The 56,672-nt window shown below is 64.2% G+C and carries 55 protein-coding genes, 1 other RNA gene and 1 pseudogene (2 of these 57 running past the window's edge); 27 read left to right on the forward strand and 30 right to left on the reverse strand.

What is annotated here, in order from left to right:
• Window positions 1-199, forward strand: partial view of a flavin reductase family protein gene (locus O4220_RS11605; RefSeq protein WP_269604264.1) — the final stretch only. The gene continues 1,019 nt to the left of window position 1, outside the view; only the last 199 of its 1,218 coding nucleotides appear in the window; its start codon lies beyond the left edge, outside the window; its stop codon occupies window positions 197-199.
• Window positions 200-349: 150 nt separating this feature from the next.
• Here the strand turns inward: O4220_RS11605 and O4220_RS11610 are convergent, their stop codons facing one another.
• Window positions 350-1,780 carry an APC family permease gene (locus O4220_RS11610; RefSeq protein WP_269604266.1) on the reverse strand — a complete coding sequence of 477 codons (1,431 nt, stop codon included), beginning with the start codon at window positions 1,778-1,780 and terminating at the stop codon, window positions 350-352.
• 625 nt (window positions 1,781-2,405) lie between these two features.
• Between O4220_RS11610 and O4220_RS11615 the strand changes: the two genes are divergently transcribed.
• The 4 genes from O4220_RS11615 (at window position 2,406) to O4220_RS11630 (ending at window position 5,797) form a co-directional block, all read left to right on the forward strand.
• Window positions 2,406-3,413 (forward strand): methionine ABC transporter ATP-binding protein, encoded by a 1,008-nt coding sequence (locus tag O4220_RS11615; protein WP_269604268.1) that lies wholly within the window; start codon window positions 2,406-2,408, stop codon window positions 3,411-3,413.
• An 83-nt stretch (window positions 3,414-3,496) separates the two neighbouring features.
• Entirely contained in the window at window positions 3,497-4,114 is a 618-nt protein-coding gene (locus tag O4220_RS11620) for a methionine ABC transporter permease (RefSeq protein ID WP_269604599.1), read from the forward strand.
• Between the two features lie 25 nt (window positions 4,115-4,139).
• Complete coding sequence (locus tag O4220_RS11625; RefSeq protein WP_269604269.1) at window positions 4,140-5,027, forward strand: MetQ/NlpA family ABC transporter substrate-binding protein; 888 nt, start codon at window positions 4,140-4,142, stop codon at window positions 5,025-5,027.
• 95 nt (window positions 5,028-5,122) lie between these two features.
• Complete coding sequence (locus O4220_RS11630) at window positions 5,123-5,797, forward strand: nitroreductase (protein WP_269604271.1); 675 nt, start codon at window positions 5,123-5,125, stop codon at window positions 5,795-5,797.
• Here the strand turns inward: O4220_RS11630 and O4220_RS11635 are convergent.
• Both O4220_RS11635 and O4220_RS11640 read right to left on the reverse strand, forming a co-directional pair.
• On the reverse strand, window positions 5,794-6,222 hold the full coding sequence (locus tag O4220_RS11635; protein ID WP_269604273.1) for a hypothetical protein: 429 nt from the start codon (window positions 6,220-6,222) through the stop codon (window positions 5,794-5,796). The two genes, O4220_RS11630 and O4220_RS11635, sit on opposite strands and share 4 nt — an antisense overlap.
• Window positions 6,223-6,265: 43 nt before the next feature.
• Window positions 6,266-7,207, reverse strand: a complete 942-nt coding sequence (locus tag O4220_RS11640; protein ID WP_269604275.1) for an NAD(P)/FAD-dependent oxidoreductase — start codon at window positions 7,205-7,207, stop codon at window positions 6,266-6,268.
• Window positions 7,208-7,320: 113 nt separating this feature from the next.
• On the opposite strand from O4220_RS11640, the gene O4220_RS11645 reads away from it, so the two are divergent.
• Entirely contained in the window at window positions 7,321-8,721 is a 1,401-nt protein-coding gene (locus tag O4220_RS11645; RefSeq protein WP_269604277.1) for an amino acid permease, read from the forward strand.
• A 6-nt stretch (window positions 8,722-8,727) separates the two neighbouring features.
• On the opposite strand, the gene O4220_RS11650 is transcribed toward O4220_RS11645, so the two are convergent.
• Together O4220_RS11650 and O4220_RS11655 are read right to left on the reverse strand one after the other, a co-directional pair.
• Window positions 8,728-9,894 (reverse strand): iron-containing alcohol dehydrogenase, encoded by a 1,167-nt coding sequence (locus O4220_RS11650; RefSeq protein ID WP_269604279.1) that lies wholly within the window; start codon window positions 9,892-9,894, stop codon window positions 8,728-8,730.
• A 33-nt stretch (window positions 9,895-9,927) separates the two neighbouring features.
• Window positions 9,928-11,421 (reverse strand): CoA-acylating methylmalonate-semialdehyde dehydrogenase, encoded by a 1,494-nt coding sequence (locus tag O4220_RS11655; protein WP_269604281.1) that lies wholly within the window; start codon window positions 11,419-11,421, stop codon window positions 9,928-9,930.
• A gap of 112 nt (window positions 11,422-11,533) precedes the next feature.
• Here O4220_RS11655 and O4220_RS11660 point away from each other — a divergent pair, with 112 nt between their 5' ends.
• The 3 genes from O4220_RS11660 to O4220_RS11670 all read left to right on the forward strand — a co-directional run bounded on the left by O4220_RS11660 (window position 11,534) and on the right by O4220_RS11670 (window position 13,762).
• A complete protein-coding gene (locus O4220_RS11660; protein ID WP_269604283.1) occupies window positions 11,534-12,430 on the forward strand; it encodes a LysR family transcriptional regulator in 897 nt (298 codons plus the stop codon).
• Between the two features lie 191 nt (window positions 12,431-12,621).
• Window positions 12,622-12,747 (forward strand): hypothetical protein, encoded by a 126-nt coding sequence (locus tag O4220_RS11665; RefSeq protein WP_256991029.1) that lies wholly within the window; start codon window positions 12,622-12,624, stop codon window positions 12,745-12,747.
• A gap of 46 nt (window positions 12,748-12,793) precedes the next feature.
• Complete coding sequence (locus O4220_RS11670) at window positions 12,794-13,762, forward strand: cobalamin biosynthesis protein (protein WP_269604287.1); 969 nt, start codon at window positions 12,794-12,796, stop codon at window positions 13,760-13,762.
• On the opposite strand, the gene O4220_RS11675 is transcribed toward O4220_RS11670, so the two are convergent.
• Genes O4220_RS11675 through O4220_RS11685 form a run of 3 tightly spaced genes read right to left on the reverse strand, consistent with a single transcriptional unit; the run spans window position 13,703 to window position 15,801 of the window.
• On the reverse strand, window positions 13,703-14,620 hold the full coding sequence (locus tag O4220_RS11675; protein WP_269604289.1) for an SURF1 family protein: 918 nt from the start codon (window positions 14,618-14,620) through the stop codon (window positions 13,703-13,705). The genes O4220_RS11670 and O4220_RS11675 overlap by 60 nt on opposite strands.
• 18 nt (window positions 14,621-14,638) lie before the next feature.
• Window positions 14,639-15,112, reverse strand: coding sequence for a low molecular weight protein-tyrosine-phosphatase (locus O4220_RS11680; protein ID WP_269604291.1), 474 nt, complete (start codon window positions 15,110-15,112; stop codon window positions 14,639-14,641).
• On the reverse strand, window positions 15,109-15,801 hold the full coding sequence (locus tag O4220_RS11685; RefSeq protein ID WP_269604293.1) for an HAD-IA family hydrolase: 693 nt from the start codon (window positions 15,799-15,801) through the stop codon (window positions 15,109-15,111). The genes O4220_RS11680 and O4220_RS11685 overlap by 4 nt, the downstream gene beginning before the upstream one ends.
• Window positions 15,802-15,857: 56 nt before the next feature.
• Here O4220_RS11685 and cobC point away from each other — a divergent pair, with 56 nt between their 5' ends.
• From cobC to O4220_RS11710, 5 genes are all read left to right on the forward strand, one after another.
• Window positions 15,858-16,919: an Rv2231c family pyridoxal phosphate-dependent protein CobC gene (gene cobC / locus O4220_RS11690; protein WP_269604296.1), complete on the forward strand. Its 1,062-nt coding sequence runs from the start codon at window positions 15,858-15,860 to the stop codon at window positions 16,917-16,919.
• A gap of 14 nt (window positions 16,920-16,933) precedes the next feature.
• Complete coding sequence (locus O4220_RS11695) at window positions 16,934-18,055, forward strand: Nif3-like dinuclear metal center hexameric protein (protein ID WP_269604298.1); 1,122 nt, start codon at window positions 16,934-16,936, stop codon at window positions 18,053-18,055.
• Between the two features lie 105 nt (window positions 18,056-18,160).
• The gene (locus O4220_RS11700; RefSeq protein ID WP_269604300.1) at window positions 18,161-18,898 is read left to right on the forward strand and encodes a zinc ribbon domain-containing protein; all 738 of its coding nucleotides are present in this window, start codon (window positions 18,161-18,163) and stop codon (window positions 18,896-18,898) included.
• A gap of 5 nt (window positions 18,899-18,903) precedes the next feature.
• A complete protein-coding gene (locus O4220_RS11705) occupies window positions 18,904-20,013 on the forward strand; it encodes a bifunctional RNase H/acid phosphatase (protein ID WP_269604601.1) in 1,110 nt (369 codons plus the stop codon).
• A gap of 185 nt (window positions 20,014-20,198) precedes the next feature.
• Window positions 20,199-20,321 (forward strand): hypothetical protein, encoded by a 123-nt coding sequence (locus O4220_RS11710; protein ID WP_269604303.1) that lies wholly within the window; start codon window positions 20,199-20,201, stop codon window positions 20,319-20,321.
• An 82-nt stretch (window positions 20,322-20,403) separates the two neighbouring features.
• On the opposite strand, the gene O4220_RS11715 is transcribed toward O4220_RS11710, so the two are convergent.
• The 3 genes from O4220_RS11715 to O4220_RS11725 form a co-directional block, all read right to left on the reverse strand.
• A complete protein-coding gene (locus tag O4220_RS11715; protein WP_269604306.1) occupies window positions 20,404-21,228 on the reverse strand; it encodes a transglutaminase domain-containing protein in 825 nt (274 codons plus the stop codon).
• Window positions 21,229-21,365: 137 nt separating this feature from the next.
• A complete protein-coding gene (locus O4220_RS11720) occupies window positions 21,366-22,616 on the reverse strand; it encodes an SLC13 family permease (RefSeq protein WP_269604308.1) in 1,251 nt (416 codons plus the stop codon).
• On the reverse strand, window positions 22,613-23,137 hold the full coding sequence (locus O4220_RS11725) for a DUF1697 domain-containing protein (protein WP_269604310.1): 525 nt from the start codon (window positions 23,135-23,137) through the stop codon (window positions 22,613-22,615). Before O4220_RS11725 ends, O4220_RS11720 begins: the two co-directional genes overlap by 4 nt.
• 71 nt (window positions 23,138-23,208) lie before the next feature.
• Here O4220_RS11725 and O4220_RS11730 point away from each other — a divergent pair, with 71 nt between their 5' ends.
• The 6 genes from O4220_RS11730 to O4220_RS11755 all read left to right on the forward strand — a co-directional run bounded on the left by O4220_RS11730 (window position 23,209) and on the right by O4220_RS11755 (window position 27,326).
• Complete coding sequence (locus O4220_RS11730) at window positions 23,209-23,787, forward strand: TetR/AcrR family transcriptional regulator (protein ID WP_269604312.1); 579 nt, start codon at window positions 23,209-23,211, stop codon at window positions 23,785-23,787.
• Window positions 23,784-24,632 carry an MFS transporter gene (locus tag O4220_RS11735; protein ID WP_269604313.1) on the forward strand — a complete coding sequence of 283 codons (849 nt, stop codon included), beginning with the start codon at window positions 23,784-23,786 and terminating at the stop codon, window positions 24,630-24,632. Before O4220_RS11730 ends, O4220_RS11735 begins: the two co-directional genes overlap by 4 nt.
• On the forward strand, window positions 24,617-25,186 hold the full coding sequence (locus O4220_RS11740) for an MFS transporter (RefSeq protein WP_269604314.1): 570 nt from the start codon (window positions 24,617-24,619) through the stop codon (window positions 25,184-25,186). Before O4220_RS11735 ends, O4220_RS11740 begins: the two co-directional genes overlap by 16 nt.
• Before the next feature lie 25 nt (window positions 25,187-25,211).
• An RNA gene (rnpB, locus tag O4220_RS11745) (RNase P RNA component class A) lies at window positions 25,212-25,653 on the forward strand.
• Between the two features lie 57 nt (window positions 25,654-25,710).
• On the forward strand, window positions 25,711-25,893 hold the full coding sequence (locus tag O4220_RS11750) for a hypothetical protein (RefSeq protein WP_027497419.1): 183 nt from the start codon (window positions 25,711-25,713) through the stop codon (window positions 25,891-25,893).
• 2 nt (window positions 25,894-25,895) lie between these two features.
• Entirely contained in the window at window positions 25,896-27,326 is a 1,431-nt protein-coding gene (locus tag O4220_RS11755; RefSeq protein WP_269604317.1) for an RNB domain-containing ribonuclease, read from the forward strand.
• Here the strand turns inward: O4220_RS11755 and pip are convergent.
• The 4 genes from pip to O4220_RS11775 form a co-directional block, all read right to left on the reverse strand.
• Window positions 27,316-28,272, reverse strand: coding sequence for a prolyl aminopeptidase (gene pip / locus O4220_RS11760; protein WP_269604319.1), 957 nt, complete (start codon window positions 28,270-28,272; stop codon window positions 27,316-27,318). The genes O4220_RS11755 and pip overlap by 11 nt on opposite strands.
• Window position 28,273: 1 nt before the next feature.
• Window positions 28,274-28,723, reverse strand: a complete 450-nt coding sequence (locus tag O4220_RS11765; protein WP_269604321.1) for a hypothetical protein — start codon at window positions 28,721-28,723, stop codon at window positions 28,274-28,276.
• Window positions 28,724-28,754: 31 nt separating this feature from the next.
• Window positions 28,755-29,606: a 3-methyl-2-oxobutanoate hydroxymethyltransferase gene (gene panB, locus O4220_RS11770; protein WP_269604323.1), complete on the reverse strand. Its 852-nt coding sequence runs from the start codon at window positions 29,604-29,606 to the stop codon at window positions 28,755-28,757.
• 118 nt (window positions 29,607-29,724) lie between these two features.
• Entirely contained in the window at window positions 29,725-31,455 is a 1,731-nt protein-coding gene (locus tag O4220_RS11775) for an NAD+ synthase (protein WP_269604325.1), read from the reverse strand.
• Between the two features lie 83 nt (window positions 31,456-31,538).
• Between O4220_RS11775 and O4220_RS11780 the strand changes: the two genes are divergently transcribed.
• The 3 genes from O4220_RS11780 (at window position 31,539) to O4220_RS11790 (ending at window position 37,743) form a co-directional block, all read left to right on the forward strand.
• Window positions 31,539-33,107 (forward strand): alpha/beta hydrolase, encoded by a 1,569-nt coding sequence (locus tag O4220_RS11780; RefSeq protein ID WP_269604327.1) that lies wholly within the window; start codon window positions 31,539-31,541, stop codon window positions 33,105-33,107.
• A 102-nt stretch (window positions 33,108-33,209) separates the two neighbouring features.
• Entirely contained in the window at window positions 33,210-34,550 is a 1,341-nt protein-coding gene (gene glnA, locus O4220_RS11785) for a type I glutamate--ammonia ligase (RefSeq protein ID WP_027497412.1), read from the forward strand.
• 145 nt (window positions 34,551-34,695) lie between these two features.
• Window positions 34,696-37,743, forward strand: a complete 3,048-nt coding sequence (locus tag O4220_RS11790; RefSeq protein WP_269604331.1) for a bifunctional [glutamine synthetase] adenylyltransferase/[glutamine synthetase]-adenylyl-L-tyrosine phosphorylase — start codon at window positions 34,696-34,698, stop codon at window positions 37,741-37,743.
• 47 nt (window positions 37,744-37,790) lie between these two features.
• Here O4220_RS11790 and O4220_RS11795 read toward each other — a convergent pair whose 3' ends face one another.
• From O4220_RS11795 to glnA (O4220_RS11825), 7 genes and pseudogenes are all read right to left on the reverse strand, one after another.
• On the reverse strand, window positions 37,791-38,774 hold the full coding sequence (locus tag O4220_RS11795) for a glycine betaine ABC transporter substrate-binding protein (protein ID WP_269604334.1): 984 nt from the start codon (window positions 38,772-38,774) through the stop codon (window positions 37,791-37,793).
• Between the two features lie 35 nt (window positions 38,775-38,809).
• Window positions 38,810-39,793: a glycine betaine ABC transporter substrate-binding protein gene (locus tag O4220_RS11800; protein ID WP_269604336.1), complete on the reverse strand. Its 984-nt coding sequence runs from the start codon at window positions 39,791-39,793 to the stop codon at window positions 38,810-38,812.
• A complete protein-coding gene (locus O4220_RS11805) occupies window positions 39,793-40,602 on the reverse strand; it encodes an ABC transporter permease (protein ID WP_420030374.1) in 810 nt (269 codons plus the stop codon). Before O4220_RS11805 ends, O4220_RS11800 begins: the two co-directional genes overlap by 1 nt.
• A complete protein-coding gene (locus O4220_RS11810) occupies window positions 40,599-41,798 on the reverse strand; it encodes an ABC transporter ATP-binding protein (RefSeq protein ID WP_269604338.1) in 1,200 nt (399 codons plus the stop codon). The genes O4220_RS11805 and O4220_RS11810 overlap by 4 nt, the downstream gene beginning before the upstream one ends.
• A complete protein-coding gene (locus O4220_RS11815) occupies window positions 41,791-42,441 on the reverse strand; it encodes an ABC transporter permease (protein ID WP_269604341.1) in 651 nt (216 codons plus the stop codon). The genes O4220_RS11810 and O4220_RS11815 overlap by 8 nt, the downstream gene beginning before the upstream one ends.
• Before the next feature lie 187 nt (window positions 42,442-42,628).
• A pseudogene (locus O4220_RS11820) lies at window positions 42,629-42,760 on the reverse strand (hypothetical protein); the annotation flags it as partial.
• 727 nt (window positions 42,761-43,487) lie between these two features.
• A complete protein-coding gene (gene glnA / locus O4220_RS11825; protein ID WP_008715657.1) occupies window positions 43,488-44,924 on the reverse strand; it encodes a type I glutamate--ammonia ligase in 1,437 nt (478 codons plus the stop codon).
• A 167-nt stretch (window positions 44,925-45,091) separates the two neighbouring features.
• On the opposite strand from glnA (O4220_RS11825), the gene O4220_RS11830 reads away from it, so the two are divergent.
• Complete coding sequence (locus O4220_RS11830) at window positions 45,092-45,556, forward strand: RDD family protein (protein ID WP_269604344.1); 465 nt, start codon at window positions 45,092-45,094, stop codon at window positions 45,554-45,556.
• Between the two features lie 40 nt (window positions 45,557-45,596).
• Here O4220_RS11830 and O4220_RS11835 read toward each other — a convergent pair whose 3' ends face one another.
• The 5 genes from O4220_RS11835 to sucB all read right to left on the reverse strand — a co-directional run bounded on the left by O4220_RS11835 (window position 45,597) and on the right by sucB (window position 51,055).
• Window positions 45,597-46,352: a DUF4191 domain-containing protein gene (locus O4220_RS11835; protein WP_269604346.1), complete on the reverse strand. Its 756-nt coding sequence runs from the start codon at window positions 46,350-46,352 to the stop codon at window positions 45,597-45,599.
• Between the two features lie 61 nt (window positions 46,353-46,413).
• Window positions 46,414-47,427, reverse strand: a complete 1,014-nt coding sequence (gene lipA / locus O4220_RS11840) for a lipoyl synthase (RefSeq protein ID WP_170944795.1) — start codon at window positions 47,425-47,427, stop codon at window positions 46,414-46,416.
• Between the two features lie 10 nt (window positions 47,428-47,437).
• Window positions 47,438-48,217 (reverse strand): lipoyl(octanoyl) transferase LipB, encoded by a 780-nt coding sequence (gene lipB / locus O4220_RS11845; RefSeq protein ID WP_269604349.1) that lies wholly within the window; start codon window positions 48,215-48,217, stop codon window positions 47,438-47,440.
• 21 nt (window positions 48,218-48,238) lie between these two features.
• Window positions 48,239-49,129: a TIGR01777 family oxidoreductase gene (locus tag O4220_RS11850; RefSeq protein ID WP_269604352.1), complete on the reverse strand. Its 891-nt coding sequence runs from the start codon at window positions 49,127-49,129 to the stop codon at window positions 48,239-48,241.
• Window positions 49,130-49,279: 150 nt separating this feature from the next.
• Window positions 49,280-51,055, reverse strand: a complete 1,776-nt coding sequence (sucB, locus tag O4220_RS11855) for a 2-oxoglutarate dehydrogenase, E2 component, dihydrolipoamide succinyltransferase (RefSeq protein ID WP_037177409.1) — start codon at window positions 51,053-51,055, stop codon at window positions 49,280-49,282.
• Window positions 51,056-51,434: 379 nt separating this feature from the next.
• Here sucB and O4220_RS11860 point away from each other — a divergent pair, with 379 nt between their 5' ends.
• Window positions 51,435-51,776, forward strand: coding sequence for an oxidoreductase (locus O4220_RS11860; RefSeq protein WP_420030375.1), 342 nt, complete (start codon window positions 51,435-51,437; stop codon window positions 51,774-51,776).
• A gap of 49 nt (window positions 51,777-51,825) precedes the next feature.
• On the opposite strand, the gene O4220_RS11865 is transcribed toward O4220_RS11860, so the two are convergent.
• Window positions 51,826-53,349 carry a leucyl aminopeptidase gene (locus O4220_RS11865; protein ID WP_269604356.1) on the reverse strand — a complete coding sequence of 508 codons (1,524 nt, stop codon included), beginning with the start codon at window positions 53,347-53,349 and terminating at the stop codon, window positions 51,826-51,828.
• A 128-nt stretch (window positions 53,350-53,477) separates the two neighbouring features.
• On the opposite strand from O4220_RS11865, the gene gcvT reads away from it, so the two are divergent.
• Both gcvT and O4220_RS11875 read left to right on the forward strand, forming a co-directional pair.
• Window positions 53,478-54,578: a glycine cleavage system aminomethyltransferase GcvT gene (gene gcvT, locus O4220_RS11870; RefSeq protein WP_269604358.1), complete on the forward strand. Its 1,101-nt coding sequence runs from the start codon at window positions 53,478-53,480 to the stop codon at window positions 54,576-54,578.
• Window positions 54,579-54,618: 40 nt separating this feature from the next.
• A complete protein-coding gene (locus tag O4220_RS11875) occupies window positions 54,619-55,722 on the forward strand; it encodes a branched-chain amino acid aminotransferase (RefSeq protein ID WP_032379083.1) in 1,104 nt (367 codons plus the stop codon).
• Here O4220_RS11875 and O4220_RS11880 read toward each other — a convergent pair.
• The gene (locus O4220_RS11880) at window positions 55,719-56,480 is read right to left on the reverse strand and encodes an adenosylcobinamide-GDP ribazoletransferase (RefSeq protein WP_269604361.1); all 762 of its coding nucleotides are present in this window, start codon (window positions 56,478-56,480) and stop codon (window positions 55,719-55,721) included. The two genes, O4220_RS11875 and O4220_RS11880, sit on opposite strands and share 4 nt — an antisense overlap.
• Before the next feature lie 2 nt (window positions 56,481-56,482).
• Window positions 56,483-56,672, reverse strand: the 3' end of a protein-coding gene (cobT, locus tag O4220_RS11885; RefSeq protein ID WP_420030376.1) for a nicotinate-nucleotide--dimethylbenzimidazole phosphoribosyltransferase. Its footprint extends 893 nt past the window's final position; only the last 190 of its 1,083 coding nucleotides appear in the window; the start codon falls outside the window, past its right edge; it ends in the stop codon at window positions 56,483-56,485.

Genomic DNA, 56,672 nt, shown 5'->3' on the forward strand with positions numbered 1-56,672 from the left:
CGTCGGGTCCGTCGTGCTGCCGGTCCGCGATCCGGCTGGGCGACACACGTTGACGCTCAGGCTCGCTCAGGTACCACAGAACGCGCAGGGGAGCCAGGTGTCAGCATGGATAGACCAGGCTCGTAACGTTGTGACTGTGTTGGAAGCAGCCCCGGCCGATGGACCTGGTGCGCTTACCGACGCGTCGGTGAGAATCTGAGCCTCGAACAACCGCAACAACGACAAGCCCCGTGCCCGACGGCACGGGGCTTGTCGCGTACGAGAAGTCCTCTTCGTCGAGAACCGATCGAGCCGGTACCCAACTCGGTGGGTACCGGCTCGACGCAGCACAGGGCCGCTCGTGGTTCTCTCAGGTCGAAGGGGTGGCGCCGTCGCGATCCGGTGACTGCAACGGTGCTCGGCGGCTGTCGATGAGGTGCCCACCGACCACGCCTGCGATGAACACCAGGCAGAGCACCACGAGGAACGTGGTGGCGACTGCTACAGAACCGCCGATGAGGGTAGTGAAATTGTCCAGGACCAGAACGGTGATGGCGATGAGGCCGATGCTGCCGAGGACAGGAGCGATTCGGGTGTTCCAGCGGCGAGAGTCGACATTGCTGCGGCGAAAGAACACGACGATGGCGAAACTGGTCAAGACCATCACCGCGAGGATCGCGACGATCGCCACGCCGGACATCCAGGTGAAGAGTTGAAGTACCGGATCTGCACCCACGAGTGCGAAGATTCCGACGAGAACGACTGCGGATGCCGTTTGCAGTATCGATCCCCGGTGCGGTGAGCCGTGTGAGGGATGCACCGCCGCGAAGCGCGCCGGTGCGTAACCCGAACGGGCCAACGCGAACACGTATCGTGAGATGGCCGAGTGAAATGCGAGCACAGCCGCGAACAAACTCGTCACCAGCATGATCGCAATGATGTCCGCGGCCAACGGGGAGAGGTACACCGCTACTGCGTCGAACGTAAGATTTGCAGTGTCTTTGCTTGCCGCAGTGGCGATCTTGTCGCTGCCGTACGCCAGCACCAACGCCCAACTGCACACTGCGTACAGGGCCCCGATCAAAATGATGGCTACATAGGTCGCGATCGGTACGGTTCGTTTGGCGTCGCGCGCTTCTTCCCCGTAGATGGCTGTCGCCTCGAACCCGACGAACGATCCGACCGCGAACATCATGGCAATGCCGGGGGAGGCCGAGAAGAAGGCGTGCGGGGTGAACGAATCGACGTCGATACCGTGCGCTCCGCCTTTGATGAACACGGCTGCCGAAAGTGCCACGATGGCAACGATTTCGAGGACAAGCAAGACCCCGAGCACCTTCGTCCCCACCTCGATGTTGCGATATCCGACCAGCGCGACGCAGGCAATGAGCGCGAAAGCCCACACCCACCAGGGGAGGTCGGGGCCGCCGTACTGGACGACTAGTGAGTCGATTGCATTCGCCGCGAGTCCGTAGATTCCGGCCTGGATTGCGGTGTAAGCGAAGATCGCCAACGCCGCGGCACCGACTCCCATTCGCGCGTCGAATCCCTTGGTGACATAGGCGTAGAACGCGCCGGTGTCTGTGATGTGGCTGCTCATGGCCGCGTAGCCCACGCTGAAGACCAGCAGGACCAGCGCGGCCACCACGTAGGTCGACGGTGCGCCGGCACCGTTGCCGAGGGCGATCATGACCGGAAGGGAACCGGCGACCGTGGTCAGGGGAGAGGCGGCTGCAAGAACGAGGAAGACGATTCCTGCCACCCCGATGGACCCTCTCAATTGGTTCGAGTTCGATGACATCTTGGGTGTCCTTGTCCGCGTTGGGCTCACACGCAAAGGTGAGAATCTACGTATGTTGACTGATCCGACGAAGCTACCGCTGATGTGACGTGGCGTACATAGGGGTTTTCCTTATCGGGTGACCCCGGTCCTTTCCGATCTATCGATTTCTGTGACTTGTCGATCGCACCGAAACAGGTTCTATGTCATCGATGGATTGCCCGCCCACTGTGGGCAGGCTCATGCCGGCGTCTGCATGGGCTGAAACGCGATCGAACAGAGGGGCCACTATCGGTGCGCCAACTCGAAGCCGTACTCGGTGTCACACTGCTGACTAGGACCACGCGATACGTCGGTCTCGAGTGGATGTCGCGTTGCCGCCGGATCTCGATGCGGAGGTGCGGACCGGCACGCTCGCACGGAAAAAGGCGTACTCGTTGCACCTTGTTCCGAGGGAATCGAAACGAATCTCTCATGGCACGGCGAACTCATCGGCAGCGATGGTCTTCCGGATATGCAGTGGTGCGACGCTACCGCCGACCCAGGTCGGTGGGAACAGTTCGGATCGTGATGAGTCGATAGCTGGTCAGCAGCGCTCCGATACCTCAGTGTTGCGCAGTCACATCAGCGAAAGAAGCGTCGGAGCATGATCGAAATAGCGCAATTGACCAAGACGTACGGGACGGGGGAGAGTCGAACCGTCGTCCTCGACCGCTTGGATTTCACGGTGCAATCCGGCGAGATCCTGGCCGTTGTCGGCCCCAGTGGTGCCGGCAAAAGCACACTGGCCCAGTGCATCAACCTGCTGACTCGGCCCACCTCGGGCTCGGTGATCGTCAACGGAGACGACCTGGCGCAGTTGAACGCCAAGCAGCTTCGGGTCGCGCGCCGCCGCATCGGCACGGTGTTTCAGTCGTCGAGTCTGCTCTCGCGTCGAACGGTGGCGGAGAACGTCGCCTTGCCCCTGGACTTCCTGGGGGCCACGAAGGCCGAGACGGCCAGGCGTGTGGGCGAGCTTCTCGAGCGAGTAGGTCTGTCCGACAAAGCTGCTCGCTACCCGTTTCAGCTCTCGGGCGGCCAGCGTCAACGAGTGGGAATTGCGCGAGCACTGGCACTTCGACCGTCGGTGCTGCTCTCCGACGAGGCAACCTCCGGCCTGGATCCGCAGACCACCGAATCGGTGGTCGAGTTGCTGCGCGAACTTCGTCGCGACCTCGACCTCGCCATCGTGTTCATCACCCACGAGATGGATACCGTTCTGCGAGCCGCAGATTCGGTGGCCAGGCTCGATCACGGCAGGATCGTCGAATCCGGGAAGCTGGTCGATCTGCTGACCGACCACACCTCGGCGCTCGGCAACGAGCTGCGCCCCCGGCGTGACGACGCCCAGGCTGCGGCCGACGACGTGCAATGGAACGTGACCTACGACTCGCCCGATGTTCCGCAGGACTGGATCGGGCGGCTGGGCCAGGATTTGGGCGCACCGGTCGCGCTGTTGGGAGCGTCCGTGCAGGTTGTGGCCGGAGTGGCTGTCGGCAGCGCGTCGCTGGGCATCGGTGCCCACCTGAGTGGACGCGTCCCCGGTGCGCTCACGGCTCTGGGATTATCTGGCTCTGCGAACACCCAGCAGCCGATCCTCGAGGCCGCGTCGTGATCGCAATTGTGGCCGCAGGCAACAAGGTTCCGGTCGATGAGCTGTCTGCTCTGCTCCTGCCTGCGCTCGGCGACACCCTCACGATGGTCGGGATCGTGATGTTCATCGTAGTGCTCGTCGGTGTGCCACTCGGTGCGGTGTTGTTCAACCTCGGTCCCGGCGGATTGTTCGAGAACCCGGTGCTCCATGCGCCGATCAGCTGGATCGTCAGTATCGGTCGGTCGTTGCCGTTTCTGATCTTGATGGCTGCACTGGTTCCGGTCACGCGATGGATCACCGGAACCAACATCGGTATCGCCGCCGCTGTGGTGCCGATGTCGTTGGCGGGCATTGCATTCTTCACCCGCATAGTCGAGAACTCTCTGCGCTCTGTTCCGACGTCGGTGGTCGACGTTGCCCGGGCGTCGGGTGGCTCCACACTGCAGGTCACCACCACGCAGCTGTCCGAGGCTGTGCCGTCGATCATCGGCGGGCTGACCATCAACGTCATTGCCATGATCGAGTACTCGGCTATTGCCGGAACCATCGGTGCAGGCGGAATCGGTTATGTTGCAGTCACATACGGCTACCAGCGATTCGATCACACCGTCATGATCGCGACGATCGTCATCCTGATTCTCACCGTCGCCGCCGTCCAGCTCGTCGGCGATGCACTTGTTCGCTACACCACACCCCATCAGCGCGCCTTGCGCACTGTCTGAACCACATTCGAAAGGTCCGTCCACCATGACAACGTCCACCGAAGCACACGGCTTCGAGCTGAAGAACCGTCGAAAAGCGCCCTGGATCATCGGTGCCGTTGTGCTGCTGATCGCACTCGCCGTGATCGTCCGCATCGCGTTCTTCGGCGACACGGCATCGGCCAACGACACCGAGGGTGCAACGCTTGTCGTTGCCACGGCCGAGGGGAACGCGTCCGAGCAGGCCCTCGTGAATTTCGTTGCAGACCAGGTCGCTCCCAAGTACGGCATCTCGGTCGAGTTCCGCGGACTCGCAGACAGCAACACCATCAACCGCGCGGTGAGTGAAGGCGAGGTGGCCGCCACGGTGTACCAGCACAAGCTGTGGCTGGGACAGGTACTCGAATCCAACCCCGACTTCCAGGAAGAAGCCGCAACGCCGGTGTTCCGTTGGGGCTTCGGATTATGGTCCGACAAGTACTCCGACCCAGCGCAACTGCCGGACGGCGCAACGATCTCGCTCTACTCCGATCCGGCCAACGAAGCGCAGGGCCTGTGGGTGCTCGAACGTGCTGGCCTGATCACCCTCGACCCTGCCGTCGACAAGTCGACTGCCACGCAGAAGGACATCGTCGGAAACCCGAAGAACCTGAAGTTCACGCTGCTGGACTTCGCTGCGCAGTCACGGGCATTGCCGGATCTCGATGCAGCAGTGGGCTATACCGAGTACTACCTGGCGGCCGGCATCCCCGTCGAGAAGCAGATCTTTGCACCGGCGGCCCCGGACGAGTTCGCCGGGCAGCTCACGATCGGTAGCCGTTGGGCAGATACCGACAACATCAAGAATCTCGTCGCTGCGTTCAAGGACCCTGCGGTGCAGGAATTCCTGGCGACCGACCCGCGAGTGAAGGACATCCTGCTTCCTCTTCAGTAGACCGTGCCGCGCCGACGGTCCAGCGCATGACCGTCGGCGCGGCCCTGGTGTTACCTTCGATCCGCACCCGACAGCACTGACACGAGGCGGACGACGTGACCCGGTACGAAGCGCTGACAGAACTACTCGACGAGAGATATTCGTGCCGGCAGTTTCTGCCGAAGCAGGTATCTCGGGAAGTGCTCGAGCAGTTGTTGGCGGCCGCTCAACGCACTCCATCGTGGTCGAACACTCAGTCGTGGCAGGTCATCGTCACCGAGGGTGATGCCACCCGGAAGTTCTCCGAGGCATTGGTCGAGCACGTGGCGTCCGGGGTCCCGCAACCGGACTTCCCCTTCCCAGCCAATTACAACGCCCTGCACCGCGCGCGGCGACGCGAATGCGGCGGAGCACTGTACGAGAGCATCGGTGTGGTCAAGTCCGACACCGAGGCGACGACGCGTCAGTTCATCCGCAATTACGAACTTTTCGACGCCCCGCACGCGGCCATCATCACCACCGATGCCGATCTCGGTGTGTACGGGGCGGTCGATTGCGGGTTGTATCTGCAGACGTTCCTGCTTGCCGCCCAGAGTCTCGGTCTCGGAGCCATCGCGCAGGCAGCATTGGCCGCGTACTCACCGTTTCTGCACGAGTGGTTCGACATCCCGGACACCAGGCGAGTGGTGGCCGGCATTTCCTTCGGCTACCCGGACGAGACCCACTCGATCAACGGATTTCGCACCAGCCGAGCGCCTTTGGACGAGACGGTGAGATTCGTCAGCAGCTAGGGCGCGAGGTGTGGCCCGAACTTGACTTCGATCTCGGCGAAGTAGGCGTCGGCCAACGTTACGAACCGCTCCTCGTCGAGCGCGATTCGATCGCCGACGGCGTATCCCAGAATGCTCTTGGCTGGATCCAAGTTTATGGTCGGATCGCTGGTCATGATGTCCTCGGCCGCCGTCATCGACGCGGCGAGCACGCGGACCTCGTTGAGCGGATTGCCGTTCTTCTTCTCCTGCCCACGCATGCGGTGCAAGAAATACACCTCGAGCGTCAGCACGAGATTGTTGAAGAATGCGACGTCGAACGCCTCGTCCGCGTCGGTGGTCGTCGTTCGATTCGATGCGACCGCACGATAGGCAGCAAGCTGAGAATCCAACCGCGCACGGCAGGCATCGATGTATTCGCGTGGGTACGACTTCACGGACAGCACGGGGGAGATGTTAACCGGCGTCTCGGTGGACGCAGGGCAAAAGTCAGCCCTGAAGACGACGAACCAGCTCGGAACCGACATCCGTGCCCGAACGCCATGCGCTTTCCACCCTGGGCGCTCCGGATGCACACCATTGATCGCCGGCGAACCCGACGAGTCGTCCGTCGCGCTGCTCGAGCGCACAAGTGGAATCGTGCTGCGACGCAGGCTTTGCGAACGTCCATCGATGAGCGTGCGTCCAGCTGGGTGCCGTGGAGACGACCGACAGTTTGCGCAGCGCGTCGAGAACCGGGGCGATCGCGCCGTCGGGATCGTCGAGGTGCTGCTGCGCCCGCTCGGACGTGGTGTGCACGACGAGAACCGAAGCGCCGTCACCCCGCCGGGCACCGTCGTCGACGACGAACGCGATATCGGGATGATCGTTGACGAAGGCCGCGTCGCGGAACGGCACATCCAACCCGTCGAATCCGCATGCCACCGCGATGACCGGTTCGTACTCGACGGCGTCGGGGACTGCCGTCAGTCGCGTCGCTTGAGGATCGGGCATCGCCAGCACGACGTGGCCGTCGGGTAGATCGGTCAACTCGGAGGATCCCTCGATGTCGAAGTCGCCCAGCAAGTCTCGTACCAGAGAACGAAGCCCGTTCGGTGTCGCCCAACGAACCGGGCCGGTGGTGGTGCACGGCGCAGTCTCGGGCTTGAGAATGCCGAACGTGTTGGCCCACTGGCGCGCCAGGCCCCTCGACTCCCAGTCGGCTACCACCGTCGAGAAATCCTGATCCCGGACGGTGAAGTAGCCGGCACCCAGATCGACGCGTCGACCGTGCAACTCGGGGGAGGACATCCGCCCGCCGGGAGCGCGTCCTCTGTCGACGATGCGAAACGGCACGGCTGCGTCGTGGAGAACCCGGGCACATGCCGCGCCGGCAATACCCGCACCGACGATGGTGATCGAGTTCTTGGAGCGCTCAGCGTCGACATTCATGTCGTCAGTATGCCCGGAGGCGGCTTTTCGTAAGCTCGCCGTGTGTACCACGGATTGTCTGGACAATTCGGTCACCCGCTGCGGGATGCCTGACCTTGTGCTGGACTATCGGGATGGCAATTACCGATAAGCCAGACACCGGAGAGCACGGACTCGGCACCAGTCTCAAACCGCGGCACGTGACAATGATCTCGATAGCCGGAGTGATCGGTGCCGGATTGTTCGTCGGCTCCGCCAACGCCATCGCAACCGCAGGACCTGCGGTGCTGTTGGCCTACTTCTTCGCCGGACTCCTGGTGATCCTGGTGATGCGCATGCTCGGGGAAATGGCCACCGCCAACCCCGACACCGGTTCGTTCTCCACGTATGCGACACGCGCACTGGGACATTGGGCCGGCTTCTCCGTCGGCTGGCTGTACTGGTGGTTCTGGGTACTGGTGATCCCCGTCGAGGCGACCGCCGCAGCCGCCATCCTCACCAACTGGTTGGGCGGCGCGCAATGGATGTGGGCACTGATCATCGTCGTTGCTCTCACTGCGACCAATCTGATCAGCGTCGGCAACTACGGTGAATTCGAGTTCTGGTTCGCGCTCGTGAAGGTGGTGGCCATCATCGCCTTCATCGGCCTCGGCATCGCAGCCATCCTGGGATGGTTGCCGAACTCCGAAGTCAGTGGCGTGGACCAGCTCTGGGCCTCGGGCGGCTTCATGCCGCTCGGATTCGGCGCGGTGATAGCCGCCATGCTCACCACGATGTTCTCGTTCATGGGATCGGAGATCGTCACCATCGCCGCCGCCGAATCCAAGGACCCGGCGAAGGGAATCACCCGCGCGACGAACTCGGTGATCTGGCGTATCTCGATCTTCTACTTCGGGTCGATCTTCATCATCGTCGCGTTGGTGCCCTGGAACGAACTGGATCCGGCAACGGGCTCGTACCAGTACGTACTGTCCAAGATGGGAATTCCCCATGCCGAGACCATCATGGACATCGTCATCCTGACCGCCGTCGCGTCGTGCCTGAATTCGGCGCTATACACCGCGTCGCGCATGTTGTATTCGCTCGGTGATCGAGGGGATGCACCTCGGGCGGTCAAGAAGATCACGTCGAACGGAGTGCCGTGGATCGCGGTGATCGCGTCGATGGTTCTCGGGTTCCTCGCCGTCGTCGGCAACTACATCCTGCCCGAGAAGCTCTTCACCTACCTGCTGGCAACCACCGGTGCCGTCGCGCTGTTCGTCTACCTCGCCATCGCCAGCAGTCAACTGGTGCTGCGACGTCAACTCGACCGCGACGGCGAACGCCCTGCCGTTCGAATGTGGCTGTACCCGTGGCTCACCTATTTGGCCATCGGGTTCATCGTCTTCGTCCTGGTCATGATGGTGGTGCGGCCGGAACAGCGGTCTTCGATCCTGCTGTCGGCGGTGCTCGCGGCAGTCACGGTGATCGGTGGTGTCCTCGTACAACGCCGAAATACGCGGCGCGACAGTGTTGTCGCCCGCGCATCGGAGTGATGTCGACTAGATACCCGCGTAGACCTGCCGATACAGGTCGACGATCTGCTCGGCGGTAGGCACCACAGGATTGTTGCCCGGGCTACCGGAGGCGAGAGCTTGCTCGGCCATCAGTGGCAACAGGTCGTCCCACTTCGTCTTGTCGACACCGAACGACTCAGGTGTGGGAACTTCGACCTCACGGCACAGGGTGACGATCGCGTCCTGCAACTTGCCCCCGGCAATTTGATCCGAATCGCTTTCCGACGCCGCACCGAGCGCGCGAGCGCAGTCGGCGTAACGCGCTGATGCTCCGTCGATCGAGAATGCCGTGACGGCGGGCAACAGCATCGCGTTGGACAGCCCGTGTGCAACATGAAAATGCGCACCGATCGGTCGGCTCATACCGTGCACCAGACAGACGCTTGCGTTGGAGAACGCCATGCCCGCCTGCGTCGAGGCCTGCATCATGGCCTCGCGTGCCTGCCGGTCGTCGCCGTCCTGATACGCCCGCAGCAACGACGTCCCGATCGTGCGAATCGCGCTGAGCGCCAAACCGTCGGAGATGGGGTTGGCCTTCTTGCTGACGTATGCCTCGATGGCGTGGGTCAGTGCATCGACACCGGTATCGGCCGTCAGGCGCGCGGGCATCGACATCGTCAACTCGAAGTCGATGATGGATGCGATCGGCAGAAAGGACAGACCGGGGCACAACATCTTCTCATCCGAGGCCACGTCGGTGATGATGGTGAACTGGGTTGCCTCCGAACCACTTCCGGCCGTGGTAGGAATGGCGATGATGGGCAGGGCCGGGCCGGTCGAGAGCACGGGTGCCTTGAAGTCCCGCATCGTCCCGCCCTGCACCGCGAGAATGGCCAGCGCCTTGGCCGTGTCCATCGGACTGCCACCGCCGAATCCGATGATCGAATCGGCCGCATGCTGCTGCACCGCCTCGAGGCCGGGGACCAACGAATCGGTCGTCGGATCCGGAACGGTGCCGGAGAACAGTGCGGGCGTCTTCCCGGCCTCGGTCATGATCTTCATCAAACGATCTGCCGAGCCGTTGCCGGCCATGAACGCATCGGTGACGAGCAACGGCCGCGACACGGCGAGATCGCTCAGGACTGTGCCCAGCTCTTCGACTGCACCGCCGCCCAGCTTGAGAAACCGAGGAAACGAAATATTGGCAACCATGGTGTGCTCCTTCGAGTCAGCTGTTTTCGGGGCTCAGCTATTTTCGGGGAAACCGAGGTTGATGCCGCCGTGGCTGGGGTCGAGCCAGCGGCTGGTGACGGCCTTTCCTCGGGTGAAGAAGTGCACTCCTTCGGTGCCGTGTGCGTGGCTATCGCCGAAGAGGGAGTTCTTCCAACCGCCGAAGCTGTAGTACGCCATGGGGACCGGGATCGGGACGTTGATGCCGATCATGCCGACCTCCACCTCGTTCTGAAAACGTCGGGCCGCGCCGCCGTCGTTGGTGAAGATGGCGGTGCCGTTGCCGTAGGGATTGTCGTTGATGAGCTCGAGCGCGTCGTCGTAGGTATCGACGCGGACGACCGAGAGAACCGGTCCGAAGATCTCGTCGGTGTAGACGCTCATCTCGGGGGTGACATGGTCGATGAGCGTGGGGCCGAGCCAGAATCCGTTCTCTCCACCATCGGCCTTCACGCCGCGGCCGTCGACGACGAGGGTGGCTCCGGCGGCTTCGCCGGCATCGACGTAGGAGGAGACCTTGTCTCGGTGGGCCTTCGTCACGAGTGGTCCCATGTCGGCCCCGCGAGTTCCGTCGCCGGTGACCAACGGCGTGGTGCGTTCGGCGATCTTGGCCACGAGTTCGTCGGCGATGTTCCCGACGGCGACGAGTGCGGAGATGGCCATGCATCGTTCGCCTGCAGAGCCGAAGCCGGCGTTGACCATGGCGTCTGCGGCGAGGTCGAGATCGGCATCGGGGAGGACGACGGCGTGGTTCTTGGCACCGCCGAGGGCCTGGACGCGCTTTCCGTGGGCGGTGCCGGTGGAGTACACGTACTGGGCGATGGGGGTGGAGCCGACGAAGGAGATCGACTTGATCTTCTTGTTCTCGAGCAGCTCGTCGACGGCCACCTTGTCGCCTTGGAGCACGTTGAACACGCCGTCGGGCAGTCCTGCCTCGGCCCACAGCTTCGCCAACCAGATGCTCGCACTGGGATCCTTCTCGGAGGGCTTGAGGACCACGGTGTTACCGGCCGCGATGGCGATGGGGAAGAACCACATCGGAACCATGGCGGGAAAGTTGAAGGGCGAGATGATGCCGACGGGCCCGAGCGGCTGACGGATCGAGTAGACGTCGACTCCGGTCGATGCATTCTCGGTGTAGCCGCCCTTGAGTAGATGCGCCATGCCGCAGGCGAATTCGACGACTTCCTGGCCACGCGAGATTTCACCCAGGGCGTCGGAGAGAACCTTCCCGTGTTCGGCAGTGATGATCTCGGCGAGCTCGTTCTTCTTGGCGTTCAGCAGCTCTCGGAACGAGAACAGGATGGCGGTTCGCTTGGCCAGAGAGGTGTCGCGCCACGCCGGGAATGCAGCGGCGGCGGCGTCGATGACCGCGCGGGCGTCGTCGGTGTCGGCCAGGGCGAGGCTGCCGGTGACCTCGCCGGTCGCCGGGTTGGTGACGGGGGAAGTCCGGTCGGACTTGCCGGAGTAGGTCTTGCCATCGATCCAGTGCGCAATGACGTCGGTCAACGTTCGATCCTTTCCATCGGTGTGTCTCGAGTCTCACTGGTAACGATGCACATGTCAAAGCCCAAAATCGCAGATTGCTCTGCATAATTGCACAGGGAGATAGGGTGGGTGAGTGTTCAACCCAGACCACCTCCGCTACTTCCTCGAAGTGTCGAGAACGGGACGATTGACCGACGCGTCTCGGACTCTCGGTGTGGACCACACCACCGTCGGCCGTCGCATCACGGCACTCGAAAAGTCGGCCGGACAGCGGCTTTTCGACAGAACCCCGTCGGGTTGGCGATTGACCGAGGCGGGGCGGCGGCTCGTCGGATATGCCGAAACCGTGGAGTCGACGCTCATCGCGGCGTTCGAGGATCAGACGTCCGACACCGGAACGCTGCGCGGCACCGTCCGTATCGCGGCTCCGGACGGCTTCGGAGCCTTCGTACTGACACCGAAACTCGGCGTACTGCGAGACAAGCACCCTGATCTCGATATCGAGTTGGTCACCGCGACTGAGCACAACTCGTTGGCGACAAGGGAATTCGACATCGCGATCACGCTGGAGCGGCCGTCGCCGAGATTCGTCGTCACGCGCAGGTTGGCGACGTACTCGCTCGAGCTCTATGCCACCGGAAAGTATCTCGCCGCGATGTCGCCGATCCGCACCGTCGACGACCTCCGAGGCCACACGCTGATTTCGTACGTCGATGCGCTGCTCGATGTCGCGCCGCTGCGAATCCTGGACTCGATCCTGCCCGAGGGCCGCGCGCAGATTCAGACCAACAACATCACCGGGCAGTGGATCGCGGCGAGATCCGGTGTGGGAATTGCGCCGCTGCCCAGCTACATCGGTGAGCCGGACGTGGCGCTCACCTCGGTGCTGCCCGGCGTCGTCTCGGTCGAGAGGACGTATTGGACGGTGGTGCCGCGAGAGCTGACCGGTCTGGCGCGCGTGAAGGCCGTCGACGAATTTCTGCGCTCGGTCGTGACCGACGAGCAGCATCTCTTTCCTGTGCCGCAGTAACTACGGGAGAACTACACAGCGCGAGATGGCCGGTGGCCGTTGAATTTTGGACGTTCGGATGAGACGGGCGTCTCGTGACGACCGACACACGTGACGGCCACCTCAAACGAGTAGGAATCGGCCTACTGGCGGGTAACAATCGGGTACAGCCAAGTCCGCACTGCGGATCCACTCGAGATTCTGGGGGAATCATGACAATGTTCGTAATGGCAGCCGTCGGCTTCGTAGGAATGGCAATCGCCCTGCTCAACGACGGAAGCGACATCGACTTCCGCAACCGTCAACTCGCGAGCGCATACCGCCACCGCTGGGCCTGACGCACCGGTTCTCGGTACCGGATACGCAGTTGGCAAGATTCGTGGGATGTGGACACACCCCCGAGCGATCGGCTTACTGATCGGCTACGGCCTCGATCGCGTGTTCGCAGACCCACGGCGCTGGCATCCGGTCGCAGGGTTCGGCACGACGGCACTGCACGTCGAACGAGTTCTCTACCGTGACAGCAAAGCCGTCGGAGCCGTTCATGCGTTGACGCTGATCGGTTCGGCGGCCGCTATCGGCATCGCCACGAGCCGCGCGGCTGCCCGCCTGGGTGCACCTGCCGATACAGTTCTGGTCGCGGCCGCCACATGGGCAGCGCTGGGTGGAACGTCGCTGTCCAGGGTGGGTGGGCAGATGGCGGATCGCCTCGACAACGAGGACCTGGTGGGTGGTCGTGCATTGCTCCCGTCGCTGTGTGGGCGCGATCCGGAATCACTCGACTCCGACGGGCTGGCGCGCGCCGCTCTCGAATCCATCGCAGAGAACACATCCGACGCCGCTGTGGGTGTCCTGGTGTGGGGCGCGTGTGCTGGAGTGCCGGGAATCCTGGCTTATCGTGCGAGCAACACGCTCGACGCCATGGTCGGCTATCGGTCCGAGAAGTATCTGCGCTTCGGTTGGGCCGCAGCGCGAATCGACGATGTGATGAACCTGGTGCCCGCCCGGGTCACCGGACTGGCGACGGTACTGGCAGCGCGGTTGGTGCACGGCTCGCCCGTCGAGGCAGCAAAAATGTGGCGTCGCGACGCGTCGAAGCATCCCAGCCCCAATGCAGGCGTTGCCGAGGCCTCGGCCGCCGGCGCGCTGGGACTGCAGCTCGGAGGCAGAACGCAGTATCGACACGGCGTCGAGAACCGGCCGACCCTTGGGGACGGGGCCTCGCCCACAGCGCGCGACCTTCGCCGTGCGGTCACCCTCTCGACCCGGGTGCAAGAACTGTCGGTGATCGCGTCAGCGATTCTTGCCGTAGCGATCGGCCAGGCGAGGATCCGACGGCACCGTAGGACGTGACGCAGCGCGCGCTCTGGCGCGTTTCTCGCGTCGAGTGGGAAGTGTGAACTCTTCTTCTTCGTCGGGTACGGGCTCGTTGTCGGGAGCGGGATCCGGCTCGCCGGACATCGCGTCGGCCATCTCGGCACGAGACAGACGTCGCTCCCTGATCTCGGCGCGAACGAAGTACGCCAGACCCAGCGGTGCCATGATGCCGAACGCCAGCCATTGCAGACCGTAGGAAAGGTAGGGCCCTGCATCGGTCTGAGGCAATTCGATCAGGCCCAGCCCGCCCGGCTGATCGTCGTCGAGCTGGAGGTACCCGTCGATCGCATCGACGCCGACCGCCGCGCCGATCTGCTCCGGATTGATGTTGTAGACCTGCAGGTGACCGTCTTCCTCGATCGGTTCCCGCGACGTGCCCTCGGCCTGACGCACTCGGGCGTTGAGCGTTACCTGTCCCGTAGGTGCGGGCGCGAAGTCGGGTGGTCTTGTGCCCTCCACCGGCAGCACGTACCCGCGGTTGACCAGTACGGTGGGCCCACCGTCGATCTCGAACGGGGTGATGACCTCGTACGCGGGCTGTTCCCGAATGCTGCGCAGCCGCACCAGTGCCTCGGAATCGACATCGTAGGAACCTGTCGCGATGACGCGGCGCCATTCGTCGTCGGCCGGGAAGCCGTTGGCGGTGAGGATGTCCGAGATGGGTACCGGATCTGCATCGACCGACCGGGTGATCAGGTCGTTGCGTGCAGAGGTCGAGGTGTTCTTGCCGAGCTGCCACGGAGCGAGCACGCTGAAGCACAGAAACGCGAACGCCAGCGCGACGGCGGCCAGCACCAACCACTTCGGACGCAGCAAGAACCCTAACTTCTCCACCCCACCACGGTAGCGGGGTCAGCCGGAGAGCTGAGACCGTGCCCAGTTCAACAGCCCGGGCACCGCACTTTCGATCTGCTCGCGCACCTCGGTGAACGCGGCGTCGGACGAGTAGTACGGGTCGGCGACCGACGAGTCGTCGGCATCGGGATCGAACGATCGCAGCAGGGCCACCCGATCGGCCGGCGCGCCGAGCTGCAGCAGCGCCTTCGCGTGGCCGGTGTCGAGCGCGACGATCAGATCGGCCGCCAGGTGATCCGGTCCGACCTGCGCGGCCTCGTGGTCACCGTCGTAGCCATGGGCAACGAGCTCGGCGACGGTGCGGGGATCGGCACCGTCGCCCACGTGCCAGCCGCCGGTGCCCGCACTCGACACCCGCACGGCATCGGCGAGACCGGCATCGCGCAGATGCGCGGCGAAGACCTTCTCGGCCATCGGCGATCGGCAGATGTTGCCGGTGCACACGAACGTCACATGCAGCGGCTCGTTCACTGCCCTGCCACCGTGTTCTGCTCGAGCACCGCAGCCAATTCGTCCATGTTCGATGCGGTGAACGCGGCGTCGTCGCTCTCGCCGTCGATGCCGTAGCCCCACTCCACGTACACGGTAGGGATGCCGAATCGAGCTGCACCGTGTACGTCGTGGTCACGGTCACCGATCATGATCACCCCGTCGGTGCCGCCGTCTGCGTGTTCGACCGGGTCGATGCCGAGATTGGACAACGAGTGCGCGATGACATCGGACTTCGCTCGTCGGGTGCCGTCGTTGCTGGCGCCTCCGATGAACTCGAAGTACCGAGACAGACCGAAGTGGTCGAGAATGCGAACGGCGAAGCGCTCCGACTTCGATGTCGCCACCCCGAGGCGCACTCCTCGGTTCTGCAATCGAGTCAGCACCGTCTCGATGCCGTCGAACGCGGTGTTCTCGGCCCAGCCCCGCTCGTCGTACCGCTGGAAGTACGCCGCCAGCGCGCGCTGTGCCGCATCCTCGTCCAGACCCAGCCCGCGCAAGGTGTCGATCAGCGGCGGCCCGACGACCAGAGACAGCTGCTCTTCGGTCGGCTCGGGGGCGTCCACCGAGGCCAGCGCGTGGCGAAAACCGGCGTGAATTCCCGGTGCGGAATCGGTCAACGTCCCATCGAGATCGAACAGGACAACGGACGCGGGGGTGACGGCAGGCATGTTCGAAGCCTAACGGTCCGGCCTGGTCGGGAATGCCTGCGGCTACGCTCGTCGCGATGTCCGATACAACTGCCGAACCAGACGCGATCCTCCGTCACAGGCCGGATGAGCTCCTTCGTCACCATGGAGACGCGGAGGTCGAGTCCGGATTCGTCGACTTCGCTGTCAACGTGCGCGGCGACGGCCCGCCGGCATGGCTTCGGGACCGGCTGGCCGCTGCACTGAGTTCGCTGGGTTCGTACCCCAGCGCTTCGGCCGAGTACGCCACACGAGAGCAGGTGGCCGCACACCACGGCCGCTCCCCGGACGAGGTGCTGCTGCTCAGCGGCGGGGCCGAGGGCTTCTCGATGCTGCCGCGTTTGCGGCCACAACTGGCGGCAACGATTCATCCGTCCTTCACCGAGCCCGATTGGGTGCTGGAACAGGCGGGTGTACCAGTGCAACGGGTGATTTTGCCGCCGCCTTTCGAGCTCGACCCGACGCTGGTGCCCGATGCCGCCGACATGGTGATCATCGGCAACCCCACCAACCCGACGTCGGTTCTGCACCCGTGCGAGGCGATCCTGAGCCTGCGTCGGCCCGGCCGAACGGTGGTGGTCGACGAGGCATTCGCCGACGCCGTCCTCGGAGCCGGAGAATCGGTCGCGTCGCAGAGCCTGGACGACGTGGTGGTTCTGCGCAGCCTCACGAAGACGTGGGCGTTGGCAGGGTTGCGATGCGGATACGCGCTGGGGCACCCTGACGTTCTCGCGAGGATGCAGCACGGCCGCGCGCACTGGCCGCTGGGGAGTCTGCAAATCGAAGCGATCCGTGCCTGCACCGAACCCTTCGCGGCGCAGCAGGCTCGAACCGAAGCCGAGCGCATCGACAGCGAACGAACAGTGATGATTCGGCGGCTTGGGGGCCTGGGCCTCTCCGTGGCGGGCCCGGCCCGGGCACCTTATCTGCTGATTCGACTCGACGACGCCGATCTGGTTCGAGAGCGTCTGCGCACGAAGGGTATTGCGGTTCGGCGGGGCGACACGTTCCCAGGGTTGGATCGCCACTACCTACGCGTGGCGGTACGGGACTCGCAGCGGGTCGACATACTGGTCAATGCGTTGAACACCGTTCTGTGAGGAGAGCAACGAACATGGCAGTGACACTGGCGGACGTCATCGAGGTTCTCGACAACGCCTACCCACCACGCCTGGCCGAGAGTTGGGACTCGGTGGGGCTGGTGTGTGGAGACCCGAAAATGGTTGTGCAGCAGGTTCTGTACACCGTCGACGTCACCGAAACGGTGGTCGACGAGGCCATCGCGTGGGGTGCCGATCTGATCGTGGCGCACCACCCGCTCCTGCTCAAAGGTGTGGACACCGTGGCAGCCGATACCGCCAAGGGTTCGGTGATTCATCGGTTGATCAGAGCCGATTGTGCACTGTTCACGGCCCACACCAATGCGGACTCCGCCGATCCCGGTGTCTCCGACGCACTCGCAGCCGCGCTGGGCGTGATCGACACCAGGCCACTCGACCCCATTCCCGCACCTGCACACGACAAATGGGTGGTGTTCGTACCGTCCACCGATTCGGCCGCGGTGCGGCAAGCCCTGTTCGACGCCGGAGCCGGACAGATCGGTGACTACAGCGAAGCGAGCTGGCAGGCGACCGGTCTCGGCCAGTTCCGTCCCGGGCCGAATGCGCACCCGACACTGGGCGTTCTCGGTGAGGTGCACACGGAGACAGAGGATCGCATCGAGGTTGTCGCACCCAAAGCGCAACGCGCGCGGGTGCTTTCGGCTCTACGGGACGCACACCCATACGAGGAGCCCGCGTTCGACGTCTTCGAGTCCGCGGCCTTACCGTCGTGCACCGGCTTGGGGCGCATCGGTCGACTGCCGAATTCGATGACCCTCGCCGAGTTCACCGACGTCGTTCGGGACGCGTTGCCGGCCACCAGCTGGGGCGTACGAGCCGCCGGTGACCCCGACGCCATGGTCTCGGTGGTCGCAATGTGCGGGGGAGCGGGGGATTCGTTCCTGTCTGCAGTCGCGCGAACCGACGCCGACGTGTACGTCACCTCGGATCTGCGACACCACCCCGTCGACGAACATCTGCGCGCGGGTGGGCCCGCGGTGATCGACACCGCGCACTGGGCGTCGGAGTTCCCGTGGTGCGAACAGGCCCGAAGTATCGTCGACGCCGCGTTCGGAGACACGGACGGTTGGAGCAGTCGGGTCACCGAGGTCCGTACCGACCCGTGGACGCTGTGACCATCGAACCCCGTGACCGGCCATCGAGTGGATCCGGCTCACTCACTTTCCCGCAGCCGGTAGGGTAATCCGAATCAACTTCCATAGTCGCAGGAGTCATCAAGCGTGAACGTCGATCCCAAAGTCCAGGCCTCGCTACTCGAATTGGCCGGTGTGGATACCGAACTCTCGCAGATCGCCCATCGCCGCAAAAGCCTCCCCGAGCAGCAGGAGGTGGACAAGCTCGAGACCGAGCGCACCACCCGCAAGGACGCCGCGGTCACGGTGCAGATTTCGATGGACGACCTCGACAGAGACATTCGTAAGCTCGAGGGTGAGGTAGACGCAGTTCGTCAACGCGAGGCGCGCGACAAGAAGATGCTCGAGAGCGGCACCATCGCGCCGAAGCAGATGACCGAGTTGCAGCACGAACTCGGCAGCCTCGAGCGTCGCCAGGGCATCCTCGAGGAGGAACTGCTGGAGGTCATGGAGCAGCGTGAGGCCAGCGAGCGGGACTACGAGCACGCCGGTGCGCAGCTGACGCAGATCGAGGACGAACTCGTCGACGCCGGCCGCCGCCGCGACGACGCCGTCGCAGACCTCGATACCGCCGAGAAGCGCAGCGCCGAGCGCCGCGAGTCCCTGGCTTCGGGGCTGCCCGCGGATCTCCTTGCGCTCTACGAGAAGCAGCGCGCGCTCACCGGCCGCGGTGCGGCACTGCTGCAGGCTCGCCGCTGCGGTGCCTGCCGAATCGAGCTCGATCGCAACGAGATCGCCAGCATTGCCAACAAGCCGGCAGACGCGCTGATTCGTTGCTCCGAATGCAACGCAATCCTGGTGCGCACCAAGGAATCCGGAATTTGAGCCAGATGTCGCGGGTTGTCGCCGAGGCCGACGGTGGATCGCGGGGAAACCCCGGGCCCGCTGGATACGGCGCGGTGGTGTTCAGCGCCGATCGCTCGCAGGTGCTCGCCGAGCGTCGGGCTTCGCTGGGCGTGGCCACCAACAACGTCGCCGAGTACAACGGCCTGATCGCCGCACTGACTGCGGCTCGTGATGTCGGGGCCCGTGAAGTGGCCGTCCGTATGGACTCCAAACTCGTCGTCGAGCAGATGTCCGGGCGCTGGAAAGTGAAGCACCCGGACATGATTCCGCTTCAGCGCCGAGCGGCCCAACTTGCCCGCGAATTCGATTCCGTCACCTACGAGTGGATTCCGCGCGCGCAGAACTCGCACGCCGATGCGTTGGCGAACGAGGCCATGGACGCCGCGGCCGAGGGTGTGGACCTGTCGGAATTGCCCGACGCCCAGCCGGTTGCGAAGAAGACCGAGTCGCCCGGGTGGACCGGTGCGACGGGGGAGCCGACGCGTCTGCTGTTGCTGCGGCACGGCCAGACCCCCATGTCGGTCGACCGGCGATACTCCGGCCGCGGCAATCCTGACTTGACGGACCTGGGACAACGCCAAGCAGATTCTGCCGCAACGGTTCTCGGTGTGCGGACAGATATCGACGCCATCGTTGCCTCGCCACTGGCGCGTGCCCAACAGACGGCCTCGGCGACAGCCGACCGCCTGGGATTGCCCGTCACCACTGTGGACGGTCTCATCGAGACCGACTTCGGCGACTGGGAAGGTCTGACGTTCACCGAGGCCATGGAACGTCACCCCGAGGTCCACAAGGCGTGGCGCGGCGACACTTCCGTGGCACCACCGAACGGGGAGAGTTTCGACGCGGTGCGGGTACGCATCGAAGCGACCCGCGACCGGTTGCTCACCGAGTACGCCGGGAAAACCCTTCTGGTGGTCACCCATGTCACCCCGATCAAGATGCTGCTGCAACTTGCGCTCGACGTCGGCCCGTCGCTGCTGTATCGACTGCACCTCGATCTCGCGTCGCTCAGTATCGCCGAGTTCTACCCCGACGGTGGGGCCTCGGTGCGATTGGTGAACGACACCTCCCACTTGGCTGGAATGGCCTGATCCTCGCGGCGGGCGCTCGATGTGCCGAAGGTTCAGGAGCAAGTGGACCTGAGGGGCTGAGACGACACCCGCCACCACCTGACCGCTCGGCAGGTCAAAGCCCTGAGATCCTTCAGAGGGAGTGCCACACCGGACGCCACCGACAGCGGACGAATCTCGACGCACCGACAGGGGGGCGACACCCAATGGCGTTTGCGCTGAACGACATCGACACCGTCAACCCCCACTGGACCGCCGCACTGTTGTTCGTACTCGCGGCCGTCGTCGCAATCACCCTTGCCTGGTGGTTCTTCGGCAGCGACAACTAGGACGCACGCGAACTTCACCCACTGTCACCAGAGCTACGATGGTCTGCATCTACTACCCGCTCGCCGTCAGTGCAACGGGGACTTACCGGATGAGGCTCTCCGGCACCTGCAAGGCTTCGTGGCGGTAGAGATTGCGGATAGCCAGAAGGTCCTCAGTCGAACACACTTCGGCAAGTTCGTCGAGCAGTAGGTCGTATTCAGGCCCGGTCTTTCCGTCATAGGCATCTGTCATACGGGCCCATTCGTCCCACGGCAACATCTCAACATTGTTGAGAGCTGCAAGATCTTTGACCGCGTTACCGCGAATTTCCGCAGGCCCCCAGTTGGATGTCCCGTAGACGCCGAACTGGGACGCGTCGATCTCCCCGCGTCTATACGCACTCCACGCTTCACCGCCGCTGAGGAAATCTCCGGGCTCGAGATCGTGCGCGCGTGGCAAAATGTCTCGCCCGAGCACCTCGGAATCGATGCGGATCCACCGTCCGCTGTCACCGTCCCGGTACTCCGTAATCCAGTGGTCGACTCCCCGTCCTGGTTGGAAATAGGTTGCAAAGCCGCAGCGGACCCGTGCTGCGATACCCCGATAGCGCAACAGCGCGCAACTGATAACTGCGAAGTGCCGACAGGTTCCCACGACACGGTTGGATGGTTGCCTACCGATGGTGAGCGACGACGGATCCATCGCGAGTAGCAAACCCAACAAACTACTGCTCGAGCGGATCTGGTTCTCAACGAACCGATCATCGGGCAGGTTCAAAACCTGGGCATCGGAAGGCTGTATGACCAGGTCGGAAACGACTTGGCATATCCCCACAGCGTCGGTGGCCAGCAGTTCGAGCGCACGAGAATCAACGCCGGCGACGCTGGTCAGCGGTCCGGGCAATGCGTAGTCGAGCACTTCACCCATGGCGCAGCAGTCTATGGCAATCCATTGTCGCCTCGAGATTCTCGCTGGTGCAGGCGACAACTTCGACGACGACGTCTCGCGCCGATAGGGCGACCCCGGGGTCGACGTTGCTCGAGTCAGTAGCTGGTTTCCGAGGCCTAGATCTGCAGCGCAAGCCACAGGCCCGCCACTGCACCGACGATGGTCAGCGGAGTGGTGATGGCGCCGAGCACAGTGAACGTTCGCAGATCCGCTGGCTCGTCGTTGGCCGATGCGACGCGTCGCCACAGCATGATCGCCAGCGACCCGACGTAGGTGAGGTTGGGGCCGAGGTTGACCCCGATCACCATGGCCAACAACAGCGCCGGGGGAGCGTCGGCCCCGAACGCGGCCAGCAGCAGCAGGGTCGCGGGCAGGTTGTTGACGATGTTCGACGCCACCGCCGCAATGGCAGCCGCGGCCAGCAGGGACGCGAAGGTTGTGTCGGACGGCAGAATTCGCGCCAGCCAGTCGCCGATCGGCCCCGTCGTCACGCCGAGAACGACGATGCCGAGCAGGAATACGAAGCCACAGAACGGCAGATCGGCACCGCGCAGAATGGCGCGAGGTGTGGTGTGGCGAGCTCGAAGTGCCGGAATCGCGAGCGCAATCGACCCCACTGCAGCCACCCAGAAAGGTTCGATATCGAACAGTCCCGCCACCGCAAAGCCGACGAGTGTGGCACCGAGGATGAGCAGCGTGCTGCGAGGTGCCGGCACGTCGTCGGTGTTCTGCTCTGTGGAACTGCTCGGTGGGGCCGCAGTGCGGGTCAGATCCTTGCGGAAGAAGATCAGGAACACCGCCAATTCGATGGCGACCGCGAAAATCCACGGCAGTGCCATCAGGGCCGTGAAATGCAGGAAGGTCAGTCCGGTCGCAGCGAAGGCCAGCAGGTTGGTCAGATTCGACACCGGCAGCAGTGTCGACGCCGAATTGGACAGGTGCGCAGTGGCGTAACTGTGTGGACGCGGCGACATCCCCAGGATGCGAGCAGCACCGATGATGGCCGGTGTCAGCAGAACCACGGTCGCGTCGAGGCTCAGTACGGCGGTGGTTGCCGCGGCAGCTGCGAACACGAGGGTGAGGAGTCTGCGAGGGCTGCCCTTGGATCCGCGGCGTAGCTTCGCGGCGATCCAGGTGAACACACCGAGGGCATCCGACAGATGCGCCAGGATCAGGATGAACGCCAGAAAGACGACGGTGGGGGCGAGCTCGAGTACCTGCTCACGAGCGGCGTCGAGGCTGACGAGGCCGACGAGAAGCACAACGGCGGCCGCTGGAAGTGCAGCGACGATCTCGGGGAGACCGCGCGGGCGAACGATGGCGAAAACGAGAACGGCGGCGACCAATGCCGCAGCGAGAACGGTCACGCGAGAATTTTCACGAGAGTGCGAACGTTCCGCGTGGTGGTCGTGGCCTTGTACTTCGCCTTCGCCGTGGCTTTCCCGAATCTGCTGTCGGTGGTGTTGCCCTTACGCACCTCCCAATAGAGCACGCTGTTCCCCTCGGCAATCCTCTCGAGCTCGGGGTCGAGTTCTTCTGCAAGAGCGGACAATTCGGTCAAATGGCTATCGTCGCTACCGAACACCACATAAGGATGCCAGCCTTCCCGTTCGGCGTCGAACGGGTAGGACTCCACTATCGCCCCCAGTGTCGGGACGTCGAGTACGACAACCCAGGCTCGGTAGCCGAACGCCTCGGCGAGCGTGCTCTCCACCTGTGCTTTCAGGGCGGCGGCGGTCAGCGGCGACTGCAGCAGTACATTGCCGGTCGCCAGAATGGTGCGGACCTTCGCGAAGCCGGCCGAGGCCAACGCTGCGCGGAGGTCGACCATCTTGATGTTGATGCCGCCGACGTTGATGCCGCGCAGCAGCACGACCCTTTCACTCATGGAAGGAACTGTAGTGAAGCGCACTGGGGCAACTATTGAGGTCAGTAGTTAGTAACCAGTAACTTCGAGGCATGGCGCAGCGAGAACGGATGACAGGCTCGGACCGTCGGCAGCAAATACTGCGGATAGCGGCAGACGAATTTGCTTCGTCCGGATTGCACGGCGGTTCGACCGACAGGATTGCCCGGGAAGCAGGGATCACCCAGGCCTACATCTTTCGAATATTCGGCACCAAGAAGGCACTCTTCTCCGAGTTGGTCGTCGCGTCTTTCGACCGTGTGGCGGATGGGATGCGCGAGGCGGCAGGTACTGCCACCGGGCAAGAAGCGTTGGCCGCGATGGGGGAGCGCTATTACGCCATGCTCGAGGACCGAACCGCACTCTTGCTACAGCTGCAGGGGATCGCCGCGTGTGGCGACTCCGAGGTGCGGGACGCCGTTCGAGAGGCGTTCGGCCGGATGTGGAACACGGTCGAAGAGATCACCGGTCTCGACGCGGTGACCGTCAAAGCCTTTCTGGCCTTCGGCATGCTGCTCAACAGCGGCGCGGCCCTGCAGATTCATGACGTCGACCGACCCTGGGCGAACGGAGTGGGCACTCGCATCCACCCCGGATTGTTCGACCACATCACCAGTGACACGAACCGATGATCGCCGACTCCGAGGGCCGCACAGAGCGCCTGCTGATACCCGCGTTGGTGTTCGTCGGAGTGGTCGTCGCCGCTGTCGGCAGCCTCGGTGCCCCGCTGATCACCAGTGTCGCAATCACATTCGACGTTTCGCTGTCGAGTGCTCAGTGGACGTTGACGCTGGCCTTGTTGACAGGTGCCGTGACCACGCCGTTGCTCGGTCGGCTGGGATCCGGTCCGCATCGGAGGGCGGCCATCCTCGGAACGCTCGGCGTCGTGTCGGTCGGTGGAGTTCTGACCGCGCTGCCGCTGCCTTTCGCCTGGTTGCTCCTCGGCCGCGCGGCCCAGGGAGTGGGGCTGGCCCTGACCTCGATGTTGATGGGTGTTGCGCGAGATCATCTGTCCAGCAGTCGGTCTGGTTCGACTATCGCGCTGTTGTCGGTTGCATCGACTGCAGGTGTCGGTGTGGGTTACCCGTTGGCAGGGTTCTTGACCGACCGTGCCGGGATTCGCGCCGCGTACGGATTCGGTGCAGCACTGACGGTGATGGCGCTGGCGGTTGCGCTGAAGGTCATTCCACCCTCCACCCAGAAACGTGCGACTCGTATGGACGTTCCCGGTGCAGTGCTGCTCGCGCTCGCTCTGTCGTTCGTATTGATTCTCGTGAGTGAGACCGCGCTGTGGACGAGCCACGTATGGACGGCAGGGGTACTCGGCGCAGGGGCACTCGTCGCTGCCGCCATCTGGGTACGCGTCGAACTCTCGAGCCCGGCACCACTCGTCGATCTCCGATTGCTCCGCCAACGGGCAGTGGTCGGAGCGAACGGCGCAATGTTCTCGGCGGTACAGGCATGTATCTGCTGCTGACTCTCGTCACGCGATACGCGCAGACGCCCTCCGGCGTCGGATACGGCTTCGGGCTCGACGTGTTCGCCGCTGGGTTGGTTCTGGTTCCGTTCTCGGTGTTCGGGTTTCTCGCGGGCAAGCTCGTACCCCGTGCACTGCGTCGAGTGGGGCCCGGCAGGGCACTGACGGTCAGCGCGCTCGTCGTTCTGGTGGCCCTCGCTCTGTTTGCCCTCGCACGCACCGACATCGTGGAACTTTGCGCGGCGATGGCAATTCTGGGCTTCGGGGTCGGTAGCTTCTCGGCTGCGCTCCCGGCCGTCGTTCTGCCGGTCGTGCCTTCGGCGGAGACGTCGAGTGCCATGAGTATCACCCAGGTGGTGCGCAGCGTCGGATTTGCCTTCGGTAGTGCGATCGGTGGGCTCGTGTTGGCCACCGGGACCAGTGCCGGGTCCACCTTTCCCTCGGAGGGGTCCTACACGTCGGCCGCCGGGGTCGGTGCAGCCGTCACCGCTGCCGCGGCCATCGTGAGTGCCACTGTTCTTCGTGGCCGGGCAGTCGCCCAACATCCGACGTGAGCCGGGTAGAGTACGCAATCGCGAACGAGTTGGCCGGACGGCTGCGGCTCGGAGGACCGGCGGATCGCTTCCGTCGCGCTTCGGGCCGAGGAAAGTCCGGACTCCACAGAGCAGGGCGGTTGTTAACGGCAACCCGAGGTGACTCGCGGGACAGTGCCACAGAAAACAGACCGCCTGCGGATCGGTTCTTCGGAATCGAACTGCAGGTCAGGGTGAAACGGTGCGGTAAGAGCGCACCAGCACCCCAGGTGACTGGGGTGGCTAGGTAAACCCCGCCCGGAGCAAGGTCGAAGGCTGCATCGCGCAAGGGGTGCAGCTGCGCAGGTGCTCGAGGGCTGCTCGCCCGAGCCTGCGGGTGGACTGCTCGAGGTACCCGGCAACGGTGTGCCCAGATGGATGGTCGTCGAAGTCGAACCTGCGTAAGTAGGAACGGCAGACAGGATCCGGCTTACAGGCCGACTCGTTCGCACTCGATTTTCTCGCAGTCCTCCTTCCGCGTCGCTCCATGGGGCACACTGGAAGTCATGACCGACGACGACAGCTCCTGGTACTACGACATCAGCACCAAGCAGGTTGTGCAGGGCAAGGAGACCAATGCCCTCGACCGCATGGGTCCGTATCCGGACAAGGCCACCGCAGAGCAGGCGCTGAAAATCGCAGCCGCGCGCAACAAGGCCGCCGACTCCGACGACGACTGGAACAACTGACGGTGCTGCTCACCCGGCTGAGGGCTCCGAACTTCGATTTCGAGGCCATCAGATCCGAGTTCGGTCTGTCCGATGTCTTCGACGCAGCGGTGTTGCGCGAAGCGCAGAACGCCCGAGATCTGCACGCCGACAGCAGGATCGACCGCACCGACATTCCCTTCGTCACCATCGACCCGCCGGGCTCGAAGGATCTCGATCAAGCCGTTCACATCGAGAAGACGTCCAACGGATTGGTGGTGCACTACGCGATCGCCGACGTGGGTGCGCTGGTGATGCCGGGGGGAGCGCTCGACCTGGAAACCCGCCGACGCGGCCAGACCTTCTACCTTCCCGACGGATCTGTTCCGCTGCACCCACGTGAGTTGTCGGAGGACTCGGGAAGCCTGTTGGAGGGACAGACTCGCTGCGCCGCGCTGTGGACCATCGAACTCGACGACGTCGGCGAGGCGGCGGCCTGGACGGTCACCCGCGCGCTGGTGCGATCTGTCGCACGGCTCGATTACGCCGGAGTGCAAGCCGACGTCGACGCGGGCACTCCGCATCCCTCGATCGCCGCCTTGGCAGAATTCGGATCGCAACGGGCGAACGCGGCCAGACGCCGCGGAGCCATCGACATCACGCTGCCCGAGCAGGAAGTGGTGCCCGACGGGACGGGCTGGCGCATAGTCCTGCAACCCCGTACGGCAGTGGACGGTTGGAACGCCGAGGTGTCGCTGTTGACGGGAATGTGCGCCGCCAGGATCATGCTCGACGCCGGAATCGGCATCGTTCGTACCCTTCCGCCCGCCCCGGGCGAGGCCGTCGAAACCTTGAAGAGGACCGCCGCTGTTCTCGGAATCGATTGGCCCGCAGGCGCGTCCGCCGGAGCAGTCCTGGCAGACCTGCCCGCCGACGAACCGTCGACACTGGCGATGATGAGCCAGGCGACCGGCTTGCTGCGCGGAGCGGACTACCTCGCGTTCGATCGCACGACCAGCGCGGCCGGCGGTGACGCAACCGTGGAGCATTCGGGAATCGGCGCGCCCTATGCCCATGTGACAGCGCCACTGCGGCGGCTGTCGGATCGGTTCGCCACCGAAGTGTGCCTGGCGGTCGTAGCTGGATCGGCGGTGCCGGAATGGGCGACGCAGGCCTTACCCGAGCTACCGGCGATCATGCGTGGATCCGATTCTGCAGCGTCGAAGGTCGACCGTGCATGCGTCGACCTCACCGAGGCACACGTACTGAAAGATCGAGTGGGTGAGACATTCGATGCGGTCGTACTTCGCGGTGCCGAGGGCAAGCGAGATGCCGAGGTACTCGTGTCGAATCCCATCGTCATCGGCAAGTGCGACGGCGAACCTCCTGCGGGGGAGTCGGTGACGGTCCGGTTGACCCAGGCCGACACCGACTCGCGCAAGATCGCTTTCGGCTACTCGCCCGTCACGGCCTGAATCGGTCGGTCGCCTCGACGAGGTGGTGCACGATGCCCGGCTCGGCGGCAGAATGCCCTGCGTCGTCGACGATCACCAGATCGGCACCGGGCCATGCCTTGTGCAGCGCCCACGCACTCGTTGCCGGGCATACGACGTCGTAGCGGCCCTGCACGATGACGCCTGGAATACCGTCGAGCAGGTGGGCGTCGCGTAGCAGTTGATTTTCTTCGAGAAAGCAGTTGTTGCGAAAATAGTGGTTTTCGATACCGGCGAATGCAAGGGCGAACCGCGAATTCGAGTTGTCCTGCACTGCATCCGGTTTCGGCAGCAGATAACTTGTCGCCGCCTCCCAGGTCGACCAGGCCACAGCTGCTCGCGTCGCGGCTTCGGAGTCCTCGGACATCAACTGCCGGTGATACGCCTCGACGAGATTGCCGTCGCGTTCGTCCTCCGGAATGGGCGCGAGAAACTTCTCCCACAGATCGGGGAAGATGTGGCCGGCACCGCCCCCGTAGTACCAGTCGATCTCCGACGGCCGTACGAGAAAGATCCCACGCAGTATCAGCCCGCGCACACGGTCGCGATGCGATTGGGCATACGCCAGCGACAGCGTCGAGCCCCACGAACCGCCGAACACCAACCACGTGTCGATACTGAGATGCTCCCGGAGCTTCTCCATATCCGAGATCAACCGATCGGTGGTGTTGACCGACAGATCGCCGCCGTCGGCTATGTGTGGCGTCGACTGCCCGCAGCCCCGCTGATCGAACAAGACGATCCGATAGGCCTGCGGGTCGAAGTAGCGCCGCTGCAACGCATTTGTGGCACCGCCCGGACCGCCGTGCACGAACACCACCGGCGCTCCATCCGGGTTTCCGGAGACCTCCCAGTAGATTCGTTGGCCGTCGCCGACGTCGAGGTGCCCGGTCTCGACAGGCTCGATCTCGGGGTACAGAGTCCGCATCCTAGAAGCCCACCAGACCCGACGCCAGGTCCGGAATGTCGAGCGAGCGGATGGCCTCGTCTCGAACGTCCGAACACGTTTCCTTCGTGACGTCGTCGACGATCGCTCGGTTCTGCACCACCTGTAGGTTGATGACGCCGCTCTGCGCCGCCCAGGTCTGCACCAGAATGTTCAACCCGCCGCGGCCGAGCGTGGGACCCTGAACGCGCCAATTGGACAGCTGCGCTTCCAGATCGGTGCACAACTGCTGCTTCTGGACATCGGTGATCACCGCTTCCGCTGGCGTCGACGTGACCGTGGTGGTCGGTGCGACCGTCGTCGTCCCGGACGTCGAACCGGTGTTGGTGGTATCGGTGCTGCATGCGCCCACGAGAGTGAGCAGCGCAGCCGCACCGGCCAGTGCGACTGCGCTTCTACCTGCGATGGACGTAGTACCCCGTCTGGTTGTCATGGCCTCGAGTGTGCCATCCGAACCGGAACGATCAGTAGCTGTGCTCGGGTCCGGGGAACACGCCCGAGCCAACCTCGGACAGATACGTGGTTGCCGCGGTGCGCAGTGAATCGCCGACGTCAGCGAACTTCTTGACGAATTTCGCGGTCTTGCCGTTGGTGTATCCGGCCATGTCCTGCCACACCAGGACCTGGGCGTCACATTCGTTGCCGGCGCCGATGCCGACCGTCGGAATCGTCAGCTTGCGCGTGACCTGACCGGCGATGTCGGCGGGAACCATCTCCATGACGACGGCGAACGCACCGGCCTCCTGAACCGCGATGGCGTCGGCTACCAGCTGCTCGGACGCGTCGCCGCGGCCCTGCACTCGGAAGCCGCCGAGGGTGTTGACACTCTGCGGGGTGAAGCCCACGTGGGCCATCACCGGAATGCCTGCGGCGGTGATGGCGGCGATCTGGCCGGCGACGCGCTCGCCGCCTTCGAGCTTGACCGCGCCTGCGAGACCTTCCTTCATGAACCGCACCGCTGTCTCGAGCGCCTGCTGCGGCGAGGCCTCGTAGGTGCCGAAGGGCAGGTCGGCGACGACGAGGGCGTGCGGCGCACCGCGGACCACTCCACGGACCAGCGGAAGCAGTTCGTCGACCGTGATGGGCACGGTGGTGTCGTAGCCGTAGACGACGTTCGCGGCGGAATCGCCGACGAGGAGCACCGGAACTCCGGCTTCCTCGAATATGCGCGCACTGGAGTAGTCGTACGCGGTGAGCATTCCCCAGCGCTCGCCCTCTGCCTTCATCTGCAACAGATGGTGGGTGCGGGTCTTGCGAGTCAAACCGGTCGAAGGTACTTCCTGAGAAGAGCCGCCGTACACAGCAGTTTCGGACATCTTTGTCCCTTTCTGGTCCTCGAGGCCCGCTCGGCGGGTCCCCGGGATGGGGTGTGATGACACAGAAGAGTCTGCCACCGCGCACTACCTGTCGGAGCGGTCCGGATAGTGCAATTCGTCACAGTCGATCGGGTGCCGCGTAGTCCCGCCACCCGTTGGTGATCGGCATCCGGCGATCGCGTCCGAAGGCACGCGAGGTGACCTTGCTGCCGATCGGATACTGACGCCGCTTGTACTCCGACGCATCGACCTTGCGGAGAATGTCCGCGACCACCACCGCGTCGAAACCGGCCGCGACGATGTCGTCGTACCCCTGATCGTTGTCGACGTACCTGAACAGGATCGCGTCGAGTTCGTCGTAGTCGGGCAACGAGTCGGTGTCGAGCTGTCCCGGCCTGAGCTCGGCGGACGGCGGCTTGTCGATGCTGGACTCGGGGATCGGCGGAATGTCCCCGCGGTCGGCAGCGGATTTGTTCCGCCATCGCGCCAACTCCCACACGAGCGACTTCGGTACGTCCTTGATCGGCGCAAAGCCGCCGACCGCATCACCGTAGATGGTCGAATAGCCAACGGCCAGTTCGGATTTGTTGCCGGTGGCCAGAACCAGATGGCCGAATGTGTTCGACAGTGCCATCAACGTCATGCCGCGACAGCGCGCCTGAATGTTCTCCTCGGCCAGGCCGGTCAGGTGCAGCTGGTCGACGAAGCAGGCGACCATGTCTGCAATGGGCTCGACGCGGAAGTGGATACCGGTGCGCGACGCAAGGTCTTCGGCATCGGTGCGGGAGTGACCCGAGGAGTACGTCGACGGCATCGCCACGGCGTGCACCGCATCGCTACCGAGGGCGTCGATGGCGATGGCCGCAACCACCGCCGAGTCGATACCACCCGACAGTCCCAGAGCCACCGAACGAAAGCCGTTCTTGTGCACATAGTCTCGCAAGCCGGTCACCAGAGCGCCCCACACCTGTTCCTCTGCGCAAGCAACGTCGGAGAGAAACGGCTCCGCTCGCTGCCAGCCGGTGATCGCGACGTCGGGCAGCGGTACCCGATCGATGCTCCAGCCGGGTACCGCCTCGGCGTTCGGACGCGGATCGGTGGGCGCGTCCACGTCGACGATCAGCAGATGCTCGACGAACTGCGGGGAGCGTCCCCAGGTGGAACCGTCGGGGCCGGTGACGAAGCTCGCCCCGTCGAACACCAGCTCGTCTTGACCGCCGACCACATTCACGTACGCGATCGGGACGCCGATCTCGGTGGCCCGGCGCGCTGCGACGGAGTGCCGTACCTCGTCCTTACCCTGTTCGAAGGGGCTGGCGTTGAGACAGAGCAGCATGTCGACACCTGCTGCCCCGTAGGCCGCCACCGATCCGCCCGACTGCCAGATGTCTTCGCAGACAACAACTCCGAGTCGCACCTCGTTCACCTCGACGATGCTCAAGCGTGATCCGGGAGCGAAATAGCGGGCCTCGTCGAACACTCGGTAGGTGGGAAGAGAGTGCTTGTCGTAGCGAGTTGTCACCCGTCCGTCGACGATCACCGCGGCGCTGTTTCGCGAGCCTTTTGCATCGCGATCGAGGTAGCCCACCACCACGATGCGGTCGCCGCATCCGGCGGCATCGAGCGCAGCGGCCAATTCGGTGAGGGCTAAGGCGGATGCGGCGGCGAACGATGGCCGAAGAGCCAGATCCTCGACCGGGTATCCCGTCAGAGCCATCTCGGGAAACACCACCACGTTTGCACCGTCGTGAGCGGCGCGGACCGTCCATTCGACGATCGCGGCGGAGTTCGCCGTGAGATCGCCGACGACGGAGTTGGTCTGGGCCAGGGCGAGTCGGAGGGCCTGCACCACGTAGACGCTAGTGCTCGGCGGCCGTCCCTGCCGGGCAGCGAGAATGGAGTGTGGTCGGAAAGACCTGGCACGATCGTGCCATGAGAACGCGTACCAGGAGCACGGCCGTGGCGCTGTCCGCAGTCGCGGTGTTGCTCGCAGGCTGCTCCGGCCAGGAGCCCACTGCCGCACCGGAGTCCTCCGCTGGGTCCGAGGCATCTTCGCCGGCACCGGTGGCCGGTCCGATTCCCGCAGGGCTGGAGACGTTCTACAACCAAACGCTCCAGTGGGAATCCTGCGACCGATACAACACCGACGGCAGCGAACTGGGGGACTCCGTCGAGTGCGCGAAGGTCACCGTGCCCCTCGACTACGCCGATCCCACCGGCACAACCATCGAGGTCGCCATCTCCCGGACCCGCGCGGCAGGCGAGAAGATCGGATCCATCCTGATGAACCCCGGCGGTCCGGGCTCCTCGGGTCTGTATCTGGCCACACAGGCCGACGGCACCGCCATTGCCGATCGCTTCGATCGCATCGGTTTCGACCCACGCGGGATCGGGGCCTCCGAACCGGAGGTGCGCTGTCTGACGCCCGAGGAGGTCGACGAGGAACGCCGCGAGCCGGACGTCGACGTCAGCCCCGAGGGCATCGCGGCCACCGAGGCCGAGCATCGGGACTATGCCGCCCAGTGCGTCGACCGGACCGGGGCAGATGTGCTCGAACACGTCGGCACCAGGGAAGTGGTGCGCGACATGGACGTCATCCGGGCAGTTCTGGGCGATGAGAAGCTGACCTACGTCGGGTACTCCTACGGCACCCGTATCGGCACCGCGTATGCCGAGGAATTCCCGTCGAACGTTCGGGCGATGGTGCTCGACGGCGCGCTCGACCCCGATCAATCACCCGTCGACGAGGCAGTCGCCCAGGGTGCCGCGTTCCAGACCGCGTTCGATCAGTTCGCCGCCGACTGCGCACAGACCGACACCTGCCCGCTCGGCACAGATCCGGCCCAGGCCGTCGCACAGTTTCGATCCTTGGTCGACCCACTGATCGACCAGCCCGCCGAAACGACCGATCTACGGGGCCTCAGTTACGACGACGCGCTCACCGGGGCTCAGCAGGCTCTGTACTCGCAGCAGCTGTGGCGTCTGCTGCGGGCGGGACTGAACGAACTACGCGACGGTCGGGGCGACACCCTGCTCCGGCTCGCCGACACCTACTCCGGGCGGCTGGAGGACGGTAGCTATACAAACATCGACGATGCGTTCAATGCCGTCCGATGTGTGGACGGACCGCCGACCACGGATCGGGCAGCGGCCGACGAGGCCGACGCCAGGTTCCGCGCCGCCGCGCCGTATCTGGACGACGGCCGAGCCACGGGCAACGCGCCGCTCGACCTGTGCGCGTTCTGGCCGGTGCCGAATACGAGCGACCCGCACATCGTCGATGTCGAGGGGCTGCCGACGCTGGTGGTGGTGTCGACGACCAACGATCCGGCCACTCCGTATCAGGCCGGGGTGGAACTGGCTGCGCAGTTGCGAGGCAACCTCGTGACCTACGACGGCACTCAGCACACGGTGGCGTTCTCGGGAGTGGGCTGCATCGACGATCCGCTGGTGAATTACCTCGTCGATCTGGTCCCGCCCGGCGACGGATTGCGCTGCTGACCTGCTACCTCACCAGCCAAGATGTGAGCAGAGAGTTTCACGAAGTGAGACTGAATTCACGATGTAACACAGATTTAACTCCGTTTGCTTACTCTCGCGTTCATGGATCGTCAAAAGGAATTCGTGCTCCGGACTCTCGAAGAGCGCGACATTCGTTTCGTCCGCCTCTGGTTCACCGACGTCCTCGGGTATCTGAAATCGGTGGCCATCGCCCCCGCCGAGCTCGAAGGGGCGTTCGACGAGGGGATCGGCTTCGACGGTAGCGCCATCGAAGGGTTCGCCCGAGTCTCCGAGGCCGACACCGTCGCCAAGCCCGATCCCTCGACGTTCCAGATCCTGCCGTGGTCCACCAGCAAGGGCCACCAGCACTCGGCGCGGATGTTCTGCGACATCGCCATGCCCGACGGCTCGCCGTCCTGGGCAGACTCTCGCCACGTGCTGCGTCGCCAGCTGAGCAAGGCCGCAGACCTCGGATTCAGTTGCTACGTGCACCCCGAGATCGAGTTCTTTCTGCTCAAAGATGCCCCGCAGGACGGCTCACCGCCTACCCCTGCCGACAACGGCGGTTACTTCGACCAGGCCGTGCACGATTCGGCCCCGAACTTTCGCAGACACGCCATCGACGCACTCGAGTCGATGGGAATCTCGGTGGAGTTCAGCCACCACGAGGCCGCCCCCGGCCAGCAGGAGATCGACCTGCGGTACGCCGACGCCCTGTCGATGGCCGACAACATCATGACCTTCCGCTACGTGGTCAAGGAGGTCGCCATCGAAGAGGGTGTGCGCGCGACGTTCATGCCCAAGCCGTTCAGCGATCAGGCCGGCTCGGCGATGCACACGCACATGAGCCTGTTCGAGGGCGACGCCAACGCGTTCCACAACCCCGACGATCCGATGCAGCTGTCGGAAACCGGCAAGTCCTTCATCGCCGGCATCCTCGAGCACGCCAACGAGATCAGCGCCGTGACCAACCAGTGGGTCAACTCCTACAAGCGGCTGGTGCGCGGCGGCGAGGCACCGACTGCCGCATCGTGGGGACCGGCCAATCGCTCGGCCTTGATCCGCGTGCCGATGTACACCCCGAACAAGGCCTCGTCGCGGCGCGTCGAGATTCGCAGCCCTGATTCGGCCTGCAACCCGTACCTGGCGTTTGCGGTACTGCTCGCGGCCGGTCTTCGCGGAATCGAAAAGGGTTACACCCTGCCGCCCGAGGCCGAGGAAGACGTGTGGGCGCTGACCTCGGCCGAGCGTCGCGCCATGGGGTACAAGGAACTACCGGGCAATCTCGATCAAGCGCTCAACGCGATGGAGGGGTCCGAGCTGGTCGCAGAAGCGCTGGGCGAGCACGTGTTCGACTTCTTCCTGCGCAACAAGCGTCGCGAGTGGGAGGAATACCGCAGCCACGTCACGCCGTACGAGCTCAGGGCCTACCTCGGTCTGTAGAGCAGCGGGGTCTTTTAACAGACCGTCGTCGTCATGGGCTACGTTCTAGTCGATCGAGAATGTAGTTCCGATGCCGGCGTGGGCAACCCTCGCGTCGCATTACCGACGACGGGGTAAAACTGTGGCACGCCGAGGTGGACTGTAGATGGTGCGTCCTCCGACTTCCAGATCCGTCGTTCCCGGGCCGGGCCGTCTCGGCCTTGTCGAAGAAACCGCTCCGGGCGACTTGCGCACCCTCGGTTGGACAGGTGAAGAAAGCCTCGAACTGCTGTGGTCACTGTCCCGCGCGCCCAATGCGGACCTGGCTCTGCGCACCCTGGTACGGATGTACGAGCTGCTCGGTGCCGGTTGGTCGGAGTTCGACACAGCGCTGCGCACGGACAAGGGATTTCGCGGACGCCTCCTCGGGCTGGTCGGCGCGTCGAGTGCGCTCGCAGACCACCTCGTCGCCGACGACAGCACCTGGCGTCTGCTCTTGACGAAGGCAGGTCAGGCCAGCGGAGTCTCGGCGAAAATCGAGCTCCCGAGCAAGGCGACGTTGGTAGCGGAACTCCTCGAGGTCGTCGGGGCCGAGCCCGAGACCGGACCCAATGCCGCGCCGGACCTGTATCGGGCGTCGGTCACCGGGCCGCCCGCGGTGATTGCGCTGCGTAAGAAGTACCGCGACCAGATCATGGTGCTGGCTGCATACGACCTCGCCGCGACGGTCGAGAACGAACCCGTCCTGCCGTACACGGTGGTCGGATCGCATCTGTCGGACATGGCCGACGCCGCACTCACCGCGGCACTGGCGGTCGCCGTGGCCACCGTGTGTCCGGACGCCCCGTGCCCGACGCGCCTGGCCGTCGTCGCAATGGGCAAATGCGGTGCCCGCGAACTCAATTACGTCTCGGACGTCGATGTCGTGTTCGTTGCCGAACCCGCCGACGCACAGGCCAGCCGCATCGCGGGTGAGATGATGCGCATCGGATCCTCGGCGTTCTTCGAGGTCGACGCGGCGCTGCGCCCCGAGGGTAAGCGCGGCGAACTGGTCCGCACGCTGGATTCGCACGTGGCGTACTACAAGCGGTGGGCCAAGACCTGGGAGTTCCAGGCTCTGCTCAAGGCCCGGCCGATGACCGGTGATATCGCACTCGGCAACGATTACGTCGACTCGGTGAACCCGATGGTATGGCTGGCCAGTCAGCGCGAGGACTTCGTGCCGGAAGTGCGCGCGATGCGCCGTCGGGTCGAAGAGATGGTGCCGTCCGAGCTTCGCGAGCGCGAGATCAAACTGGGACGTGGCAGTCTGCGGGATGTCGAATTCGCCGTTCAGTTATTGCAGTTGGTGCACGGTCGAACCGACGAGTCGCTGCGCGTGCTCGGTACGACCGACGCACTGACCGCGCTCACCGAGGGCGGGTACGTCGGGCGCGACGACGCCGCGAATCTGACGGCGTCCTACGAATTTCTCCGGCTGATCGAGCACCGCCTGCAGATGCAGAGGATGCGGCGAACGCACACCCTCCCGCCACAGGACGACGAGGAAGCTCTGCGGTGGCTGGCGCGCTCAGCGCACATGCGACCGGACGGCAATCGCGACGCCCTCGGTGTACTCAACGCCGAGATCAAACGCAACGCACAACGCATCAGGCGGCTGCACGCGAAGCTCTTCTACCGTCCGCTGCTCGACTCTGTGGTCAAGTTCGACTCCGAGACAGTGCGCCTTACTCCCGACGCGGCGACGCGTCAGCTCGCGGCTCTCGGCTATGCCACCCCGCAGAACGCACTGGGTCACTTGCGGGCGCTCGTCGGCTCGGGCACTCGTCGCGGTCAGATCCAGGCCGTGCTACTGCCGACTCTGCTGGAGTGGCTCGCCGATACCCCCGACCCGGACGCGGGTCTGCTCAATTACCGGCGGCTGTCGGAGTCGGCGGGGGAGCAAACGTGGTTCCTGCGCGTGTTGCGCGACGAAGGCGCAGTGGCGCAGCGGTTGATGATCGTGCTCGGCTCCTCGGCCTACGTACCGGATCTGCTGATCAAGGCCCCCGAGGTCATTCGGCTGTTCGCCGACGGTCCTACCGGCCCCCGGCTGCTCGATGTCGAGCCCGAAGAGACCTATCGCGCAATCCTGTCTTCCTCGGCCCGCTACGAGGACCCGGTACGGGCGATCAACGCGGCCAGGGCGCTACGACGCCACGAGCTTGCCCGAGTGGCGTCGGCAGACATCCTCGGCATGCTCGACGTGCCGCAGGTCTGCCGGGCGCTGTCGTCGGTCTGGGCCGCCGTCATCAATGCCGCTCTGGCAGCTGCCATTCGGGCCAGCGAGATCGAACGCGGCGAACCGGCACCGGCAACTCTGGCCGTTATCGGCATGGGAAGACTGGGCGGCGGCGAGCTCGGATACGGCAGCGACGCAGACGTACTGTTCGTCTGCGAGCCGGTCGACGGCGTCGACGAGACCGTTGCGGTCAAGTGGGCCAACACCATTGCCGACCGCATCCGCAAACTGCTGGGCGCGCCGAGTACCGACCCGCCCCTCGAGGTCGACACCGGACTGCGTCCGGAAGGCCGGAGCGGACCGGTGGTGCGCACCCTCTCGTCCTACGCCGCGTACTACTCGCAGTGGGCCCAGGCGTGGGAAGTCCAGGCTCTGCTGCGGGCTCACCAGGTTGCCGGCGACCAGGATCTCGGCATTCGATTCCTGCTGATGGCCGACAAGGTGCGCTACCCCGAGGGCGGGGTGTCCGCCGACGCCGTCCGCGAGATCAGACGCATCAAGGCGCGTATCGATTCCGAACGACTGCCCAAGGGAGCCGACCCCGCAACGCACACCAAGCTCGGGCGTGGGGGACTGGCCGACATCGAGTGGACCGTCCAGCTCATTCAGCTCCGGTACGCGCACAAGGTGCTTTCGCTGCACAACACCTCGACCCTGCAGTCGCTGGACGCGATCGGTGCGGCCGAGCTGATGAGCGAAACCGACGTCGAACTGCTGCGCGAGGCATGGATCCTCGCGACGAAGGCCCGCAACGCACTGGTTTTGGTGCGCGGCAAACCGACCGACCAGCTACCCGCACCGGGCGCAGTGCTCTCCGCCGTGGCGCAGGTTGCGGGCTGGGAAAACGGCGACGCCGGCGCGTTCCTCGACAACTACCTGCGTGTCACGCGTCGGGCAAAGGCCGTGGTGGAGCGGACCTTCGGCGGGAACTAGTCCCCGTCTCCCTCTAGTCCCCGTCTCCCTCTAGTCCCCGTCTCCCTCTAGTCACTGCCGACGGTGACGAATCCCTGCTTCACCATCCAGTCGCGCGCGACATCCGCGGGCTCGCGTCCGTCGATGTCCACCTGCCGGTTGAGCTCGGTGATCTCGTCGTTGGTCAGCGCCGCGGAGATCGGACCGGTGACCTCGGCGATCTCCGGGTATTCGTCGGCAATGGGCGTGCGAATCACGACCGTGGCGTTGTAGCGGGGAAAGAAGCTCTTGTCGTCTTCGATCACGGTGAGGTTCAGACCCTTGATGCGGCCGTCGGTGGTGAACACCTCACCGAATGTGCACTGCGAACCGTCGGCCGTTGCTTGATAGATGATGCCGCCCTGCAACACCTGCCGTGGAACGACGTTGGGGTCGAAGCCGTATGCAGCGGCCATGCCCGGGAACCCGTCCTGTCGCGAATTGAACTCGGTCTCCACGCAAGTCTGTGCCGCAGCCGGATCGGTTCTGGCGAGCGCGGCGTAGTCCGAGAGTGTCTTGATGCCGGTCGAGTCTGCCGTCGCCTGATTCATCGCGAGTGCGTAGGTGTTGTCCATCGGTGCAGGGTTGACCCAGGTGAGTCCGTTGGCCGCGTCCTGGTCGCGCAAGGCCTCGAACTGCCCGGTTGCGTCCGGGATGGCGGTTTCGTTTCCCAGGAAGTTGATCCACGCCGTACCCGTGTACTCGTAGGTGACGTCCACCTGGCCGGAGACCATGGCTTGGCGGGTGCTGTTGGACCCCGAAATGTTGGTGAGGTCTCGGACGTCCGCTCCGGCCGCCACCAGCCCGAATTCGAGTATGTAACCCAGGATCACCTGCTCGGTGAATTCCTTGGAGCCGACGATCAATTTCGCGCCCTCCAGACCCGGCACAGGTTGGATGCTACCGGGTTCCACGGACAGCGGCACCGCACTGCCCGACTGCAGACCGCAACCTGTCACTGCCGTCGTCACCACGACGCACAGGGCAATCAACCGTCGTGTCGTTTGCCGCATCAACTTCGATCCTCACGGTCCGATGTAAGAGACGGCTAATCCGCGCCGGCGGTGACGAATCCCTGCTTCACCATCCAGTCGCGCGCGACATCCGCGGGCTCGCGCCCGTCGATGTCCACCTGCCGGTTGAGCTCGGTGATCTCGTCGTTGGTCAGCGCCGCGGAGATCGGAGCGGTGACCTCGGCGATCTCCGGGTATTCGTCGGCAATGGGCGTGCGAATCACGACCGTGGCGTTGTAGCGGGGAAAGAAGCTCTTGTCGTCTTCGATCACGGTGAGGTTCAGACCCTTGATGCGGCCGTCGGTGGTGAACACCTCACCGAATGTGCACTGCGAACCGTCGGCCGTTGCTTGATAGATGATGCCGCCCTGCAACACCTGCCGTGGAACGACGTTGGGGTCGAAGCCGTATGTAGCGGCCATGCCCGGGAACCCGTCCTGTCGCGAATTGAACTCGGTCTCCACGCAAGTCTGTGCCGCAGCCGGATCGGTTCGGGCGAGCGCGGCATAGTCCGAGAGCGTCTTGATGCCGGTCGCGTCTGCCGTTGCCTGATTCATCGCCAGTGCGTACGTGTTGTCCATCGGTGCGGGGTTGACCCAGGTGAGTCCGTTGGCCGCGTCCTGGTCGCGCAAGGCCTCGAACTGCCCGGTGGCATCCGGGATGGGGGTTTCGTTTCCGAGGAAGTTGATCCATGCGGTACCCGTGTACTCGTACGTGACGTCGACTTGCCCGGATATCATTGCCTGGCGGGTGCTGTTGGATCCGGAAATATTGGTGAGGTCGCGTACGTCGGCTCCGGCTGCCACCAAAGCGAATTCGAGGATGTATCCCAAGATGATCTGCTCGGTGAATTCCTTCGAGCCGACGATCAATTTCGCGCCCTCGAGTCCCGCTACAGGTGTGATGCTGCCGGGTTCCACGGATAGCGGCACTGCACTGCCCGACTGCAGGCCGCAACTCGACAGCGCGATCGTGGCGACCGTACAAAGAGCGATGAGTTGTCGTGTCGTGCGCCGCATCAGCGGAGTCCTTTCGGTCCGAGGTAGGCCTCGGCGAGGGCGCCCAGCCAATCGACGAACAAAGCGAGGGCCACGGCGAGAACACCTCCTACGACGAGTATCAGTGGTTGGTAGAGCTTGTATCCGGTGTCGATCAGAGTTCCTAGGCCACCTGCCCCGACCAGGAAGCTCAGTGTGGCAGTTCCGACGGCCAGAACCAGCGACGTGCGCAGGCCGGCCAGCATGTACGGCACGGCGAGTGGGAACTCGATCCGCCAGAGGATGCCGTTACTCGACATGCCTTGTCCACGTGCAGCATCGATGTAGCTCGGGTCCACCTGCTGGAAGCCGAGCATCGTGTTTCGGAGAACGGGAAGCAGCGAGTAGAACGCGATGGGCAGTACGCCGATCCAGAAACCGGTCTTGCCCGTCGCGAGGAACAACAGCACCAGCAGGCCGACCGCCGGCGCGGCCTGACCGATGTTGGCGATACCGACGAAGATCGGTGCCAACTTTCGGTAGCCGTTGCGGGTCAACAAAATACCCAGAGGAACCGCTATTGCCAGCACGAGCGCTGTGACGACGATCGTGATGACAACGTGCTCGGACATTCTTTGAAGCAGATAGCTTGCGTTCAGCGTCTCTTTCTGCGTCGCAGTCAGATCGCGGGTGAACGTGTAAACGAGCAGACCGATTACGACCACCGCGATGATTGCCGGTTGCACCAGCAGCCGAATACGTTCCGCTCGCTTGGCAGCCTGCTTCGCCGCCTGCGCACCGCCGTCGTCACCTGCTGCATCGACGACCGAGGAATCCGCAGCGGTCGTCACGACGGACTTCCTGCAGTCACGTCTTCCGCTGAGGTGTCCTTGTCATGGTCGTGAGCATGCTGCGAACGGATGGTCTTGATGGTGTCGATCAGTTGCTCGATGGTGATCGTGCCGGCGTATTCGCCGCGCTGACCGGTAACCGTGGCGGTCGCGTTGCCCTCGGCGAGAAGCGCTTCGAGTGCGTCCTGCAGCGTAGATTGCGTCGAGACCATCTCGCCCATCGGCACACCGACGTCGCGCAGGCTGCCCACCCCAGCGAGATGACGGCGATCGGTCCAACGAATCGGCCGCTTACGCGCATCGAGAATTATTCCCCACGCCTCCGGGTCGTTTCCGAGAGCCGCGTTCATCGACTCGACCGGCTGGTCTTCGCCCATGACCGGAACATCGGACAACTCGATGTCGCGCACTCTCATCAGTGTCAGTTGCTTGAGAGCTGCACCGGCACCGACGAATCCGGCGACCGTCTCGTCGGCCGGGTTGGCCAACACCGCTTCGGGAGTATCGAACTGCAGAATACGAGACTGATTACCCAACACAGCGATTCGGTCACCGAGCTTCACTGCTTCATCGAAGTCGTGCGTCACGAACACTATGGTCTTGCCCAGTTCTGCTTGCAGGCGCATCAATTCGTCTTGCAACAGGCCGCGGGTGATGGGGTCGACGGCACCGAACGGCTCGTCCATCAACAGGACCGGGGGATCGGCGGCCAGAGCGCGCGCTACACCGACGCGTTGCTGCTGACCTCCGGACAGTTGGCGCGGGTAGCGGTCCCGGTACAACGCTGGATCGAGACCGACAAGATCGAGCATTTCGTCTGTGCGATCCGAGATCCTCTTCTTCTTCCAGCCGATCAGCCCTGGAACCATGCCGACGTTCTCCGCAATGGTCATGTGCGGGAACAGTCCTGCCTGCTGGATCGAGTAACCGATGGTGCGGCGAAGCTCGTTCGGATTGATCGACAATGCGTCTTTGCCGCCGATGGTGATGCGGCCCGACGTCGGTTCGATCAACCGGTTGATCATGCGCATGGTCGTCGTCTTACCGCAGCCGGACGGACCGACCAGCACGACCACTTCACCGGCGGGAATCGTCATCGACACGTTGTCGACGGCGGGATCCTTCTGTCCCGAGTAACTCTTGGTCACGTTCTCCAGCACGATTTCTGCACCGGATACGGTCGTTTTCTCACTCACGGATACCCCTCGAGGTGGTCAGTTTGCCGATCACGACGTAAATCCCATCGAGGATCAGCGCCAGCAGGACGATGAGTATGGTGCCGGTCAGTGCCTGTGGAACGGCCGTGGGGCTGCCGACCCGTGCGAGCCCGGAGAACAGAAGATTGCCGAGGCCGGGGCCTTTGGCGTAAGCAGCGATGGCCAGGATGCCCATGGCTAGCTGTGTACTGACTCGCATCCCGGTCAGAATCGAGGGCCACGCCAGTGGAATCTCGATGCGCCGCAACACAAGAATGCGGCTCATGCCGATTCCGCGGGCGGCATCGGTGACCGCCGGATTGACCGCATCCAGACCGACCACAGTATTTCGGATGATCGGGAGCAGTGAGTACAGGACCAGAGCGGTCACTGTCGGTCGAACACCCAGTCCCAAAATGGGAATCAGTAGACCCAACAGAGCAAACGACGGAATTGTCAGGACGGTGCTCGCCAGGGCGGTAGCAACGGCGGAACCGGCCGGACTGCGGTAGACGAGCACCCCGATCGCAACGCCGATAACGGTGGCGATGATGACGCATTGCACCACGGCCGAGACGTGCAGATAGGAGTCGATCGCCAACTGCCTTCGCCGACCGACGATGAAATCCCACAATGCATCCATGTAGTTTTCGTCCTCTGTTCGCCGGTGCTGGATAGGTACTCTTACCCCACCTACCGACTATCAAACGCCGAACGAGCTCGATTCCGTAGTCGTTTGCCGGAAACTTTGCCGATCGGAAACAATCGAGAAAACAAAAACGCCCGGCCGAATAGATTCGGCCGGGCGTGTTCTGGCTGAAGCTATCGACTCAGACGTCGTAGTACAGCGAGAACTCGTACGGGTGCGGGCGCAAGTTGACCGGAGCGATTTCCTGCTCACGCTCGAGCGAGATCCAGGTCTCGATCAGGTCGGTCGTAGACACGCCACCCTCGGTGAGGTAGCCGCGACCGGACCCACCGTTCATCGACCGTGCCTGGAGATTCGCCACCGCACCTCTCAAAAGGGATAAAGTCGGCGACTTGTGCGAGATCTGTTGCGGTATGACTCCGGAGCTTCTAGCGTTGGGTTCGTTCGAGATCGGCCCTAACCGGAACAACCGCAGCGGTTTAGCGGTAAGTACGAGAAAGGACGAAAATGTCGAAATTCGTTTATTCAAAAATCCCTGTTCGCACCGTGGTGGGCGGGGCTCTTATGGCGGTCGGTGGAGCCACCGTGATCGCATTCGGTGGATCGGGCGCAATGGCTCAAGCGTCCCCGCTGGGCTGTGCAGGTAGTGCGGCAGTTCTTGGGGGGACCGTCGCGTCGACGCCGGAGTCTGCCGGTGCGACAGCGGCTTTGGTCGGTGGTGCCGCGGCCCTTACGGTCGACCAGTGCGGGCAATACATTCCAAATCCGCAGCAGCAACCAATTGGCATATCGGATCCCGACCGCGCGCTGGGTCCGGGTGAGCGCAGTGGCGAGGCGGACGACGTAAGTGGCTACTGATTTGTAACCGCAAAACGCATCGAGAGCCCGGTCCGACATCGTTGGGCCGGGTTTTTCCGTGTGAAAGTGGCCCGCAGCGTTTCAGAGTTGAATCTCGTGCAAACGCGAGAAGTTGAAACACTGATACGAAAACGCCCGGCCGAAATGATTCGGCCGGGCGTTTCTTCGTGAAATCTATCGACTCACACGTCGTAGTACAGCGAGAACTCGTACGGGTGCGGGCGCAGGTTGACCGGAGCGATCTCCTGCTCACGCTTGAGCGAGATCCAGGTCTCGATCAGGTCGGTCGTGAACACGCCACCCTCGGTGAGGTAATCGTGATCGGCCTCGAGACGGTCGATGACCGCGTTGAGCGAGGTGGGTGCCTGAGGAATGTTCTTGGCTTCCTCGGGCGGCAACTCGTAGAGGTCCTTGTCGACCGGAGCCATCGGCTCGATCTTGTTCTTGATTCCGTCCAGGCCCGCCATCATCTGAGCAGCGAAGTTCAGGTACGGGTTGCCCGAGGAGTCCGGCGCGCGGAACTCGAGGCGCTTGGCCTTCGGGTTGTTGCCGGTGATCGGGATGCGCACTGCCGCGGAGCGGTTGCGCTGGCTGTAGACCAGGTTGATGGGGGCTTCGTAGCCCGGCACCAAGCGGTGGTACGAGTTGATCGTCGGGTTGGTGAAAGCCAACAGCGACGGTGCGTGGTGCAGGATGCCGCCGATGTAATGGCGTGCGAGATCCGACAGTCCGGCGTATCCGGCCTCGTCGTGGAAGAGGGGCTTGCCGTCCTTCCACAGCGACTGGTGCACGTGCATGCCCGAGCCGTTGTCGCCGAAGAGCGGCTTCGGCATGAACGTCGCCGACTTGCCGTTCTTCCACGCGGTGTTCTTGACGATGTACTTGAACAGCTGCAGATCGTCGGCCGCGCGGAGCAGCGTGTTGAACTTGTAGTTGATCTCCTGCTGGCCGCCGGTGCCGACCTCGTGGTGGGCACGCTCGAGCTCGAAGCCCGCGTTCTGCAGGTTGGTCGAGATCTCGTCGCGCAGGTCCACGTAGTGGTCGTACGGGGCGACGGGGAAGTAGCCACCCTTGTAGCGAACCTTGTAGCCGAGGTTCGGGCTGCCGTCGGCCTCGGTCTCGGCACCGGTGTTCCACCAACCCGAAGAAGAGTCGAGTTCGTAGAACGCACCGTTGGCCTGCGAATCGAAGCGAACCGAGTCGAAGATGTAGAACTCGGCCTCGGCACCGAAGTACGCGGTGTCGGCGATGCCGGTGCTGGCCAAGTACTCCTCGGCCTTGCGTGCGACGTTGCGCGGATCGCGGCTGTACGCCTCACGGGTGAACGGGTCGTGGACGAAGAAGTCGATGTTCAGCGTCTTCGCGTTGCGGAACGGGTCGATCTGAGCGGTGGCGTAGTCCGGCAGCAGAATCATGTCGGACTCGTGAATCGACTGGAAGCCGCGGACGGACGAGCCGTCGAACGCGAGGCCGTCTTCCAGGGTGTCCGCCGTGAACGCCTTTGCGGCGATCGAGAAGTGCTGCTGTGCACCCGGCAGATCCGTGAATCGGATGTCGACGTATTCGATTCCTTCATCTGCGATGAACTTGATGACCTCTTGGGCCGTGGAAAACGCCACGCTTTTGCTCCTTAGTTGAGTCCGTCGAACTGACGGTATGGACTTGGTGTTGCCCGCCCGTCAAGCTCGTGTTTCGCCCGTGTTACGCGTCCTGGTTCACGAGTGGCACGAACAACAGTACGTCCGCGTGTTTTCCCGTGTCTCCGGTCGCGCCTATCCTGGAAATCATGGCACGAATGACAGGGTCCTGGTTGTCCGGACCGGCGGCCGCGAACCCACGACAACCACAGAACTATCGCGGCGAAGAACTGGGCCTACCTCAGCAGGGGGTCGGAGCACTGGCAGGTGCAGGGCGCAGAATTCTGGCCCTGATTCTGGACTGGACCATGGCGACCGGCGTGGCGTCGCTGATACTCGGCGGTTACACCACGAGTGGGTTGATCTCGACGATCGTGCTTGCGGTGTGGTTCGCAGTAGGACTGGTGACCGTCTCGCTGTTCTCGTTCACCCCGGGGCAGTTCGTGGTCGGCATCCAGGTCGGTCGCATCGACGCTCACGCGCGAGTCGGTTTCGTCCGGGCGCTGGTTCGCCAGCTGATACTGCTGTTCGTCGTCCCGGCGGTCATCACCGACATGGACGGACGCGGAATGCACGACCGCGCAACGGGAACAGCCCTGCTGCGGACCCGCTGAGGGGCGCGCACCAGGGCTGCTGTGGGCTGTCGATCGGGATCTAGCGACGCTTCATGGTCCGCTGGACGCCTTTCATCTTGGCTCCGCCGGGAACGGGTCCCTTCGGCATTGCCGGGCCACCCTTCGTGCCGAGCGCGGAGAGCCGTGACTCGATGGTGTCCATGCGCTTGCCGTCGATGTTCTTGGGCAACTTCGACAGATACTTCTGCAGACCCGACAGAGGAATCTGGTTCTCCCCGTTTCCGACGATGACGTCGTAGATCGGGGTGTCGCCCACCAGGCGGGCGGTCTTCTTCTTCTCCTGCGCCAGCAACGCCTTCACACGCTGCGGTGCACCCTCGGCGACGAGGATGACGCCGGGCTTGCCGATCACCCGATGCACGGCGTCGAGGTGAGTGGTACCGGCGATCGCATTGGTCACGCGCCACGAACCCTGCAGGTTGTCCAGGGCCCAGGCCGCCGCACCGGCTTGGCCGTCGGCCTTCTTGTACACCGACTTCTGTACCCGGCGACCGAAGATGATGAAGGCGACCAACACGCCGAGCAGCAAACCGATGGGGAGCAGGAACCACTGAAAGCCGAAGGCGAGGCCGATGAGGAAGCCGACGAGCCCGAGCCCGACCACCGCCCCGATCATCAGCGGAAGGAGAGCCTTGTCGTCCTTGCGCTGCATCTGGAACGCCTGCCACAGCTGACTGCGGCGCTCCTTCGATGCCTTCTTGCGGGCCGCTTTCGCGGCTGCTTTTGCTTCCTTGCTGGGCTTCGCTGCTTTGCCAGCCTTACTGCCGTTCGCCATACCTCACAGGATACGTCCTGTGCCGACGCTCACTTGCACCGCTCCGGCTCGAGAACGAGGATCAGCGAGCGGCAAGACGGGCCATCAACGAACTGGCCTCCTGCGATGCTTCGCCGCCGTCGGTCAGATGGCTCATGCTCTCGGGCAGCTCACGACCGTGATGCGCCATGGCCTGCGCGTAGAGGCGTCCGGCACGGTAGGAGGAGCGGACCAACGGCCCGGCCAGCACGCCGGCGAACCCGACCTCGGTGGCGTAGTCGGAGTGCTCGACGAACTCCTCGGGCTTCACCCACCGCTCGACGGGGTGGTGCCGCGGGGAGGGGCGCAGGTACTGGGTGATGGTCAGGATGTCGCAGCCCGCCTCGTGCAGGTCGCGAATCGCTTCCTGCACCTCCTCGGGCGTCTCGCCCATGCCGAGGATGAGGTTGGACTTGGTGACCAGACCGTCGTCGCGCGCTGCCGTGATGACGTCCATCGACCGCTGGTAGCGGAACGCCGGACGAATGCGCTTGAAGATGCGCGGCACGGTCTCTACGTTGTGGGCCAGTACCTCCGGTCGCGAGGAGAAGACCTCGGCCAGCTGATCGGGCTTGGCATTGAAATCGGGGATGAGCAGCTCGACACCGGTGTTCGGGTTCAGCTTCTTGATGAAGCGCACCGTCTCGGCGTACAGCCACGCACCGCCGTCCTCGAGATCGTCACGGGCGACGCCGGTGATGGTGGAGTAGCGCAGACCCATGGCCTGCACGCTCTCGGCCACGCGGCGCGGCTCGTCTCGATCGAGATCGTCCGGCTTGCCGGTGTCGATCTGACAGAAATCGCATCGGCGGGTGCATTGCTCACCGCCGATGAGGAAGGTCGCTTCGCGATCTTCCCAGCATTCGTAGATATTCGGGCAGCCGGCTTCCTCGCACACCGTGTGCAGACCCTCACGCTTCACAAGACCCTTGAGCTCGGTGTATTCCGGGCCCATCTTGGCTTTGGTCTTGATCCAGTTGGGTTTGCGTTCGATGGGGGTCTCCGCATTTCGGATCTCGAGGCGGAGCAGCTTGCGTCCTTCTGGGGCCACAGTCACAGATTCGATGCTACGCGCCGAACCGAACGGTGGTGAACTGCGGGTTGACAGACGCGCCGACCGCCGCCGGATGCTCTATGTCGTGGTCCTGCACCGGCATCGAACCGTCGAGGGCAGCCAGTATCGCGGAGGTGACGGCGGCGAGGACGTCGTCGGTCGTCACGTCACGTCCGAGCTCGAGCGACAGGGATGTGACGCCCGCATCGGCGATGCCGCAGGGGACGATCGCGTCGAACCCGGTCATCACTGCATTGCAATTGAGTGAGAAGCCGTGCAGCGTCACCCCGCGCTGGACGCGGACCCCGATCGCAGCGATCTTGCGCTCGGGAAGCCAATTACCGTCGCGCATTTCGGCTGCAAGCCACACCCCTGAGCGGCCGTCGACGCGTCCGCACGTGATGCCATAGCCGGATACGACGGAGATCAGCGCTTCTTCGATACGGCGCACGTACTTGACGACGTCGATGGGCTGCGCGAGCTTCACGATGGGGTATCCGACCAATTGGCCGGGACCGTGCCAGGTGATCTTGCCGCCGCGATCCACCTCGACGACGGGAGTGCCGTCTCGTGGCATGTCTTCCTCGGCAGTGCGTCGTCCGGCCGTGTAGACGGACGGATGCTCGAGCAGCAGCAGTGTGTCGGAGCCGATACCGTCGGCCCGGGCCCCCGCCAGGTCGCGCTGCAGAGCCCACGCCTCGGTGTACTCGACGGTGCCCAACTCGCGCACCTCGACAGGGTCGGTGCTCGCGCGTGCAGATGCCCGGACCGACGAAGAGTTCGCGTCACTCATGATTGGGAACGGTACGCCGCGTCAGCTGCCCACAGCTACTCGCAGTGCCTCTCCCACGGTGTTGTGCTCGAACGTGTAGCCCGCGTCCTCCAGAGCCTTGGGAATGGCACGCGGCCCGGTGAGAATGGCCTCCTCGGCAAACTCGCCGATCACTGCCTTGAGGGCGAAGCCGGGGACCACCCACGGCGCAGGGCGGTGCACCGCACGCGACATCGCACTGTTGAACTGCGCGTTCGTCACCGGGGTCGGACCCACCATGTTGACCGGTCCACGCAAGGAATCGCTCTCGATGCCGTGGACGATGGCACCGATCTCGTCTTCCAAGGAAATCCATGGGAAGTACTGACGTCCACTGCCGAGCCGCCCGCCGAGGGCGAACAAGTACAGCGGACGAAGCTTGCCCAGCATTCCACCGCGCTGCGAGAGCACAACGCCGCTGCGCAGCATGATCGTGCGTACACCGGCACCGGACGCCGCAGACGTGGCGTTCTCCCAATCCCGACAGACCTCGGCCAGAAAACCCTCACCGACGGGAGCGGTCTCGTCGACCACTCGGTCGCCGGTATCGCCGTAGAAGTTGACGCCGCTGGCATTGATCAAGGTCGGTACTCCCGCGTCGGCGGCAGCTCCGGCGAGCACCTCGGTGGGAGCGATTCGACTGTCGCGCACCAACTGCTTGTAAGCACCGGACCATCTCTTGTCGCCGATTCCGACACCACACAGGTTGACGATCGCGTCGGCACCGTCGAGGGTGGCCGCGTCGATGCTCCCGCGGGACGGGTCCCACTGGGACTCGTCCGGTCCCGCCGGCGAACGCCGTACGAGGCGGGTGACGTCGTGGCTGCGACCCCGCAGTGCTGCGACCAGGGCCGTGCCGATCAGTCCCGATGAACCTGCAATGACTACGCGCATATGAACGAAAGCCTCCTTGACGCAGACCGGGGCATCATTCGCGAACGAATGATGCCCCGGATGCTCGGTTCGTGCCCCTCTTGTCGAGACTCCGATGCGAATGTTTCGCGCTCTCACCAGAATACGTGAGAGGCGCGATTCGCCGGTTGCCTACAGGCCGAGATCGGCCTCGAACGACGCCACTTCGAGACGCTGCTTGATCGTCGTCAAGAAGCGGCCCGCATCGGCCCCGTCCACCAGACGGTGGTCGTAGGTGAGCGGCAGGTAGCACATCGAGCGGACACCGATCGACTCGTTGCCCGAGTCGTCCTTGACGACGACCGGACGCTTGACGATCGCACCCGTACCCAGCATGGCCGCCTGCGGCGGAACCAGGATCGGGGTGTCGAACAGCGCGCCCTGGCTGCCGATGTTGGTGATCGTGAACGTGCCACCGGACAGCTCGTCCGGCTTCAGCCCGCCCGAACGTGCGCGGGTCGCGATGTCGTTGATCGCTCGAGCCAACCCGGCCAGCGACAGGTCACCGGCGTTGTGGATGACGGGGGAGAGCAGACCCTGCTCGGTGTCCACGGCAATGCCGAGGTGGACATCGGCGTGGTACGTGATCTCCTTGGCGTCCTCGTTGATGCTTGCGTTGACGTTGGGATGCGCCTTGAGAGCCTCCACGACGGCCTTCGCGAAGAACGGCAGGTACGTCAGGTTGACGCCCTCGTTCTCGGCGAACTTCGCCTTCGCCTTCGTCCGCAGACCGGCGATCTTGGTGACATCCACCTCGAAGGTCTGCGTGAGCTGCGCAGAGGTCTGCAGCGATTCACGCGTCTTCTTCGCGGTGATCTGACGGATCCGGTTGATCTTCTGCGTGGTGCCACGAAGATGCGCGAGTTCCGGACGAACACCGGCGGTTGCCGGCGCAGCAGGCTTGGCGGCAGCGGCGGGCGCAGCCTCGGCTGCCGGAGCTGCCGGAGCCTTCTTGGCCTCGGCTGCAGCGAGCACGTCCTGCTTGCGGATGCGTCCACCCACGCCGGTGCCCTTGACCGTGGAGAGATCGACGTCGTTGTCCGACGCCAACTTCCGCACCAGTGGTGTGACGTACGGGCTGGAATCACCAGAGGGTGCCGACTCCTTGGCGGGAGCTGCCTTGGGGGCTTCCTGCTTGGGCTCGGGCTTGGGCTCGGCCTTCGGAGCTTCCTGCTTGGGAGCCTCCTTCTTCGGCTCTTCCTTCTTCGGCTCCTCGGCCTTGGGGGCCTCGGGCTCCGGGGTGGCCTCGGGCTCGGGGGCCTTCTCGGCCGGCGATCCGGATCCGATGACGGCGAGCTGGCCACCGACGGCGACCGTGTCGTCTTCCTCGGCGGAGATCTCGAGCAGAGTGCCGGCGACCGGAGAAGGAATCTCGGTGTCGACCTTGTCGGTGGAGACCTCGAGCAGCGGCTCGTCGACTGCAACCTCGTCGCCGACGGCCTTGAGCCATCGGGTCACGGTGCCTTCGGTGACGGACTCACCCAACTCGGGCATCGTCACCGGCGTACCGGATCCGGACGAGTCGGACGACGCACTCGCTGCGGGTGCCTCCTCCTCGGCCTGCGGTTCGGGCTCGGCTGCGGGAGTGGGCTCCTCGGCAGCTTCCTCGGGTGCCGACTCCTCGGCGGGAGCAGCGTCCTCGGCCGGTGCGTCGGACGAGGGGGCCTCGCCTGCGTCACCGATCTGGGCGAGCTCGCCACCGATCTCGACGGTGTCGTCTTCTTGAGCGACGATCTTGGTGAGCACACCGGCAGCAGGCGACGGGATCTCGGTATCGACCTTGTCCGTGGAGACTTCGAGCAATGGCTCGTCGACTTCGACGGTGTCGCCTTCTTGTTTGAGCCACCTCGTGACAGTTCCCTCGGTGACACTCTCACCGAGAGCTGGCATCTGGACGGAGAAGGCCATGTCTGTTGACTCCTCGACAGTTGTATGCGGGTGATGTAGTTCTTACGACTTGTGGTCGCAGACCATTGTGCTGGCGGAACAGGGTTCATGGACGAGAGTTGCGTGATTCGGTTCGACGGAGGCACCGGTGCACCAGACACCGATCGAGCATGTTCGGCTCGATACAGCGCCCACGTCGACACTCCCTCTCGGCAATTCACTCACTCACTTCACGAGCCTTGGTTCACTATCAAGAGAGTTGAACCCTCTAGTGTCATCCTTCCATTGTTATCGCCTCGCCGTTCCCCTAGGGCACACAACACGCCTGGCAAACTGGCGGGTAACAACATTTCCGGCATCCGTGCCGGCGATCCATAGGCCGTACGAAAAGGATGTTCTCGTGGGATTGTTCGATCGACTCAAGCGAAGCGGCGGGGCCGCCAAACGCGGCCCCGAAGGGTCGGTCGCCCAGTACCTGGCCGATTGGACCGCGGCGCGAATCGGTGTGGAGGCCTACGTCGAGCCGAAGACGACGGTGACCCCGCTGACCGTCGTACTGATCGCGAACGACGGCGAATGGACCCGTCGGCCGCTGGATGAAAAATATGCACGAAAGATCGGACCCGACCTGAAGATCCCGGTGTACGACGTCCGCAAGACCGGGTATCCCCAGCGAATGCGCGACCACGATGCGCGCCAGAAGATCATCAAGAAGCGCGAACAGCAGCAGCGCGACGTGTGATCGAAGTCCGTGCACGAGGACGTTGCTCCTCGCGCACGGACGGTCCGAATCAGCCGTTCTCGACTATGTCTTCGAGAACCGCGAACATGGTCCGCACCGGAACTCCGGTGCCGCCCTTGCCGGTGTAGCCGAAGGGGCCTCCGGTGTTGTAGGCCGGGCCGGCGACATCGATGTGAGCCCATTCGACGCCGTCGGCCACGAATTCTTTGAGGAACAGAGCTGCTGCCAGCATTCCTCCGGCCCGGCCGTTGGTGACGTTCGCCAGATCGGCCACCTTGGAGTCGAGTTCGCGTCGAATCTCCTTCGGAAGCGGCATGGCCCAGCCGTTCTCGCCGATGGCCTGGGAGATTTCGGCAACCCGGTCGCGGAAGTTGTCGGTACCCATCACGCCCGGCGTTCTGTTGCCGAGCGCTACGACTTGAGCCCCGGTGAGCGTTGCGGTGTCGATGAGGTAGTCCGGATCGTCCTCGCAGGCACGCACGATCGCGTCGGCGAGCACCAAGCGACCTTCGGCGTCGGTGTTGATGACCTCGACAGTGATGCCGCCGTACTGGGTCAGCACATCACCCGGGCGCTGCGCGGTGCCCGACGGCATGTTCTCCGCCATCGGCACCGTCGCGATGACATCGAGTGGCAGACCGACCTTGGCTGCCAGGATCACCGTCGCGATGACGGCGGCCGCACCGCCCATGTCCGAAGTCATGTTCTCCATTCCCGCAGCGGGTTTGATGGAGATGCCGCCGGTGTCGAACGTGATTCCCTTACCCACCAGAGCGACCTTCTTCGCACCCCGCTTGCCGCCCGAGTGAGTCAGGCGAACCAGCCGCGGCAACCGCGAAGAACCCTTGCCGACGCCGTGAATGCCGCCGTAGCCGTCCTTCTCCAAGGCCTTGTCGTCGAGGATCTCGACTTTCAGTCCAGCTGCGGTGCCGAGCGACTTGGCTCGGTCCGCGAACTCCTCCGGGTAGAGGTGGCTCGGTGGGGTGTTCACGAAATCACGTGCCACCGCCACCGATTCGGCAATGGCGACCGAGCGCGCCAATTCGTTCTTCGCGTCCTTCGATCGAGAGTCGGCAACGAGCAATTCGACGCGGGCGAGGGGGAGACCGTCGGCCTTCGGTGCCGACAGCGCGGACTTGAATTCGGTGAACTGATACGCGCCGAGGAAGAACCCCTCTGCGGCCGCTCCGAGATCGAGTGCCGACAACGTCGTCGCGGCGGTATCCACGCCCTTCAGCGCGCGAGCCGCAGTTCCGGCCGACTGACGAATGCGTTCGCTGTCGATGTCGGCAGCGTTCCCGAGGCCCACTGCCAGGACACTGAAGACGGGCAGTCCGGACGGAGCCGGGATACGAACGAGCTCGTCGGCTTTGCCGGTGGCGCCGACGGATTCGAGGGCGTCGAGGAGTTCGGAAGCAACGGCGTCGTCCGAAATGTCGTCGGTGATGGCGAGCTCGAGACCGTCGTCACTGGTACTCAGCGCGACAACGAGAACATCGACTTTCTTGCCGAGCTTGCCCGCGAGGACCAGGTCGGGTCCGAGAGTGCGGGATAGCGTCGAAGGTGAAGGCACGTGGCTGCTCCTGTAGGGGTTGACGTGTAGGTAACTCGATCCTAATGACGACGCAACTCTCCAGAGATCGAGGGACGAACTCGGTGCGCAGGGCCGAACGAGCCGTCATGTGAGCTAGCGTGACCGCCATGACCGACACCGACCTGATCGAGGGCCCGCTGCACGCAGTACACACCGAATTGGGCGCGACATTCGCACCTTTCGGCGGTTGGACCATGCCGGCGTCGTACGCCGGTGTGGTCGTCGAGCACACCGCGGTGCGGGAAACCGTAGGCCTGTTCGACGTCGGCCACCTGGGCAAAGCGTCGGTCACCGGACCCGGCGCTGCCGCCTTCGTGAACTCGGTCCTGACCAACGACCTCGGCCGCATCGAGCCGGGTAAGGCGCAGTACACCCTGTGCTGCACGGAATCCGGCGGCGTGGTCGACGACCTGATCGCCTACTACGTCTCCGATGACGACGTATTCCTGGTGCCGAACGCAGCCAACACGGCTGATGTCGTTGCCGCGATGGCAGCGCAGGCACCCGATAGCGTGTCGGTGGTGAACCAGCACCGCGAGTTCGGAGTGCTGGCCGTGCAGGGGCCGAAAGCGGCCGAAGTTCTGCAGGAATTGGGTCTACCGACCGACATGGACTACATGGCGTTCGAAGACGCGACCTGGAATTCGGTGGCCGTGCGGGTGTGCCGAACCGGTTACACCGGCGAGCACGGATACGAACTGGTTCCTCCGGCGGGAGATGTGGAACCGCTCTTCCGCGCCCTGCTGGCCGCTGTGCGGTCTCGTGGGGGACAGGTGTGCGGGCTCGGAGCACGCGACACTCTGCGCACCGAGATGGGATATCCGCTGCACGGACACGAACTGTCACTGGACATTTCGCCTTTGCAAGCTCGGTGCGGTTGGGCAATCGGCTGGAAGAAGGACGCATTCTGGGGCAAGGAGGCATTGACCGCGGAGAAGGCCGGCGGGCCGACGCGAACGCTGCGCGGACTGAAGGCGCTCGACCGCGGCGTGCTCCGTCCTGGTCTCACCGTGCGGGTGTCGGGTCAGGACATCGGGACGACGACCTCCGGAACGTTCTCACCGTCGCTGAAGGTGGGTATCGCCCTGGCCTTGCTCGACGCCGAGGTAGCTCCAGCGGTAGGTACGGAGGTCGAGGTCGATGTTCGTGGTCGAGCGTTGCGCTGCGAAGTGGTCGCGCCCCCGTTCGTCGCCGCGAAGACCAGGTGACCGCGAGAGAGCGCGCGACCTCCACGATAGGATCTCGGGCATGACAGGTGTTTCCGAATTCACGTACGTGCAGCATCCCTCGCCCGCTACACCGGCGGAGCGCGACGCGGTGCTTGCCGCACCCGGATTCGGAAAGCACTTCACGGACCACATGGTGTACATCGACTACACCCGAGACCGTGGTTGGCACGACGCGACGATCGCTCCGTACGGCCCGATCGAGCTCGACCCGGCGGCGATGGTGCTGCATTACGGCCAGGCCATCTTCGAGGGCCTCAAGATCTACCGACAGCCGAACGGTGACCTCTCGACGTTCCGGGTGGAGTCCAACGCCGAGCGGTTCCGGTCCTCGGCTCGCCGGCTCGCGATGCCGGAACTCTCGGACGAGCTCTTCGTCGGATCGATCGAGAAGCTGCTCGAACTCGACCACGAGTGGGTCCCCGCGGCCGGCGGTGAGGACGCGTTGTACGTCCGGCCGTACATGTTCTCCACCGAAGCCGGGCTGGGCGTGCGCCCTGCGGACTCCTACCGCTACATGCTGATCGCCTCGCCTGCAGGCGCGTACTTCCCCAGGGGAGTCAAGCCGGTGAGCGTCTGGCTGTCGACCGAGTACGTCCGAGCGGCACCGGGCGGTACCGGAGCCGCGAAGTTCGCAGGCAACTATGCCGCGTCACTCCTCGCCCAGGCGCAGGCCAGCGACGAAGGATGCGATCAGGTGGTCTGGCTCGACGCGACCGAGCGCCGCTACGTCGAGGAGATGGGCGGGATGAACCTGTTCTTCGTCTTCGGCTCGGGCTCCGATGCGCGACTGGTGACGCCATCGCTGTCCGGATCACTTCTCCCCGGCATCACCCGTGACTCGCTGCTGGCGCTGGCGACGGACGCCGGCATCCCGGTCGAAGAACGCCGGATCTCCACCGAGGAGTGGCGCAAGGGTGCCGACTCGGGCGAGATCACCGAGGTGTTCGCCTGTGGCACAGCGGCCGTCATCACTCCGGTCGGCAGCGTCAAGTCCACCGAGGGAGCCTTCGAGATCGCAGGCGGCGAGCCCGGCGAGATCACGCTCGCGCTGCGAGACACGCTCACCGGCATTCAGCGCGGCACGTTCGCCGATACCCACGGTTGGATGACCACACTCCGCTAGCTCCCGACAAGAAGGCCGATCGAGGCGAGGGCGGTGGTCGTCTCGATTCCGGCTCCGAGCACGTCGCCGGAGAGACCGCCGAAGCGTCGGACGCAGTGCCGAGTCAGAACCACGGCAAGGGCCAGCACGGCGACCACCACCAGGGGTCCCTGCCATGGTCGGTCGGCCTGAGCACACACCGAGATTGCTACTGCCGCAAGCACCCACACTGCCCGGGCTGCTGTCGACTGGGTGCCGGCAACGAGTGCGCCGAAACCGCTGGGTGCTGCCGCGTCGATACCCCGACGGCACGCGAGCACCACCGACACGCGACCGATCGCCGGCACGATGACGATGGCCCACCACAGGTGTTGCTGAGCGAGCTGACCCAGGCTCGCAGCTTGAACCGCCAGGACGAGAGCAATGGCGGCCACTCCGAACGGACCGGCGCTGCCGGACTTCATGACTTCTCTGGCGCGCTCGGGCGGGCCGTAGCAACCGAGCCCGTCTGCGGTGTCGGCCAGGCCGTCGAGGTGCATCCCCCTGGTCAGCAGTGCAGCAGCAGCGACCCCGATCAGTCCGCTGAGCAGCGGCGACAGTCCGGCGGTGACCGACACCCACACCAGCGCCGCGCAGATGCCGCCGAGAGCGAAACCGACGATCGGAGCGAGAGCTATCGCCCGTCCGGCCGAGTGTCGATCGACGTTCTCGGGGCCGCGTACGGGCAGCACGGTCAGCCAGGAGAACGCGAGCAACAGTCCACCGGCTCGCCCGCGCACCGTCAGTGGTCTTCGCTGTCACCGGTGCTGACACCGGAGTCGGCGAAGGTCGCCATCGAGTTCAACGTGCCGACGCCCGCACGAACCAGAGGCAGTGCCGCGAGGGCACCGGACCCTTCACCCAGTCTCATGTCCAGCTCGACGATCGGTTCGAGCCGCACATGACGTAACGCAAGTGTGTGAGCGGGCTCG

Origin of the sequence: Rhodococcus ruber, assembly GCF_027270735.1 — a bacterium.
Classification (GTDB): Bacteria; Actinomycetota; Actinomycetes; order Mycobacteriales; family Mycobacteriaceae; genus Rhodococcoides; species Rhodococcoides rubrum_A.

Excerpts from the sequence above, each read along its gene's own strand:
- O4220_RS11610 (WP_269604266.1), bottom strand. The coding sequence starts at position 1,780 with ATGTCATCGAACTCGAACCAATTGAGAGGGTCCATCGGGGTGGCAGGA.
- O4220_RS11615 (WP_269604268.1), top strand. The coding sequence starts at position 2,406 with ATGATCGAAATAGCGCAATTGACCAAGACGTACGGGACGGGGGAGAGT.
- O4220_RS11620 (WP_269604599.1), top strand. The coding sequence starts at position 3,497 with ATGGTCGGGATCGTGATGTTCATCGTAGTGCTCGTCGGTGTGCCACTC.
- O4220_RS11625 (WP_269604269.1), top strand. The coding sequence starts at position 4,140 with ATGACAACGTCCACCGAAGCACACGGCTTCGAGCTGAAGAACCGTCGA.
- O4220_RS11640 (WP_269604275.1), bottom strand. The coding sequence starts at position 7,207 with ATGAATGTCGACGCTGAGCGCTCCAAGAACTCGATCACCATCGTCGGT.
- O4220_RS11645 (WP_269604277.1), top strand. The coding sequence starts at position 7,321 with ATGGCAATTACCGATAAGCCAGACACCGGAGAGCACGGACTCGGCACC.
- O4220_RS11650 (WP_269604279.1), bottom strand. The coding sequence starts at position 9,894 with ATGGTTGCCAATATTTCGTTTCCTCGGTTTCTCAAGCTGGGCGGCGGT.
- O4220_RS11665 (WP_256991029.1), top strand. The coding sequence starts at position 12,622 with ATGACAATGTTCGTAATGGCAGCCGTCGGCTTCGTAGGAATGGCAATC.
- O4220_RS11670 (WP_269604287.1), top strand. The coding sequence starts at position 12,794 with ATGTGGACACACCCCCGAGCGATCGGCTTACTGATCGGCTACGGCCTC.
- O4220_RS11685 (WP_269604293.1), bottom strand. The coding sequence starts at position 15,801 with ATGCCTGCCGTCACCCCCGCGTCCGTTGTCCTGTTCGATCTCGATGGG.
- cobC (WP_269604296.1), top strand. The coding sequence starts at position 15,858 with ATGTCCGATACAACTGCCGAACCAGACGCGATCCTCCGTCACAGGCCG.
- O4220_RS11695 (WP_269604298.1), top strand. The coding sequence starts at position 16,934 with ATGGCAGTGACACTGGCGGACGTCATCGAGGTTCTCGACAACGCCTAC.
- O4220_RS11705 (WP_269604601.1), top strand. The coding sequence starts at position 18,904 with ATGTCGCGGGTTGTCGCCGAGGCCGACGGTGGATCGCGGGGAAACCCC.
- O4220_RS11710 (WP_269604303.1), top strand. The coding sequence starts at position 20,199 with ATGGCGTTTGCGCTGAACGACATCGACACCGTCAACCCCCACTGGACC.
- O4220_RS11715 (WP_269604306.1), bottom strand. The coding sequence starts at position 21,228 with ATGGGTGAAGTGCTCGACTACGCATTGCCCGGACCGCTGACCAGCGTC.
- O4220_RS11725 (WP_269604310.1), bottom strand. The coding sequence starts at position 23,137 with ATGAGTGAAAGGGTCGTGCTGCTGCGCGGCATCAACGTCGGCGGCATC.
- O4220_RS11730 (WP_269604312.1), top strand. The coding sequence starts at position 23,209 with ATGGCGCAGCGAGAACGGATGACAGGCTCGGACCGTCGGCAGCAAATA.
- O4220_RS11735 (WP_269604313.1), top strand. The coding sequence starts at position 23,784 with ATGATCGCCGACTCCGAGGGCCGCACAGAGCGCCTGCTGATACCCGCG.
- O4220_RS11740 (WP_269604314.1), top strand. The coding sequence starts at position 24,617 with ATGTATCTGCTGCTGACTCTCGTCACGCGATACGCGCAGACGCCCTCC.
- O4220_RS11750 (WP_027497419.1), top strand. The coding sequence starts at position 25,711 with ATGACCGACGACGACAGCTCCTGGTACTACGACATCAGCACCAAGCAG.
- pip (WP_269604319.1), bottom strand. The coding sequence starts at position 28,272 with ATGCGGACTCTGTACCCCGAGATCGAGCCTGTCGAGACCGGGCACCTC.
- O4220_RS11765 (WP_269604321.1), bottom strand. The coding sequence starts at position 28,723 with ATGACAACCAGACGGGGTACTACGTCCATCGCAGGTAGAAGCGCAGTC.
- panB (WP_269604323.1), bottom strand. The coding sequence starts at position 29,606 with ATGTCCGAAACTGCTGTGTACGGCGGCTCTTCTCAGGAAGTACCTTCG.
- O4220_RS11780 (WP_269604327.1), top strand. The coding sequence starts at position 31,539 with ATGAGAACGCGTACCAGGAGCACGGCCGTGGCGCTGTCCGCAGTCGCG.
- glnA (WP_027497412.1), top strand. The coding sequence starts at position 33,210 with ATGGATCGTCAAAAGGAATTCGTGCTCCGGACTCTCGAAGAGCGCGAC.
- O4220_RS11790 (WP_269604331.1), top strand. The coding sequence starts at position 34,696 with ATGGTGCGTCCTCCGACTTCCAGATCCGTCGTTCCCGGGCCGGGCCGT.
- O4220_RS11795 (WP_269604334.1), bottom strand. The coding sequence starts at position 38,774 with ATGCGGCAAACGACACGACGGTTGATTGCCCTGTGCGTCGTGGTGACG.
- O4220_RS11800 (WP_269604336.1), bottom strand. The coding sequence starts at position 39,793 with ATGCGGCGCACGACACGACAACTCATCGCTCTTTGTACGGTCGCCACG.
- O4220_RS11815 (WP_269604341.1), bottom strand. The coding sequence starts at position 42,441 with ATGGATGCATTGTGGGATTTCATCGTCGGTCGGCGAAGGCAGTTGGCG.
- O4220_RS11830 (WP_269604344.1), top strand. The coding sequence starts at position 45,092 with ATGGCACGAATGACAGGGTCCTGGTTGTCCGGACCGGCGGCCGCGAAC.
- O4220_RS11835 (WP_269604346.1), bottom strand. The coding sequence starts at position 46,352 with ATGGCGAACGGCAGTAAGGCTGGCAAAGCAGCGAAGCCCAGCAAGGAA.
- lipB (WP_269604349.1), bottom strand. The coding sequence starts at position 48,217 with ATGAGTGACGCGAACTCTTCGTCGGTCCGGGCATCTGCACGCGCGAGC.
- O4220_RS11850 (WP_269604352.1), bottom strand. The coding sequence starts at position 49,129 with ATGCGCGTAGTCATTGCAGGTTCATCGGGACTGATCGGCACGGCCCTG.
- sucB (WP_037177409.1), bottom strand. The coding sequence starts at position 51,055 with ATGGCCTTCTCCGTCCAGATGCCAGCTCTCGGTGAGAGTGTCACCGAG.
- gcvT (WP_269604358.1), top strand. The coding sequence starts at position 53,478 with ATGACCGACACCGACCTGATCGAGGGCCCGCTGCACGCAGTACACACC.
- O4220_RS11875 (WP_032379083.1), top strand. The coding sequence starts at position 54,619 with ATGACAGGTGTTTCCGAATTCACGTACGTGCAGCATCCCTCGCCCGCT.